Here is a 57,671-nt window from a genome sequence, read left to right as displayed (position 1 = left end):
AAAATCCCTCCCACACAAAACACGAGAGGGCTTTAGAATTATATAAACCTAAAATACTTTTCTACTCCTCCCGCTTGGAAAAGTAGATATTGCATAGAGCCAGCAGCGAAGTTCCTACAATCAGCATCAAAGAAACAGCATTGATGACCGGGGTGCTGCCGTCCCGAACCTGCAGGTACAGGTTGATCGGCAACGTCGGCTCCGATCCGACCAGAAAGAGGGTGGTATTGAAGTTTTCGAAACTCATTAAAAAAGCCACCGCTCCGGCACCGATGATAGCCGGGCGCAGGAACTTCAAGGTAATATGCCAGATAACACCCAACGGAGTTGCGCCTAGATTCAAAGCCGCTTCCTCAAGAGAATGGTCGAATTTGCGCAATCTGGCTGAAACCACGAGGGTTACAAATGTGGTGATGAAGGAAAACTGCCCAAGTACCACCAGCCAGAAGCTGGGCCGAAAGAGCTCAAAATCAAGCCCGAAGGTTTCATCAAGATAAGTCCCTGCGGTATTTGATGCCAATAACATAGAGATACCGAGAATTACCCCCGGGATTACCAAGGGAGCCAGCATCAGAAAGTAGAGCAATCCCTTAAAACGAAATTCTTCCTTCTCAAAAAGGAAGCTCGCGCAGGTTCCCACGATAACGCTCAAGATGGAAACAAAAAACGCGGTCTGAAAACTGGTCACAATGGAACGCAGGTTCTGATCATCATAAAACAACCCTATCCGCTCCGGTCCGCTGGAAAGAAACCAGTCCAAGGTAAAACCCTTCCATGGCAGGGAAGGGAAATCAGAATTGTTAAAGGCCAGCACGCAAGTGACCACTAGCGGAGCAAATAAGAAGATAAAATACAAAATGATGAAACAATTGAAGGACCAATTGTAAGCTTTACTGCGTGGCAGGGAACGAATCATGATGCCACCTCCCCAAGTCTTTGACGGGTAAGTTTAAGCCCGGCCCAGATAATCAGGGAACTCAAAACCAGCAGCAGAAAACCGAAGGCCGACCCCTGATTCCAGTTAAAACTGGCGATAAACTGATTGTAAATCTGCTCCGTGAACCAAAGGGAATTCTTGCCGCCCATAAGATTCGGTGTCAGGTAGTTTCCGAGCACAAGCATAAAGACTACAATGGAACCGGAAGTAATCCCCGGTTTGCAATGAGGAATGATGATTGTCCGCCAGATTGTCCACTGCCCTGCCCCCAGATCGTGCGCTGCTTCGATAAGACTGTCGTCAAGGCTCTCCATAACAGAGACCAGCGGCACAACCATGAATAACATGGAAGTATAAACCAGCCCCATGATCATTGTCGCATCATTGTAAAGCATCTCGATGGGCTTATCTATAACTCCGATCTTGAGCATGAAAAAGTTAAGCACCCCGGACTCACGCAAGAGAATCATCCAGCCGTAAATACGAACCAGCTCACTTACCCAGAAGGGCAGTAAAAGCATAATCATCAATGCACCCTGCACCCGCGCCCGCGCCAGCTTGGCGATATAGAACGACACCGGCATGGAAAGCAGGAAAACGATGAAGGTAGTAACGATGGCGTAAAGGCAGGTACGCACAAAAGTAAGCCAGTAGACAGGTTCATCAAAAAAATTGATATAGTTTTGCAGAGTCCAGACCATATCGCCGTAGTCATTCTCCCCCCTGAAACTCATGGTCAACAGGTCACAGAGCGGCAGCACGATCAGTAAAAACAGCCACAAGATTACCGGGGCAAAAAATATCCAGAAAACCATTCGCGAGCGGGTCATAATTATCCCTCCGCTCCGAAACAAATACCGGAATCAGGATGCCAGCCCACGGAAATTTCATTGCCCGGTTCAATGTGATCAAAACGGCGGTTCTGGGGCAAGCTGACGATAAGTTCATGATCATCTTTGGTTACAGTAAGCAAGCGGCTGTTAGCCCCGTCAAAAAGAATGCTCTTCACCGTGACTTCAAAGACATTCAACCCTGTGCGGTCTTTCGGTTCAATGAGCATGGCCTCGGGACGCAGAAAGAAATCAGCCCGACCGCCGCAAACGCAAACGCCATGTGGATTGGTCTGAAAAGTATATCCTTCATCAGTGAGAATACGGACTTTCTCAGCATCGCTTTCAACAACCTTGCCGCTCCATTTATTATTATCTCCCACAAATTGAGCGACAAATGGAGTAGCGGGCTCTCCGTAAAGTTCCTGCGGACTGCCCACCTGCTCAAAACGCCCCTTATTCATTACCGCTACCCGGTCGGACATGACCAAAGCTTCGGACTGATCATGAGTAATATAGATAAAAGTTGTCCCCACTTTGGCCTGCAGCTTCTTTAATTCCACTTTCATCTGTTCCCGCAGCTTCAAATCCAGCGCCCCCAGCGGTTCATCAAGGAGCAGCACTGAAGGTTCCAGCACCAGACAACGGGCAATCGCCACCCGCTGTTTCTGACCGCCGGAAAGCTGGTTGATCTGTTTCCCGCCGTAACCGGGCAGGCCGACCCTTTCCAGAATAGTTTCGGTCTTCTTTTTAATCTCCGCAGCTCCCACACCACGTCTCTTCAGCCCGAAGGCAATATTCTCGGCAACATTCATCATGGGAAACAAAGCCAGATGCTGGAAAACAAGATTCACAGGACGCTTGTTAGGCGGCACACCGATCATGCTTCCGCCCCGGATTTCAATATCACCGGAAGTAGGCTCTTCAAATCCGGCTATCATACGCAGCAATGTGGTCTTGCCACAGCCGGAAGGTCCTAGGATTGAAAAAAATGATCCGGCAGGAACATCGAATGAGACTCCGTCAACAGCAGTGAACTCGCCGAATTTTTTCACCATATCAGAAACAGAAAGATCGTTAATCATAGAAAATAGCCCGGAGTAGAATATTGAACAAAAGCGGAGAGTCCTAAGACTCTCCGCAGCAGAGAATGTTATTTCAACAGAGGTGCCTAGTTGGCAGCCTTGATCTTATCAAGAATCTTACCTTCCATGCTTTCCAGCTTGGCAGGCACCGGGGGATACCATTTAATATTATCGATAACTGCCTGAGGAAAAGAACGTGCAAAATTAGCAGCAACAGCCTTCTCAGTGAACTTCAGAGCATCCTTGGACGCGGTTGCATATTTTTCCTTGGAGGAGAAGTAACCGGCATTTTCAGGCTTCATCATAAAGTTGATCCACTTGTAGGCGGCTTCAACGTTTTTAGCCTTGGCAGGAATTGCAAAAGTATCGATCCAGCCGAGAGCGCCTTCTTTGGGTGCCTTGAAATCAATGGCTTTGTTGTCAGCATGCAGCTTCCATCCACCGGCGTCCCAGGCCATAGCGACAAAGACTTCACCGGAACGCATGGATTCAAGAAGAGAATCACCGTTAGCCCAATAATTTTTAACAATGGGCTTAGCTTCGATCATAGTCTCGGCGATTTTGTCGAGCATGGCTTTGTAAGCTTTGGGATCATCATAAAGAGCGAAAGGATCATAACCGAGGGCAAAACCCATGGCGATGAGTGTAGGTCTCTTGAGGCGATAGCTCACACGCCCTTTGTACTTGGGATCAATCAGAGCCTTAAAGGAATCCGCGTTCGGCGCCTTTTCACTGTTCACGATCAAGCCGGATGTCCCCCAGCAGAAAGGAGCTGCGTAAGATTCATCTTTAACAAGGGTGTTGGCTTTAACCGCAGTGAGCATGGAAGGGATAAACAGACTGGAATCAAGCTTGGAATAATCCATAGCCTGATACAGGTTATACTTTTTCTGTACTGAAGAGATACGGTCCTGTGAAGGTTGGGCAAGGTCAAAACCTGCACCTCGGGTGGCCCGCAGCTTGGCAATCATTTCCTCGTTGTTGGAAAAGGTCACTTCGACCTTGATTCCGGTTTCCTTTTCAAAAGTGTCGATCAATTTCTGGGGTGCATACCCTTTCCAGGTTAACAGCTTCAGAGTCTCCGCTTGAGCGGTTCCGGCCAGAGCAAACACAGTCAGCAAAGCAAATACAAGAATCCTTTTCATGACAAACTCCATATTTTTGTAACAAATAATCCAACAATTCAGGAAGTTGTTACAGACACACATAAAGCGGCACACCACCAACCAGTCACAAAACAGTAAAGGTAATGTTACAGTTACTATTGGATTCAAAGCAAGATTTTTACTGATTTCCCCAAATCGAAAACAATTTGTGCGATTCCGAAAACATACCAATGCAAAAGAAAAGCCCTCCCACACAAAAGTGCAGGAGGGCTGAATCAATTCTATTTAACTATGTAATTTACTGATTCTTGAAGGTGATACGGAAGCAGACATAAGCGCCGCCCCAAGTGATACCGAGTCCGAAAAGCATCATGATGATTGCTGAGAATTCCATATCTATCTCCTTTTCAGAAAGTTTCTGTTGATACCGGTTACATTGACGAATCCACCGTCACTGCGGGCACAAACCAGACCGAAAATCAGGCAGATAACAATTGTAGACCAACCGAATGCAACAGTAGCCGCAGTAGAGTAACCGCCGTAGTTTTTGGAAAGATCTCCTACAAAGTTTGAAATCAGCATAAAGCCGAGCATTGCGGGAACCACAAAACGGAGACTGTTCATCCACAGTGCGCCAACTTTAATTTCGGAAGTAAGGTTTACATGATTACGCAGGTCATCGAGTTTGCAGAACCAAGCCACAAAAAGGATCTCAATAAATCCGCCCATAAGGATACCGAAGTTATTAATAAAGTGGTCTACGATATCAAGCAGGAGCAGTCCGCCGCCAGTGGTGAAGGCGATGCTGACCAGAAAACCAAGCACACATAAAACAGTAGCTGCAACCTTACGTGAAACACTCATCTTATCGATAAGTGCGGCAACAACAACCTCGGCAAGAGAGATCATGGAAGACAGACCGGCTACAGTAAGTGCGAGGAAGAACAGGGTTCCGAAAAACGCAGGAGCAGGCATCAGGTTGATAGCGGTAGGCAAGGTGATAAAGGCAAGTCCGACACCGGAACCGGCAACGTCACTAACCGGTACGCCCTGCTGATGAGCCATGTAACCGAGGACACTGAAAATCATGATCCCGGAAATGACACTGAAACCGCAGTTGATAAAAACGGTCATACAGGCGTTGTTGGTGATGTCGGAATCCTTGGAGAGATAACTTGAGTAAGAAATCATGATCGCAAAGCCGATGGACAGGCTGTAAAAAATCTGGCCGAAAGCATCAGCCCAGACTTTTCCGTCCATAATGGCGTTGAAATCTGGCTTGAACAACCATTCCAGACCATCAGCAGCACCGGGCAGCATCAACCCTCTGCCGATGAAGATGAATACAAGCAAGAAAAGCAAAGGCATGAAGATCTTGCTGATCCGTTCAATACCGCTCTTAACCCCGGTAAAAACAGCCGCATAAGTCATCAACCATGCAGCGGCTGTGGCGTAAAGGATTGAAGTCTGCACACCGCCCATGTTCATGGGAGAATCGGTCAGGCCGAGGAATTCACCGAAAAAGAAATCCTTGGGCGAGGCAGTCCAGCCCTGATTAAAGGCAAGCAGGAAATAGTTGATGGCCCAAGCCACGACTACAACATAATAAGTGGTGATAATGAAAGACACCATAACCTGCCACCAGCCGAGCCATTCCCATTTTTTGGAAATGGAGGAAAAAACCTTGGGAGCTGAGCCCTTGAATTTCTGGCCCAGACCAAATTCAAGAATCATGAAAGGCATACCTGCGGCAAGCATGGCCACAAAATAAGGAATAAGGAATGCGCCGCCGCCGTTTTCATAAACCATGTACGGAAAACGCCAGATGTTTCCCAATCCAATTGCGGACCCCACTGCGGCCATGATGAAGCCTGTACGTGAACCCCATGTTTCTCTTTTCTGCATGTTGCTGTAACTCCTTGAAACAATTCCGGTTCCACAACAGCTACACGGAACCAGCATAAATAAAAAATGAAAACGAGTCACCCGGTCAGGCGACCCTTCCTAATAGAATACAGGGCTACGGAAATTAAAAATGACCTTTCAGCCGGTCCTCCCGGAGAGACGGACACTGCGGCACAGACGTTTCAACGTTGTTAACGGGGAAAAGGAATGTTTTAGACAGGCTGAGTGGAGCTGATAGCCCTTTGGGGCGGTTTATTAATCCAGATAATCCCGACGGTCAACCGCAAGGGCTCTACTTTTTACAATTTGCGATATTTAACCTCTTACAAGAGTTGTTTATCGAAAAAAACTTACCCTTTTTTTAAAATTAATCCAGACAAAGCAGTAAAAAGAAAACAGTAAATAACACCAACTATATGCAGCCAGAAAATGCATCCTGCTTACATATTATCTACTGCTATGGTATACTGATAATACCAACACAAACTGGAAGTAATGACCCATTTTATCTAAGGAGGTATCATGGGGAAGGACGATTTATTATTCAGCGACAGTGACGATCTCTTTCTGGAAGACGAAGTAGAAGTCGAAGAGCCAAGCACCCAGAACTTATGGAAAGTATTGATAGTTGACGATGAAAAAGAAGTTCACACAACAACAAGACTGGTTCTGAATGATTTTAAATTTGAGGGCGCCGGACTGGAATTCCTCTCCGCTTATTCAGGACTCGAAGCCTTGGAGATACTTAGGCAACACACGGATATAGCAGTCGTTCTGCTGGATGTGGTCATGGAAACACCTCATGCCGGGCTGGATTGTGCCGATGCCATCAGAAACGAATTAAAAAATAAAAACATCCGCATCGTACTTAGAACCGGACAACCGGGACAAGCTCCGGAACGCAAGGTAATTGTTGAATACGATATCAACGATTACAAGCACAAAACAGAATTAACAACGCAACGCCTGTTCAGCACAGTCTATACAGCGATACGCTCATACAGGGACCTTTCTGCATTGGATAAACAGCGGATCGGATTAAGATACATAATAGATGCTTCAGCTGATTTTTTTCAACAACACTCCATCAGCACGCTGGCGAAAGGTGTTCTTACCCAGATAGAAGCAATGTTCAGCATGCACAACTCATTATACGTTCATTCGAAGAAGAATTTTGCTGCTGCCATGAGTGACGGCACAAATAAAATATGGAGTGTTCTTACCGGAACAGGAAAATATGGAGATAGCAACGAAGATCCTCAAATCAGTGAAAAGGTGCTTACTCTTCTGAATGAATCAGTAAAATCTAAAAAAAGTGCTTTTGTAGGTGAGGATTTCATCGGATATTTTCCTACCCAGTCAGATAAGCACCACGTCATTTATCTTGAAGATTGCAGAGCTCAAAACATTGAAGAAATCAACGACCTATTAACTGTATTTACCAATAATGTAGGAATTGCATTGGACAATGCATATTTAAACGAAGAAATACAGGAGACACAAACTGAAGTAATTTATCGATTAGGTGAAATCATCGAAACCAGATCAAAAGAAACTGCCTACCATGTAGAACGTGTAGCAGAATATAGTTACATAATTGGCATTGCAGCAGGGATGTCATCTATAGACGCAAATAGATTAAAGCAGGCTTCACCCATGCATGATATTGGAAAGGTCGGTATTTCAGACAGTATTCTTCTAAAACCGGGAAAACTTAATGATGAAGAATTCGAGATCATGAAGACTCATACCAGTATTGGGTATAAACTCTTTAAATCATCCAAAAGGCAATTACTGAAAATAGCCGCCGACATAGCATACACACATCATGAGCATTGGGACGGGAACGGATATCCGAGAGGAATCAAAGGAGAGGATATTCCTCTCGAAGGACGCATAACAAACATTGTAGATGTATTTGACGCCCTATGCAGTGACCGGGTTTACAAAAGGGCATGGTCTGCTGAAGAAGCTTTAAAATTCCTCATTGGGGAAAAGGGAAAAATGTTCGACCCCAACCTTGTCGATATATTTGAAGAACAGTTTGAGAATATTTTGAAAGTAAAAGAAAAATACTCAGGCTCACAGGAATAGCTATGCCTATCTTCAAGAAAATTGCGAAAATAGCTGATTCATTATGGGTTAAAATCACTATTCCCATAGTATCTTCAGTCATTTTATTTTTGGGAGTAGTTGTTTTTGTACAATTACCGGAAACATATAATGCTCTGCTGAATAAACGCAAAGAAGCATTACGGGACGCCACCGACATCGCATGGAACACACTGAACTTCTATCACGAAAAACAATTAAGAGGAGAAATGTCGGAATCAGAAGCTCAGGAAAATGCAATCAAAAGTATATCTGAAATTAGATTTGGAGCATCCGGCAAGGATTATTTTTGGATCATGGATTACCATCCGCATATGGTAATGCACCCTTACGTTTCTAAACTGAATGGGGAAAATGTTACGAATTACCAAGATGCCAAAGGCAAGAAATTATTTATTGAAATGGTTTCTGAAACCAAGAAGACAGGAACTGCATACATACCTTACCACTGGCAATGGCAGGATGATAAAAATATAATCTATGCAAAAATATCATACGTTAAACGTTTCAAACCATGGAAATGGATTATCGGAACCGGAGCATACATTCACGATATAGATGAAAATGCCATACAACAAACACAAAAGATGTTTCTTGCCACGTTGGGAGTTCTTAGCATCATATCCTTACTTTCATTTCTATCTATCAAGAGGTCTGTTCAAGCTTCTTCAATAATTTCGAAAAACGAAGCAACCATGCGAGAAATATTTCAGCAGTCTAAAGAATTGCTGATCATTTTAGATATGGACGGCTCGATTCTTCAAGCCAACAAAGCCGTGCTTGAAATGTCTAAACTTTCAACCCCTCAAATTTTTAACTGCAAACTTGAAGACATATTCCCTAATATCGATCAAGAATCAGCTGAAACCATTAAAAAGGCAGTCAAAAACGCTGGCAACGGTTCAAGCTCCAGTTTCGATATGAAACTCATTGCAGACAACAACACACGCACCTATCTAAAAGTAACGATCACCCCCATTAATGACGATGAAGGGGAAACCATATTTATCTTTGCAAACGGAATTAATCTTACAGATATCAACATTGCATTTGAACAACTTGAAGAGCTGAACGCAAATCTTGAAGCCCGTGTAGCGGAAAGAACCCACGAATTAAAATTATCCCTTGAAAATCTGCAGAATACGCAAGATCAACTTGTTCAGTCCGAAAAAATGGCCGCACTTGGTGGACTGGTTGCCGGAGTTGCCCATGAGATAAATACCCCGCTCGGACTGGGTGTAACAACTGCCACCTTCCTAGAAGAACAGGTAAGCAAGATAAAGGAAGCCTATGAAGAAGGTAAATTCACCAAAGGAGAATTTGAAGTTTTCCTGAATAATTGTGAAGAAGCGACACGTTCAATGCTGGTTAACCTCAGAAGAGGGGCCGACATAATTCGCAGCTTCAAGCAGGTTGCAGTGGATCAAACCAACGAATCTTTGCGGACCATCAACCTCAATGAATACCTTGAGGAAGTCATGCTCAGTTTAAAACCGAGCTACAAAAACAGTGGGCACATTGTAAAAACAGACTGTCCCGCCGATATAATCATAACAACGTATCCAGGACTTTTGATGCAGATAATTTCCAACCTGACAATGAATTCGCTGATCCATGCTTTCAGCGGGATAGATTCAGGACACATTACTATTGCGGCATCGAAAGAAAGTGAGAAAATTAAAATCATTTATTCAGACGACGGCATAGGCCTGACACAAGAGCAACAGGCCAAAATATATGATCCCTTCTTTACTTCCAAACAAGCAGCCGGCGGAACAGGGTTGGGCATGCACATTGTATATAATATTGTCACCCAAAAACTACGCGGCTCAATACAGTTGGAATCATCACCCGGCCAAGGGGTTTGTTTTACGATAATTATTCCTGAACACAATGACAGCAACTAACAAACCAAGTATCTGATTTTACGGGCCGGCAACCACCCTACCTTTTTTAAATTTATGATAATTGTTGACTCCACTTCGATTGTCGTAAATAAGTGTCAGCTTTTGCAATACAAACACACTGCTCAGGCTTTCATTTTCGTTCAATATATCTCTCCGAGAACATAATCATTAAATCATATGCTGACCGGACGTCAGCCTTGAATTTATATTTGCAGTAGGGACCACCTGCGGTCTCTACTATTTTGTTTTTTACAATCACAACCAGTTTTAAAAGGATTTTTCGTGAATTCAAACAATTCAATTGTTTCCCCTTCCAACGGCAGTGTCCGTGCTGACATATTCTCCGGACTTACTGTTGCCCTCGCCCTTGTTCCTGAAGCTGTTGCTTTCTCCTTTGTCGCAGGCGTCCCGCCCATGGTCGGGCTGTACGGAGCATTTCTCATGTGCTTTATCACCGCAATTCTGGGCGGCAGACCCGGCATGATCTCCGGCGCAACCGGAGCCATGGCGGTGGTAATGGTCAATCTGGTAATGGAAGGTAATGCGCTGGGCGAGCCCGGTTCATATACAGGGCTGCAATATCTCTTTTTTACCCTGCTTTTAGTCGGTGTTCTTCAAATCATGGCCGGCTTCTTCCGCCTAGGGAAGTTCATTCGCATGGTTCCCAGATCGGTTATGATGGGATTCGTCAACGGACTGGCTATTGTAATCTTCCTTTCCCAGCTGAACATGTTCAAATCAGAAGGAACATGGATGCAGGGTCAACCGCTCTGGTTGATGATCGGACTTGTTGCATTAACCATGGCAATCCTGACCATCGTGCCCAGACTGCATAAAAAAGCACCCGGAGCACTGATCGCCATCATTGCGGTTTCTATCTTTGTCACTGCCATGCAGGTTGAAACCCAGACTGTGCTCTCATTTATCCAATCCAACGGCGGAACCGGTATTAAAGGCGGCCTGCCTTCCTTTGCCATTCCTCAAGTACCGCTGACATGGGACACCCTCATTTTCGTCACCCCCTATGCCTTGATCTTAGCCGCTATCGGCCTGATCGAAACCCTGATGACCTTATCACTGGTTGACGAACTCACTGAAACTCGCGGCAGCGGAAACCGTGAATGCCTTGCTCAAGGTATCGGTAACTTTGTTAACGGTTTATTCGGCGGCATGGGCGGATGTGCCATGATCGGCCAGAGCATGATCAACATATCCTCAGGCGGACGCGGAAGACTTTCCGGAATTGTCGCAGCCGGTGCTCTGCTCTTTTTCATCATGTTCACTTCACAGTACATTGAACAGATTCCCATTGCCGCACTTGTCGGGGTTATGCTCATCGTGGTCATCAAGACCTTTGCATGGAGCACCTTCAACATCATGAACAAGGTTCCCAAATGGGATGTCACCGTCATCGTGCTGGTTACGGTCCTGACCGTAAAATATGATCTTGCCATTGCCGTTATCTGCGGCGTGATCATCTCGGCGATGATCTTCGCATGGGAAAACGCCCTGCGTATCCGCGCCCGCAAGATGGTTGATGAACAAGGCATCAAGCATTACCAGATCTACGGTCCGCTGTTCTTCGCTTCCACCACTCTGTTCCTCAGCAAGTTCGACGTGTCGGGAGACCCGGACAAAGTGATCATTGATTTCGAAGATTCCCGGATAATGGACCAGTCCGCCATTGAAGCAATCAACAAAATTGCCTCCATGTATGAACGGGCCGGAAAAAGAGTCTACCTTGTCCATCTCAGCCAGGATTGCGTGCGCTTGATCAAGCGGGCCGAAAAAATCTGCGTGGTGAACATACTTGAAGATCCCAGCTACTTTGTCGGCATCGACAACTATCACCAATATATTGAAAATCTTGAATTTGAAGCGCTTTAGGATTGAAAAGTATTTATACAAAGATGAAAAAGGGTCAACATTTGGGCTGACCCTTTTTTAGTGGAATCGCTAATTACTCCCACACATATGCCCAATGCACATCACGGACATATCGTGCAAGCTTTAACTTATCTTTTGCCTTGAACAGGTCGATGATTACCTGATGCTCTTTGTAGTTGGCTTCCCTGAATGCTTCGCCCCAATCCCTTTCCGTGAACACGAAGAGGCGGGTACGGTTTATATCCAGCAGATAGCGGAGGTAATTGTTTGGGCATAGCTTTAAATAGGCATTATGAAAATTCGTGTTGATGGCGTTGCAATCTTCGTATTGAGCACCTTCAGACGAAGCCATGATCTGGGAATTGAACATTTCCATCTCATGGATATTTATATTTGTAATGAGGTCAAACATGGACATGACCGCCTGATACTCCAGCCCTCCGCACACTTCGAAAATATTTTTTTTATCCTCGTGTGTAAGAGCATTGATAATAATCCCACGCTGGGGGAGAATCGAGACAAACCCTTCAACCTGAAGCTGCAGCAGAGCTTCCCGCAGCGGGGTTTTACTGGTTTCCAACTCGGCAGCAAGCTTATTGATACTGATCAAGCGTCCGGGCTCAAGTTTGCCGGACTTCATATCATCAAGCAGTTTTTTATAAACTGTTACACGCAACAATCCCTCAGCATCAGTAAACATTCAACCTGCTCCTAGGTGCATACTTTTCAACCCATTGTAAAATCATATTTTTTTAGTATTGCCCTTGACGAATGAGTAAGTTAGCTTAGTACATAAAGTAGCGCAACAGTATTCAGGGAACTTGACTATCTACATTAAGCCCCTGATTTTTTTTAAAATCACAACTGATATACTAGTATAGCAGTTTAAAAAAGACACTCCGGCTTCACGCTTTGGAGCCTCAAAATAAGGCGAGGTAAAAACATGCTTCAAACAAATATTTCTCGAAAGAGACTATCTTCCGGAGTCATATATGCCTTGCTGGGAGCCCTGTGTTTCGGCACCACAGGCACTCTTCAAGCACTTACTCCGGAAGGAAGTCAGCCTCTTGTAGTAGGCACAATGCGCCTGCTTGTGGGCGGCCTCATAATGTTGCCATGGGTAAAATTAACTTCAGGATTCACAAAAAAGATTCCCTGGCCCAAGCGGGCTACGCTGATGGCCACAGCCGGTCTGGTGTTATTTCAACTTTGCTTCTTTGTCGCATTACGTCTTACGGGAGTAGCTGTAGGTACGGTGATCGCCATTGGCTCCGCACCCATAATCGGTGGCCTGATTGACTTTTTTTTTAGAGGAATAACCCCCGGGAAAACGTGGTCCATAGCCACTCTGTTAAGCATATTCGGTCTAACTATGCTTTCATTTGATGCAAATGTTAAACTTGAGCCCCTTGGCATGTTCACGGCATTAGGAGCTGGTGCCGGTTACGCAATTTATGCTGCAAACAGTCAGATAATTCTGGCGAACCGATCTGCGCAGGAGATGATGGCAATGATCTTTTGCATCGGTGGGATGGCAATGAGCCCACTCCTCCTGATAAATGACATCTCATGGATGGCATCCATTCAAGGGGCTACGTCAATCCTGCTCCTCGGAACGGTAAGTTCTGCAATCGCGTTTTGTCTTTTTGCAACCGGATTAGCGACACTTTCACTCTCCACGGGCTTGACCCTAGGCCTCGCAGAACCGCTTGTCGCCGCCATGCTGGGTATTCTTTTTCTTGGAGAGCCCTGTTCAATGCAGTCTGTTTTGGGGATTTTCATTATATTTTCCGGTATGTTTGTGATGACAAGAACGCCATCACCCTAAAGCATTCCAGACAATACAAGGGCTTACACCCATAAAGCTGTAAGTCCTTGTTTGTCTGATACCGGGAGCGAGGCTCATTGGCCGTTCCAACTGGCTATGCAGGCCAACTACTACCCTGGTAAGGTGCACAGTCAGGTTGATTTGTCGATATTAATCCTGTTGGGAACGGTTGTTCATCAGCAGCTCATATCGATCCCGCAGAAATAGCATACTTCCGTAACTCCTTCCGATTTTCAAACTCCAGCTTAGCAACCATACGGGTGAAATATGTCTCCACCGTACGCGGGCTGATATCCAATTTTTCTGCCATTTCGGTATTACTTAATCCTTGCCCCAGAAGCTCATATATCTGCCGTTCACGATCACTGAGCAAATCAATCAACTGCAGGACCGGTCCGTCCTTTTTATCCAGAACTTCAGCTGAGTACGGACTGAGAAAACGTTTACCGTGCAAAATAACTTCAATGGCTTCAAGGATAATTGCCGGATCTTCACACTTGGTGACATAACCTAACGCGCCTTCACGAAATGAACGGTCAATAATGGAAGGGGTTTCGTGCATGGAATAGACCAGCGCGGCAATGTTGCGTTTCTCAAGTTCCGGAAGGAGTTCCAATCCGCTACGGTCATGCAGGGTCAAATCCAGCAAAGCGACCTCACACGCTATATTTTCCAGAATTTCAAAAGCTTCGGAACAGCTTCCCGCCTCGGCAACCACCTTATGTTCGCAAGTCTCCAGAAGCATACGCATTCCGGCACGCACAGCAGGATGATCATCAATAAGCAACACGCGGGCAGCAGTATTCTTTTCGCTCATAATTGATTTCCTACGTCATTTGAAATTTTCAAAACGGAACATGGGGCCACGCAGGTAACAATAGTCCCCCCCTGCGGACCGTCCTCAATCCGTAAATCTGCATTAATGAGCTTGGCACGGTGGGCCATAATACTCATTCCCAGCCCGCCGTCAGGCGAACCGGCAGCACTGCGCCCGATACCGTTATCCTTCACCTGCAGCTTAACCCGCCCATCGCCGGTGGACTCCAATTCCACTAGAATCTTTGCGGCTCCGGAATGCTTGGCGGCATTGATCAGGGCCTCCTGTGCAATGCGATACAGAGTAGTGATATTGGTGTTTGTACATTTCACACAGTGGGACTTAAGGCTAAAAACAATGTCGATTCCCGTCGCCGCCCTAATATCGCGCACAAGAGTCTCCAGTGACGGGCCGGGCATGGAAGCACCATGCTCCACAGGCCAGAGTCCGCGTGCTGTTTTGTAAGCATCATCAGTAGACTCCTTGAGTAAATCAGCCAATTCGCGCAAAGCCTGTGCATCTTCAAGATCCCTGTGTTTATGGGCAAGAGCGGATGAACGCAACCGTGCCCCGGTCAGTTGCTGACACAGACCGTCATGCAGTTCATGACTGATACGCCGGCGTTCCTCTTCACTGATGTTCACAACCTTCTGCTCCAGCCTGTTACGTTCATTCATTTCATCATGCAGGGAGATATTCTTGATTTCCAATTCCTTTGAAAGCCGTTCCACTGAATCAAAAGAAGCAGAAAAACGTTGCGCCATGGCAAGGGACTGGGTCAGGACAAAGAAACATACCGCAGGCTCGGCAAGATAGATGGATTTTATTATCCCGGTATGGGTAAGTGCATCATTCCAGCCGACCATAAATTGCGCGGCCAACCCGGCTATCAAAAACTGCGCACCTTTTCTTCCCCGTTTAATGCATAGTGCCAACCGGTGCAGGTAGTAGCCTGAATAGATCATTATCTGCAGCAGACAAATGGCAATAAACCAGTACAACGGCAGTCCGGGAACGAAAATCAGCAAGAGAAAAAAAACGCCAATCCGTCCATCAAGAAAATAAAGCAACTTATGATGAAACTCCTCAGGATAAAGAGTTTCTAAAAAACGAAACAACAGTGAGGGCCAGATCACAAAACAGGCCAGTGAAAAATACTCCATCACTTGCGGATTCCACCAAGGCAGGATCGCCGATGCGACCCATTGTGAAGTATTTGAGGTTACACTGTAGCCCACTACCAGCAGGCAATAGATGCTGAAATAAAGCGGTGCCGGATCACGTTTACGAAACAGGTACAGCACCAGATGATAGATAGCCATAATCAGCATGCATCCGGCAAAGAACAGGGCCAGTCCCCAGTCACGGGCGCGCTTGTGTTCCAGTGTTCCGGGATGGGCCACCATGATAGGTTCAGGCACCCCTCCCGTCCTGAAATGATAGTTGGAAACCTGTAATATCAGCTCCACCGGTTTGCCGTAAAAATTTATCTCCGCCAATTCCAGCGACCTGCCCGGGAACTCCTCCTGCGCAGAACTGCCCGGTATACCGCACTGGGCGATGAGTTTTCCGTCAGCCCAGAACCTGTAAGCCTCGTGAATATCAAAGAGTCGAATATGCAACCGCTCTAAATCCTGTCCCGGCATCATCCTCAGACGGAATGAGGCCTGCCCGGTCCCGCCCAGCTTCTTGCCGTCCAGTTCAAACCTTGTCCATGATCGATGCATTGGGAAATAGCCGTCCATTTCCGGTTGCGGCTTGCCCTCCTCAAAATCAGCCGGGGTAAGCAATCGGTCCCAATAAAATTCCCATTCACCGTCAAGACTCAATGTTTCCCCTGCTGAAAGCCTCAGTTGCCGCAGGTCGAATATGCCTCCCTCGGCCAGCAGCTTTCCGGCATGCCCGTTTTGCGGACAAACAGCAGAAAACAACAGCAGGACTGCCAGCAAAACAAAGATGCTTCTGCCGGATTTAAATATATGGACTGGAGTAATGTGTTTCATTCTTAGATGATTATCCGGTTATTCAACGCAACAGTGGTTACCTAAAATGGTACATACAGAGGCTCTCTACATGCAGGAGCATACAAGCTGAAGCATTTTTTTCAACATCAATTTTATTTAAAAAAAAGTGCATTTGTACGTGTTTTAACGGACAACCATGATTCTTTTTTTATGTTAAGCAACAATTGCGTTTCTAAACTCTGCAAAGATAACCATCAATTTTTATTATAGTTATTAAACAAAAAACCGAGCCGACCATGAAAATCACGCTGTACGTTTACTCCAAATCCATGTCCGCTGTGAAACAGTATGCATTCACATTAATGCTGCTTTCCGCCCTGCTCCTGCCCATGCTGGTACCATCATCCGGCTTGGCTGCCGCAGGAAATGAAAAATGGTATTTTGCAAAATTCGGAGGTATAGCCATCGGCAGTGATGGAACGGTTTACGTTGGCAGTAAAGATACAAACCTATACGCTCTTGAGTCTGATAAAACAGAAAAATGGTCTTATACAACTGGAGGAGAAATCACTTCAGCACCGACTATAAGTAGTGACGGGACTATTTATGTCGGTGCAGGTGACGGTAAGCTATACGCCGTAAACTCCGATGGTTCCGAAAAGTGGATATACGACACAGGTAGCGGAATATCCCGTTCTGCGGCAATAAACAGCGACGGAACAATATATGTCGGAGCAGGTGACGGTAAATTACATGCCGTAGACTCCGATGGTTCCCAAAAATGGATATATGGCACAGACCTTACGCTTACCTCTGCTCCGGTAATAGGTCCTGACGGAACTGTTTATGTAGCAGCAGATGACTATAATTTATATGCAATAAAATCCGACGGCACACTAAAATGGACCTTCAAGGCTGGTGGTAAGATAAAATTTTCTCCTGCCATTGACAGTAATGGAGTCGTCTATTTCGGCTCAACTGACTCAAATTTATATGCTCTTAAAGCCGACAACACCCTGAAATGGAAATTTCAAGCAGGCTCTGGAATAACATCTTCCCCGGCCATCGGCAGTGGCGGCATTATTTATTTCGGTGCGGCAGACAATTATCTATATGCCCTGAATTCTGACGGCAGTGAAAAATGGAAATATGGAACAGGCGGTTATGTAAGATCACCAGCTATTGCCAGTGACGGAACCATCTATGTATGTGCAGGAGACAGCACCTTCTATGCCATAAACCCTGACAGCTCCATTAAATGGTCAATAAGCACAGGATCTTATAGTTCTCCGACATCAATATCGCCAGCCATAGGAGAAGATGGAGCAATTTATTTCGGCATAAATCCAGGGATGGGTGGAGAACGGACTCTGCATGCGAGAGAAGGAGATTCAGGAGGACTTGCCGACACCGACTGGCCCAGATTCCAAAAAAACAACCGGAATACCGGAGAGAGCGAATCCGGCTGCGTCTGCCCAAGCGACACTCAGGCAGACGGGGTAACAGTATCTGTCTCCGCCAGCATTGCCAAAGAGATGGACAGCACGGAACTGGCCACCCAATACAGCTCCGGCGCTTTCTCGCCCAAAAGCAACTTAAACTCCTTTAACGCCACCATCGATGTAAACGGAGGCAGTGCAACCTTCCGTATCAGTTCCACAACCATCCCCACAGGAAAGGTCTCCGACCTGACCCTTATGAAATTCTACAATACCAACGGGACGTCCAAGGAATATAATAATTACGCCCTTACCGGACCGGAATACAGCCTCGACGGCTACTGGTGGATAACAGATGCAAATGGAAACCACTTGGCCCGGACTGATGACACAACCCTTGGCACTGAATATTACATCTATTTCGTAATCAAAGATAATGGAGACTATGACGAGGACCGAAACCTTGGAAAAATATCCGACCCGGTGGCAGTAGTAACAGGTTCAAGTTCCGGTTCCGGCACAGGATGTACTTTGAATCCGCAGGCAACCTTCAGTGTAGAATGGTTACTGCTTATGCTGGCACCGTTGCTCCTGCACCTGCGCGGCAGATTTAAGAGATAAACAAAGAGACATCCTCGTACCCTTTTCTAATCCGATCTCCTTTGTTTTTGTATGGGAAAATTGGAAAAATTTATTTTAAACACTACAAAAAAAGGACTTACAACTCAAAAGCTGTAAGTCCTTGTATTATCTGGTACCGGGAGCGAGACTCGAACTCGCAAGGGCGTGAACCCGGCGGATTTTGAGTCCGTTTTTTGGTGTTTCACAACAAATCACACAATTTCATTTAAATTCACTTAATATTTGTTTTAATTGAACTTTTAGTCAATTAAGCTTCACAAATTATCACTTAGGATCATTGTCCATACTCAAAAAAAGTTGTACAGGAGTTGTACAGAATTTGGAGGTAATGATGGCAACGAGACCCAAGTGGAACAGGACGAAGTACCCCGGAGTGCGTTACCGGGAACACGAAACCCGCAAGCACGGCATTCAGCCGGACAAGTATTTTACCATCACCTACAAATACAAAGGGAAGACCAAAACCGAGTCCATAGGCTGGGCTAGTCAGGGTGTAAAAGCTCAAGATGCTGCGAACGTTCTTTGTGAACTTAAGGTCAACCAGACTCAGGGCAATTTTCCCCAGACGCTTAAGCAGAAAAAAGAAATGGCAGCCGCTGCACTCGAAGAACAGGAAGCACGCGAGAGAGCTGAAAAAGACAAGGGTATCACCTTTGATGAGATCTGGGCTCAATTCTATCGACCACAAGCGGAAGCCAACAAAGCAGCCAAATCATGGAAGAGAGAAGAAAGCTTATACCGTATCTGGATTTCACCTGCCATTGGCGACTGCCCTTTTGCCAGAGTATCAGCGACCGACTTTGAAAAGATCAAAACCAATATGTCTGAAAAGGGACGCAGCCCCCGCTCCATACAGTATGCCCTTGCAACCGTGCGCCAAGTATACAATGTCGCCAAGAATTTAGATATTTTCAAAGGCGATAATCCGGTCAAAAAAATCAAGATGCCCAAAATGGACAACCGTCGCACACGTTTCCTGTCAGAAGATGAAGCTGATCAGCTTCTTGATGTTTTGCTGAAAAAGAATCCCCTGCTGCATAGCGTTTCTTTAGTTTCCCTTTACTGCGGCCTTAGAGCTGGCGAGATCATCGAGCTTGAATGGAAGGATCTGAACTTTGCAGAAGACATGATCCTGATACGTGACGCCAAGAATGGATTCTCACGTCACGCTTTCATGACCAAACAGGTAAAGAAAGAACTCCGAGAACTGCGCAAGCAAGTTGACCCTGACCAAAAGCCGGTCTTCAGCGCACAACGCGGTAAGAAGCTTAATGAGGTCTCCAGACTTTTCAATGAGGCTGTTGACGAGCTTGGATTAAATGTCGGTATCGACGACCGTAGGCAGAAAGTTGTTTTCCATACCCTGCGCCACACTTTCGCAAGCTGGTTAGTTCAGCGGGGCACTCCACTTTATACCGTGGCAAAGCTCATGGGCCATTCCACTCTGGCTATGACAGAACGGTATGCCCATCTTGCTCCGGACAATTTGAAAGCTGCTGTGGCTGTTTTAGAAAACTAGTGTCCTCAACACTTCTTGACAAAACGTTGCGCAGTGCGCAACATACTAATGAAGAACAATGATCAAAACATTTAAGCACAAAGGTCTGGAAAAATTTTATCGATCCGGTTCAACAGCCGGGATACAGGCCAAGCATTCTAAGCGGCTCAGAATCCAGCTTTCAGTCATTGATACGGCTCAGGAAGCGGAAGACATTAACCTTCCCGGATTCAGGCTGCACAAGCTCAAAGGAAGCCGTGCAGACCTCTGGTCCATAACCGTTAACGGCAATTGGCGACTGACCTTTGAATTCCGCGACGGGAATGCCTACATTTTAAACTACGAGGATTACCACTAATGACTATGTATAATCCCCCACATCCCGGTGAGCTTATCAGCTCCGTGTATATGGAAGAATACAATCTCAGCTGTCGCAAGCTGGCAATGATGCTCGGCGTGGCTCCCTCCACTCTCGCCCGCGTCCTGAATGCCAAGAGCGCGGTATCCCCAGAAATGGCCCTGCGCCTCTCAAAGGTCCTCGGACGTACCCCTGAAAGCTGGCTGGCTATGCAGGCCAACTATGACCTTGGCAAGGTGCGCAGTCAGGTTGATTTGTCTGGGGTTACTCCTGTGGGGCGGGGGGCGGTGGTGTAAAAAAACCTACAACTGCACCTTATGGTCGCGATTTAACAACATTACTTTTGGATATTATTTTTTTACACTCCGAAATTGGAAGGCCCCGGGCAATTGGAGCCCGGACATGCGTCTAAATTCGGAGTATTTTTTATTCCAATACACCAGCGTATAGAATCAACAGCCCTTCCTCTATAACCCCGGATCATCCCCGCACACGCGGGGAACACGGATCAACGCGCTCCATGGCCATGGCTTCAGCAGGATCATCCCCGCACACGCGGGGAACACTAAAAACTAATCATAACCTATTGTTAGGAGTACGGATCATCCCCGCACACGCGGGGAACACTTTCAATAAATTCCAATAGCAGCGGGAAAAAGCGGATCATCCCCGCACACGCGGGGAACACTGCCTCCCTCGCCAGCCCCCACGGGGACACCTGTTGCGCAGCTAACAGTGTCACAGTGGGTAGGCTGGCTAGGATTCGATATTGGGATAGCTTCGGCAGCATGAACAGCCGGATGAACTTGGTAACTCGGACTCGGAGGACGCCCCGGACCGGAAGATTGCACCGGAAGCACAACCACATATCCGAACTCCACGAGCATGGTTAGTCCCTGCTCAATCTGCTTCTTTTTCGGAAACCGTCCACGGATCGCACGCTGACATTCACGACCAGTGAACAGCTCAATTTTCCGGCCCGTGATCCATTTCAAGATAGCCTGAGCACAGGAAGTCAGATCATCACACCCCATATCATGAAATGCGTAGCGGGCATGATGAACAAGCTTCTTTCCCAATTCAGTAGCCGCAAGCATGACAGCGGAATCAACCTTCGACTCAACCTGTTGCGCTGAAGCCAGATGCAGCAGACCGGCCAAGCGGGCAACCTGCCCCGGAACCTTACCCGCCCAATCAGTCATATTTTCCAGACTACTCCCCGGTCGCAACTCTCCCTCAATGAGCAGGAAAAAGTTTTTCCACGACTCATACGCACCGGCACTAAGCAGCAGAGACTTACCTTGTGCATTCATTTCAGAATTACTTTTGAGAGAAAGCAGAAACTCAACCCGCTCTAGAAAAGCTCGTTCCACCTGTAATGATACCTGCGGAGGCTCCGCCACTCGATAACCAAGCCTGCTTTGACCAAAGAAATAGAGGAAACGCGCCAAGAAACCGCGTCCACGGAATTCAGGATTTCCGGCCATCCCACGCAACACATCCGGCTGAGTGGTAACGCAAATAGTCAGTAATGGATGCTTCAACCCGATAAACTGCCCATGCTTACGGTCCACGCGGCACGGTTCGCCACTGAATGCTTTTAAAATCAGATCAAGGTTAGGCATGCGGCTGTAACGACCGGCAAATGTATCAAAAAGACCGCCTTCAGCTTCAATGATGGACATGCATTCGCTTTGCTGCTCCATGAGCATGGCAAGGCATTCAGGAGTTATGTCATCGGCAAGCAAGCGCGGGATTGTAATCAGCTCCGGCATTTCATCTTCCAAATCCCGGATTTCCTGAATGAGGTTGTCCCGGCTTTGCGAGTTTTTTGCCTTGGCCGCCATGTTGCGCCGATGCTCAATGGCGCGTTCAAGAGTCATCCGTTTTGAACGCGCTTCCTGCGCCAGTGGACCAATGAGCTTTTCCTGCTCATTTTCCCAGCCGATAAGCGGTCTTCTTGCGGCCTGCGTCACCGCGCTTTTCCTTTCTCCGGGCGGTAGCGGCGAAAGCAGGTACAGGTTTAAGGATTCCTCATAACCTTCTTTAATCTGCACATGGAACCTCCGCTGCGCTGCGGTTGATAGGACGCCAAGGAGATTGCAGAGCACCATCTCATAAGGCACCTGCAACGCTTCGCTAAGCTCAAAGCTGTAATCAGCCAGAATCGGCGGTAATTGAACCGATGATAGAGAAGGAGGAAACTGAGGCCCCAATGGAACTGGGGCCTTATTTCCGAACATGGAAAGAATGTCTGTGCCGGACTCGTTCATCTGTGCCTCGGCAGGTCAGACATTTCTTCAAGCGGAATGACCTTGCAGGATTCCACATAGGCATCCAGATCTTTAAGATCGTACCCGACCCGCCTGCCGATTTTGATATAGCGCGGCCCTTTTCCAAGACAACACCATACTTCGAGGGTTCCGGGGCTGAGTCCTAATTTTTCAGCAGCTTCTTTTGTGCTTAATAGTCCTTGCATCGATTTCTCCTTGTTGGTTGGAGGTATTTTTTCTTCGATGCAAGGCAACCACGTTTAATCGGACAGTAAAACCATCTGGAAGGGGACAAATGGTGTGGAGGGACCACCAAGTTCTGTGAGATCACGACAGAAATTGGTAATAAAATTTCTATATTATCAGTAGGTAATGAAAATCAAACTAAGAAGTATCCAAATTCTGAAAAAAGTCCTGAATTGAAGGACAGAAGTTGCTTTTGGGCTACCTGAATCATCAATTTTCACCTTTCTTCCAAGACGGACACTGTCAAGTCATTCCATGTCCGACCTCCCGGCTAGTTTATAAATGTCCGGGGAAGAGTTGCTTTTGAACCGCTAGGGTTCCTAGCACATCCCCAGAATTATAAACGATGGAGGAAAGATGAAATCTTTCAATCATTACAAAATGGAACTGAGGCCCCGTAGCGAACTGACAACCGAACTGGTACTGTACGGTGAAACTGAACCTGCGGAAATGCAGATTGAAAATCTCTGGAAAATCGTTGACCGCAGAACAGGTGAAGAACTTGCAGACCCAAAGCCTGACTTTGATGAATTCTCATCCTCTGACCGCATGTACCCATCCATGATGAATCCGGAAGTCAAACGCCGCTGGGACCTGAAAAATTATGAATGGGAAGAAACCAAAGCTCAACATGCAAAGTTGAAGCGTATGGTTCATGCCCAGTTTCTGCAGGAAAATCCCAACCTGCCCGTGATTCAGGGTCTGAAAGGCACAACTTACGGTAGTGAAATTCAGGCTGAGTTCCAGAAAATGCTCAGCGGAAGCCAGTCGATGCTTAAGTCCCGCATGCCGCAGGCTGGTACGGGGCGGACTATCCGTGATGAACTTGAACGCGATAACGTGGACCTCAATGAAGTGGCTGATGAGGTCGTGCAGTTCCAGACTCCCAAGTCCCGGAACACTTTTGCTGTCATGGGTGTTGACCGGGATGAAACACTGCGCATTGTTGGTAAAATCCTCGCTTCAGCAGAATCCAGCCATGCCCTTGAATATCAGTACGATGAAGAAGGCAGGTTGCAGGTTGTGCATTACGAGGGAAAGCCGGTTGAAGTGTATCGCTACAACCGCATGGGCCAGCGCGTGTTTTCGCAGGTATCAGGCGGTCAGCCGCTGAAATATAGCTACAATGAACAGGGGCAGCTCGTTCAAGCCGGAGAGGTCTCTTATTCCTACAATGAAGACGGCTACCTTGCAGCTAAACAGGACTCAGATGGCCTTACCCGCTATCATTATCTGGAAAGCGGACAGCTTTGCGGTGTGCAGCTTCCTGACGGCAGGGAAATTGAATATCGCTTTGATGAAAATGGATTCCGTGTCGAGAAGCTCATCAACGGCAAGCTGGTGCAGCGTTACCAGTGGGACGATCTGATCACTCTGTCTGCGGTGGAAGACCGTTCCGGTGTGACCCGTATCCGCTATGATGAAGATGGGGACGCTATCGGGATGATCCGCAACGGCCAGAAGCTGCTACTGGCTACCGATCAGTTGGGTAGTACCTTTACTGTTGCTGATCTGTCGGGAAACAGTGTACAGGAAATCCTATATGATTCTTTCGGGGTGATGATACAGAACAGTCGTCCCGAACTCGCGCCTCCGCTCGGCTTTGCCGGAGGATTGTATGATTCCGATACCGGCCTGATTCATTTCGGCTACCGTGAGTACGATCCTGCCATTGGGCGTTTCATTTCTCCTGATCCGCTGGGCTATGCTGGCGGTGATGTGGATTTGTATGGCTATTGCGGGGATGATCCGGTTAACTTTGTCGATCGGCTGGGGTTGTTTGATGAATCCAGTTCAGATGATGATGGGAAGAGCGAAAGCAAATCGTCAAGTTCCGGTGGGTACGCTGGAAATGATTTCGGTCCGGGGTATAATGGAACCAGTGGAAGTGCCTACGGCCCTACAGACGCTGGTTGGGGGTATAATACCGATCCGGGAGGCTCTCATTACAATGGTGATGACACCCTAGGCGGGGAAGGGCATAGCCAAAATGCGACACGTAGTACCCAACAGGCAAAAGATGACGATTTTTTCGGTCAGCAAAGTCAGCAAGCTATTGATCAGCTAAATAACGCAGGCGTGCAACAAGGTTTGGAAGTGGATAAGCAGGCTCAAGAGCTGACTAGTAGACAGGATAAATTCAATGCTAATGAACAGGCAAAAAAAGAACATAGAGCTCTTGCTGAGGCCGACCGGATAAGCCGAGCACGACGTGCGTCTCTGGCAGCCGATGAAGATGATAAGGATAAAGGATTTTTCGAAAAAGCAGAGGATTACGTAAAGGTAAGCTGGGATAATATGGCAGCAAAAGAAAAACGAAATCAGCAAAGGAGAGATGCGGCTGCTAAAAACCTTAATCCGAGTAAAGTCACAGATATTTTCAGCAATGATCCAAAGGTGAGAAAAAATAGGGCTAATACTATTAAGGCTGGCGTTCAGGATAAATTGGAAAATTATGCTGATGTCTATCTTTCTACTCCTGATGATAAAATGTATCCAGTTCAGTATGGAATTACTAAGCTGGGCGAATTTATGAAGAGAAATAAAAATTAAAAACAAGCCCTGCAACGACAAACCGATGTTGTTGCAGGGCTAGGATAAGATATGCTTATATATTTAAAAAAAGTTAAGAATGATTTTAAGGCCATTCTACATAGAGACTATGCCTTTCTGGTTATTGTATATGCATATTTTATGTTTAACTTTATAAGTTGCTTTTTTGGGCATATAACAGATTACATAAGCCCTTACACATCATGCTTAGTTGTGTCATTTGTATTAAGTTGTATCGGATGCAGAGACTCAGGATTAAAAATATTTAGGTTTGACTTTCAATTCAGGATGACTTTTGCATATTTGACACTGCTTCTGGCGACAGAATTAGCTGCAAGTTCATCATGGTATATGATAGATAAAAATTTTTTTAATTTAAAATTGCATGTATTTGAAATGCTATCCATGTTGAATCGTGGTTATCTAAACTACGAAGGTTTTGTATGCATATTGATAGAGCCATTTTTTTATACATTATCATCTCCTTTTATCTATATGTTTGCGTGCTTATGCTTTTCTTTAAAAAAAATGATGTCTATATCTATTATTAAACTAACGATGGGAATGGTGATACTCTTTGTAAATTCTATTATTTTTTCTATAGTCGCATTAATTGGAATGTCGATAGTCAATATTTATATATATGCTTCTGCTCTTTCTGTGTATTATATTATTCTAACTGTTTTGTCTTATGCTGTGGGCAAAAACTCCTTTGCTGATAATGCTGCATAACTAGCTGCGGACTTGCATGTGGAAAACTTGATTAAGAATATCTATTCGATAGCCTCATTAATTAGCAAGAACACTAGAAGCTATGGATAATTATGGGAAAAAGTAGAAAAGAATCACACAGAATCAAACCATCAAAAGGTGGAACGGGTAGACTTGTTCTTATCCTAGCAGGCTGGGCTTTTTTCTTATCTGGAATTTTGACCCCTCTTACTGGCGGAGGGAAATATAAAGGTTTTAAAGTATATGACTTTGTGGGATATATACAATTATTTATCGGTGCTATTGTTCTTATTTATTTATGGAAAACAAGAGAAAGCGTTTCATTGAACTCAGATGAAAGCAACGAACCGGAAGACATGATTTGTCCAAAATGCCAGACGGTTTATTTGGCAGAAGATCTCCCTGAAAATTGCCGGAAAGATATTTGCTCAGAATGTGGAGCCAAATTAGAACTTTTGGATGGTTTTTATGAACGGCATCCAGAGCTGAAAGATGTTCCAGAACAATTCCCTCAGCCAGAGGATGATTAACCACAAGGCCCCGGACTTCGGTTCGGGGTCTTGTTCTTGAATCAAATTACCCCGGACAATATGGACAAAATGGACAGAAATCTAATTTTGTCCATATTGTCCATTTTGTCCCGTAGTTTTTATTTTGCTGTATTGCTTTCTTTTCTGAACTCGATAGGAATGTTTTTCCTAAATTCTTCAATAACGGAATTGGCTGGTCTGACCAGTTTTAATTTTTTGATGTAATCCTTTTCTATAACCGTGTCCGCAATCGCTTTATATTCTTCGTGTGAAAACTGTTGTTTCGGAGTTGGGTCAACGACCATCTCAAGAATCATGTTGGAAAAGAAAAAACCTTCCTTGCGTGCGCCATCCAACTTTTTCTTGGCCTTAGTCAATCTGGCCTTCATAGTTCGCGCATCTTCCAGCTCTTTTTCCAATTCTTCAATCTTTAAATCTTGTTCTATTCCACTTCTATCGGCTTTTGGTAAAAACCTCGGATACTTCTGCTCAATCTGTTCAACTTCTTCTAAATCAAAGAAACATCGCTCATCAAAAAGCCGTTTCAATCTTTCGGCCTGACGGAAAAATGAGGAATAGAAATAACGCAGCACTGAGAATTTTTTGGAATTATACTCAAATTGAAAATATACATTTAATCTGGTTTCAAGAACAACATTTGTAAAATCCGCACTAGACGTTCTGTTCCATCGAACTCTCAACTCTGAAGCTGGTATTCTACGCTTAACTTCATACTTTACGAACCAGTTCAAGCCCTCAGCCAAATAAGATACCACACGATTAAGCAACCAAATTGATCCACAAACAATCAGGGTACACACAAAAGCATAAGCTAAAAAAGCCATGTTCGAAGGATTCGGCCCATATTGGACCAAAAAAACAGGCCCAATCAAACTAAGAAAGAGGATAACTGCATCTACCAATTTATCTTCATCCAGCTTTTCTTGAACAAGCGGCTGAATCAGGATTTCACGTTTTGATTCCTCATCAACTTTGGACTTGGCTTTACCATTTTGCGATTTATTCATGCTCAAACTCCCGATACTTTTATGTAGCTTAGCCCCCCTTAACTGAGGTATGTGTTTTTTACAAATCGCAAAACAATTAAGGGAACTGAGTAGTTAAACAGACATGGGGAATACCAAGTGAAAAAAGTTTGAACTTAATCAAACTTTTTTCACTTTTTTTGATTTTATGGGGAAGAGTGTGGGGAGAACTGTTTTGGACATGAAAAAAGGGCTTCTCGCTTTTTGCGAAAAACCCTTTAATTTCAGATGGTACCGGGAGCGAGACTCGAACTCGCAAGGGCGTGAACCCGGCGGATTTTGAGTCCGCTGCGTCTACCAATTCCGCCATCCCGGCATGCGTGAGGGATTGTTAATATTAGATGACCTTACGACTGTCAAGAGTATTTAGCAAGATATGAACAAGGAATATATATCTCCATTCAGAGTTTAATAATCTGAAGATTCAGCCATGATCATACTTTCCTCTATTGTAAAGCGGATAACTCAGTGCTATTTCTAACTTCCTTTCATTAATTTTCTACAAAAGAGTTTCCCATGATCCCAATCGGTTCACTGGTCAACGGTGCCGCCATCATAGGCGGTTCCATCATCGGTATTCTCCTGCACAGCAGATTTCCTGAGCGCATCCGGGAAATAATCTTTCAGGCTCTGGGCCTCGGCGTTTTACTCATCGGTATCCAGATGTCACTGAAAGTTGAGGACATTCTAGTAGTTATTTTCAGCCTGATCATCGGCGGCATAGGTGGCGAGCTGTTAAGGCTGGATACGCTTTTTGAGCGCGGAGCCGGCTGGCTCAAGAAAAAAGTCGGTTCCAAGGATACCGGGTTCATTGACGGCATGATCACCGCCTCCCTGATTTTCTGCATCGGAGCAATGGCTATCATCGGCTCATTTGAAGAAGGCATCAACGGCGACACTACTATCCTTTTCACCAAAGCCATGCTCGACGGATTCGCTTCCATCGCCCTTGCCTCTTCATATGGAATCGGAGTGCTGTTCTCCTTTATCCCGGTCATCATCTACCAAAGCGCACTGACCCTTTTTGCAGGTTCTTTTCAGGACTGGTTCTCTCCGATGATCATTTCCCAGTTAACCGCTACCGGCGGTCTGCTCATTATCGGTATCAGCGTAACCCTGCTCGATATCAAGCGCATTAACCTTGCCAATCTGCTGCCCTCTTTGGGAGTAGTCATCGCGCTCACTGCCATGCTTAACTAAAATTCAAAACAAGCGGATGTTTTAAACGTTTTCATCATTGAATATTGAATATAGATAGGTTCTAATACTATTATGAAAATCCGCTGGAAAATGCTCATCATACTGCTGACTTTTTCCCTTACTCCTTTGTTCGTGCTCAAAACCCACGGACTGAATTCACTAAAGGAGCTGGGGGCAGATCTGCAGACCCAGACCCGCGTGACCCTTCTTGAGCGGGCCACCCATAACCTTGCCGATCAGGCCAAGGGCGCTGCGGTCATGATTGATCTGGAGGGAAGACTCTATCAATCCACCCTGAAAAGCATTCAGGGGGAAGCGGAGTTGCGGCTAAATGACAATGACATTCCACCACAGATAAAAGCCCCATATATAACCACCCTACATGAAAGTTTCAATAAACCGGAACTTATCAATGACCCGGCCTACAAAAAAAAGGCGCTGATGGGCAAGGGAATGAACCGCAAGGGTGACCACAACATGATGGCTGCCGTCCAGCGCGGAGACCTGATTGACCTGCCCATAACACTCAACCACATTTCATTCTGGCTGTCCGGAGAGTTGAGCCCTCAAGAAGCCAAATCGTCCATCAACAGGATTGCCCCGCTGCTGGACGATTTTAAATCATGCGCATCATCCTTGGAGAGACTGATTCTCTGGCAGGAAATTATTCTTGAAAACGGACTTGTCGCTACATACCCGGGACACAACTCTTTCCCAGGCAAATACGATCCCAGAACTCACCCTTGGTACAAAGAGGTCAAAGAGAAAGGAGAAGTAAGCTGGACCATCCCATCCACGGATGCTGCAACAAAGACACTCTGCGACAGATTAACAGCTCCGCTTTACGGAAAGGACGGTCAGTTTATCGGAGTCGCTTCACTGGTAATTCCTATCGGCGAAAGCCTAAACAAAGCCCTTGTCTCAGCCGACACACAAAAAGCAAAAGTGATGCTCGTTACTAGCCTCCATCGCGATGAGACCCACCAAGACTCATTGCTGGTGCTTGGTAAAATAGGTGATGATCAAGTTGAAAAAGAATTCCTCCCAATGCATAGCCGTTTCTGGCAGGCCCCACCTGAGCGGGAATGGCTTACCGAAGACAATCCTGAATTCAAAACCCTGATCAAGGATGTTACAGATAAAAATTCAGGGGTTCTGCACATGAACGACAATGGGGTTCCATCCTTATGGACGTACAGTCCCGTTAATACGGCTCTATCCATTCTGATCATTACCCCGGTTCATGAATTCACAGCTGAAGCGGACGAAGCAGAGCAATACGTCCACGAAAGCATAGCCAATCAACTGGAAGGCACCTCACTGATTGCATTATCGGTTATCATATCCATCGCTATCGTGGCATATTTTGTTTCCCAAGGACTATCCAACCCCATTCGAAAGCTTTCTGAAGCAATGATTAAGGTAGGAGAAGGCGACTGGGATGCCCGGGCGGATTTCCACTCCAAAGATGAACTGGGGGACCTTGCACAGAATTTTAACGACATGGTCCCGCAGCTACGTGAACATTCCAAAATCAGACAGGCCCTCAGCCTAGCCGATGAGGCCCAGCAATCCCTTTTCCCGAAGGCTCCGCCGGACATCGAAAATGTTGATATCGGAGCACGCTGCACCTTCTCCGAACAGACGGGGGGTGATTACTACGATTTTGTCGGCTGTGCCACCTGCGGACCGAAGACATTTGCCACCGTTATCGGAGATGTCTCCGGACACGGCGTCAGCGCGGCCCTGCTTATGACCAGTGCCCGTGCATACATGCGGGCCCTTTCAGGACGCGGAAAAACACTTGTGGAGGCGGCCACTGAAGTTAACCGGCTCATAACCAAGGATTGTGCCCAGACAGGCCATTTCATGACCATGTTCATGGCTATCTGCAATGCAGAAAAAAGGACAGTAAACTGGATCAGGGCCGGACATGACCCCGGACTGGTATATTCTCCCGACACCGACACCTTTGACCAGCTTCTGGGAGAAGGATTGGCCCTTGGAGTGGATGAAAGCTACCCGTACCGTGAATACCTGACCCAGATGAATCAAGGACAGATTCTTGTTCTTTACACAGACGGCATATGGGAAGCACACAGTCCTGCAGGCAATCAGTTCGGCAAGGACAGGATGCAACAGGTCATCCGGGACAATTGCCATAAATCATCACAGGAAATAGCCGATATCATACTTATTGAAGTCGAGAGTCACCGCAAAGGCCTCCCGCTTGAAGATGATTGCACAATTATAGTGGTTAAATTTTTATGAAATACTCAATATACGAACTCGCAACATACGCATTCGATCCCCTGCATGCATTCTGGCAGAATGAACGAACCGAAAAAGCGGTTGCCGGAATCCTGATCGGCTGTTTTCTGGCTGCCCTGCTGGGCATTGAACTTGGCAGGCAGGGCCTGTTGCCCGCAGCAATAGCTTCCAAAACCCCGACCAGCCACTATGCAGCGGTAGGCATCGCCTTTACCCTTGTTCTGGTGCTGGAGGTGATCAGTTTTATATTTGTGCTGCCCTGCTCTTTTTCCAAATCCGTGGGCAAGCAGTTGGAAATCCTCTGCCTGATCCTAATGCGCAACTCCTTCAAGGAACTGGTAAATTTTCCAGAACCGATAACTTTCACCGGTAATATGACTCCAATTTACCAGATTCTTTCTGACGGAGCAGGTGCCTTTGTGGTCTTTGTCCTGCTGGGCATATATTACAAAGTCCAGAAGTCAGGTCCGAGTTTAAAACCAGCATCCAAATTCAGCTACGTTGCCAGCAAAAAACTGGTCGCTCTTTTACTGCTCGGCCTTTTCATGGGACTGGGATTTTATGTGTTTTACTGCACAGCCAAGGGACTGCATCACTTTGACTTCTTCAGCACCTTCTACACCATCCTGATCTTCAGTGATATCCTGCTGGTGCTCATTTCCCAGCGTTTCCTGCCGGCATTTCATGCTGTTTTCAGGAATTCAGGTTTTGCGCTGGTAACCCTGCTGATCAGACTTGCACTTGCCGCCCCGCCCTTCTACAATGCAGCCCTCGGAGTTGCCTCGGCCGGATTCGCGGTCCTATTAACCCTCGCTTATAACACATTTTATATTAAAAAAAAGGAATCCTGAAGTGAAAAGCATCTGCATCTTCCTCGGTGCCAATCCCGGCAACGATCCTAAATACGCACAAGCGGCCCGCAACATGGGCCGGGAACTGGCCCAACGAGGCCTTACCACTGTCTACGGAGGCTCTCGCACCGGACTGATGGGCATTCTTGCTGAAAGCGCACTGGAAGCAGGTGGCAAAGTTATCGGGGTAATCCCGGAAAGCCTCTATAAAATTGAAATTGCCCACACCAACCTTACAGAGCTGCATGTTGCCGACTCCATGCACGAACGCAAAGCCCTCATGGCCGATCTTTCCGACGGTTTTATTGCCATGCCCGGAGGAATCGGGACCATGGACGAAATATTCGAGATATTCACATGGGCTCAACTCGGCTTCCATTCCAAACCGTGCGGCCTGCTCAATGTAGACGGCTACTACGACAAACTGCTCAGTTTTCTGGACGGAGTGGTTGAGGAAGGCTTTTTAAAAGACATGCACCGGGAAAAGCTGCTAACCGCCGAAACACCGGATATGCTGATTGATTCCTTCGCCACATATGAACCGCCCAGCGGATCAAAGTGGGTGGAAAAAGTGAACGTCACCCAAGGCAAAAGACAATAAAAAATATCCCTTTGCTACTGCAGAGGGATTTTTTATTTCTTCTTCCGCGGGGAGAATTCGGGGTCCACAAAATAAATCATCCTGCTTCGAGGCGATAAGTAATCGAAGACTTCAGGCGCAAGCTTGACTGGATTAATCGAATTGGTAATTGAGTATTCGGGCTCCTCTTCCAAGTCGAGAATAAGAGCTTCTTTCTTCGGTATTTCAGGATCATATATGACAATACTGGGCAATAAAGGCTTTGATAGATTTACGGAAATCACCATCCCGACCATCTCATCATTGAGAACTACAACTGTTCCGGGAGGATAAATGCCCATACATTGTATAAACGCAGACAAGTAATCCGGTTCGAAATAAGTGGCTCTCTTGGAAAACATATATGACAAAGCCTGATAAGGAGTCAGTGAAGAAGCCGGATCATGCTTATTTATGAGGCAATCGTAAAAATCGGCAATAGCCAGAATTTTGGCCAACTTTCCGATTTCGCCTCTTTCCACCCCTCTGGGATATCCCCCTCCGCAGCAACGTTCATGGTGGGCATACACGATTTCCATTGCCTCAGGAGGATAGTCCTCACAGCCGGAAAGAATATCAACACCGTAAAAAGGATGTTTGCGCAGTACTTCCGCTTCAAATTTTGTAAGCTGTCCTTTTTTATGTAAAATCTTCTTTTCAATCTTGGCCTTACCTATATCGTGAAAGAGCCCCCCAATCGCAAGTGTGCGCATCTCATCTTCGTCCAACTCTATAGTTCTGCCCAAAATCAGTGATAACACTGTGACATTCATAGAATGGTAGTACATCGTATCGCTCTTATCTGTCTGCAGATTCAAGACATGCATGAGAGCCTCAGAATCACTTAAGAAATAACGGCTCAAAGTCTTGGAAAAAGTGTTTGCTTCCTCATAAAACTGCATGTTCCCTCTAGTAATAGAAGACATGAGGTCTTCAACCTGCCGTACAGATAATGAATACTTATGCTCCGCACGAACGACGGACTCTTTCTTCTCCTTCAGCTTTTCCATACGGGCTTTTTTTTCTTTGAACAAAGCGTCTGGAGCCGAAGCCAGCTGAGAACTGGCCGGACGTAGTGCAGACTTTTTTTTCGTAGCCTTCAAAGGTGTAACTAAACTTTTATCCGGAATACAAATAACTTTCTCAATCCCTAATGAGTGCAGGGTCTCAATCATCTCGAAATCCTTTATCCGGAAACTGCTGGTCAAAAATGGATGTCGATACCACGGCACACCCACGAGTTTGATATGAACTCCGGGCCTCAACCGATCCACATCGACCATATGTTCACCATTTTTAAGCCTTGTCATATAAGCCACCACTTGATGAGAATCAGATGAAATTCCTTTCCCTTATGGAAATCTTCTTTGTTATATCTATTATATTTTCAGCGTTCCTATGGATGTAGTCTATTATTTTAGAATCAAGTACCTGTTTTTTTGATAAGAACTTTACTTTCTTACCCTTCACCACCCCATAAACATCTTCAGCTAATTCCATTCCTTCGGCCAGTCCCAATGGGTAAACCTCACGGACATGATATCTCGCTTCGGCTCCCAAAAGATTCCCAAGCTCTTTGATTACTTTGGGGTCGTATCTTTTCCCCCGTAGATTCATCATGGCCAGTGCTTCTCCCGCACCCCGCCCTCCGGACTTCAGTCTGTCAAAATCTGAAACTACCTTTAATATTCTTGCCCCGATCGGAATTTCATCACTGGAAAATCCTCCATCACCGCCATTATCCATATAGTGTGCTTCCTGCAAAGATAGTTTTGTACAAACATCCTCAAAATAAGGAAGCTTGGATAATATCTTAGCCGAATACTCCGTATGCTGGGTGTAGATACTGTAATCGATACTCCCGAAAACGTCTCCCGTCTCAATCATCTCCAGTAGCCGATCAGGCAGAAAAATAAATCCGATAGAAGACAACACAGCTGCAACTTCAGTGCTCCATGGATCAGGGTCACCCATTTTCCTGCTCAAAGCCTTCACCAACGGCAAGATACGCGCAGTCCTGCTGTTCAGACCAGGATTATGCATTGCAGCAATATCACTGACCATTCGAATGACCCCGCGGGTCATTTTACTGGTCATATGGGTCTCAACATTGGATAAGCGGTGAAACTCCAAAGCGTCCCGCAAGGACTTCTTCAATACCTTAAGCGAACAGGGTTTTGTAAGAATCCTGAAAACCCCGCACTCGTTTACCGCGTCGATTGCCATCGCAAGATCAGCGTTGCCGCTGAGAAGGATCCGCACAGACGAAGAGGAAGTATCTTTCGCTTTGGTCAAGAATTCCACTCCATCCATTTCAGGCATCTGATAATCAGAAACAATTACATGGAAGGGGCCATCTTTTTTTAAGGCCTCCAGAGCATCAACTCCGGAAGAACAGCAGGAAATATGAAGTCTTTCAGTCGATATTCTTGAAAATAGCAAATGGATAGCTACATCATCATCAACAAAAAGAATTTTATACATTTTTGCCTCCAGACCGGTCTAGGTAAAACTCCAGCCATTAATAACCCCAGCATAATACTTTTTCGAATATAAAATAACTCATTCGACGAAGAAAATAACTATTTTTTTATTATTAAACTGCCAAAGGTTGCGAATTAAATTCTGCCAAACAGCCTAAAATATATTATAAATAAAAAAGAATGCTGACAAAAACAGTAGGGTCTTATATAGAAAGATAAAGCCAAAAATGGAGGGAATACAATGAAACAGTCCGACTACATTGAACTTGAAGACAGATTTGGCGCTCAGAACTACAAACCTCTCGATGTTGTAATAGAAAAAGGTGAAGGAGTCTGGGTCTGGGACGTAGACGGAAACAAGTATATGGACTGCCTCTCCGCATACTCCGCTGTTAATCAGGGTCATTGCCATCCGCGCATCAAAAGGGCCATGCAGAACCAGCTTGATAAATTAACCCTGACCTCAAGGGCTTTCCGAAACGACCAATTAGGACCTTTCTACAAAGAACTCTGCACCCTGACCAACTCCCACAAGGTGCTGCCCATGAACAGCGGTGCCGAAGCAGTGGAAACCGCCATCAAGGCTGTGCGGAAATGGGGTTACATGGTTAAAGGCGTCCCCGAAGACCGTGCCGAAATAATTGTCTGCGCTGACAACTTCCACGGCCGCACCATCTCCATTGTAGGTTTTTCCACCGACCCGGTTTCCCGCCGGGGATTCGGCCCTTTCACACCGGGATTCAAAGTTATTCCTTTCGGTGATCATAAAGCCTTAGAAAACGCGATAACCCCGGACACAGTGGGTTTCCTTGTTGAACCAATTCAGGGCGAAGCCGGCGTGATAATTCCACCCGAAGGCTACCTGAAAAAAGTACGGGAAATATGCACCGTAAATAACATCAACCTGATCCTCGACGAAATCCAGACCGGACTCGGCCGAACAGGCAAACTTCTTGCTGAAGAACATGAAGGAATCGAGGCTGACATTACCCTCATCGGCAAAGCCCTTTCCGGCGGCTTTTATCCGGTCTCGGCAGTACTTTCCAATACCGAGGTCCTAGGGGTACTCAAACCCGGTGAACACGGCTCTACTTTCGGCGGAAACCCTCTTGCGTGCGCCGTAGCTAGGGAAGCCCTGAAAGTACTTCAGGAAGAAGACCTGATCAGCAATGCTGAAAAAATGGGTAAAATATTTATCGATGGACTGAAATCCATCAACAACAGCAAAATAAGAGAAGTTCGCGGCCGGGGATTGCTGCTGGCCGTAGAATTTAAGCTTGATGCCGGCGGAGCAAGGCAGTACTGCGAAAAGCTTAAAGAAAATGGACTGCTTTGCAAGGAAACCCATGACAATATCATCAGGTTTGCACCGCCGCTGGTAATCACCGCTGAGCAGGTGAACTGGGCCCTTGAACGCATCAAGCCTATTCTTTCTACTTAAACGGCAATAAACTTACTGCTTTCAAACTTTTGCAACCGCACAGGATTTTCGCATGTCATTGAGCAACAGATTTGCGACCATTTTCAACGGAACACTTATATTCTTCCTGATTTCTATAATACCGTCATTCGCTTTTCAGGAAGAATTAAGATTTGACCGCCTTTCATTAAGCGAAGGGCTTTCGCAATCGTCCATTCTGTGCATGTTGCAGGATTCACGAGGTTTCCTGTGGTTTGGAACCTACGACGGATTAAACCGCTATGACGGCAGAAATATCAAAATATATAAAAGCGGGACAGAGAGCGGAATGCTTTCCGATGGCAACATTCGGGCACTCTACGAAGATAAATCCGGGGTTTTATGGATTGGAACAAAAGGCGGCGGATTGAACCGCTACGACCGCCTGACTGACAGCTTCAAGAATTACCAGCCCATAGCTGAAAACCAGAATTCCCTTTCCGGTACAAATGTAAGCGCAATATTCGAGGACTCAAAAAATCGCCTATGGATCGGAACCCATTCGGGAGTAAACATCTTTAACCGCAACACAGAAACGTTTACCCGTTTACAGCAGTCAGAACAGCCCGGAAGCCTCAGCCATAATGAAGTCAGGTCCATCTATGAGGATCTTCATGGCCACATATGGATAGGTACAGCCATCGGATTAAACCGCTTCGATGATGAACAGAAAAAATTCAAAATCTACAAAAAAATACCAAAAGATAAAAACAGTCTGAGTGACAACACTGTACTATGCTTTTACCAACAAAAGGAAAATGAGCTGTGGGTAGGCACCAAAAAAGGAATATCTATCCTTGATCCCCGTCAAGGAGAATTCAAAACGCTATTTCGCTCTCTTGAAATAAACGATATATATCAAGACCTTTCAGGCAACCTCTGGATCGGAACTCTTGAAGGGTTGGGAAAAAGAGATCCGGCAACCGCATCAGCGGCCCCGGAAGAAATGAAATTTGATTTCTTCAAAAATAACCAGCTTGACCATCAGAGCTTGAGCAGCAACAAGGTAACCAAGATACTTGAAGACAACTCCGGGGTTATCTGGGTCGGGACCTATACTGACGGACTGAGCAAACTCACACCCAAAATGCAGGCTTTCGGTATCCTGAGCCGCCAGCCGTGGAAAACAGACACTCTCGCCGGTCTTGAAGTCAGCGCAATACTGGAGGACAGGGAAGGACTAATCTGGATCGGAACCTATAAAAACGGTCTCAATACATACGATCCTCAAACCGGTGAAATCAAATCCTACAGTACTAAATCAGCATCACCCTGGAAGCTTTCCGGCAACAGGATTAACTGTATTTTCCAAGACAGCTCCGGACTTATCTGGGTCGGGACCCGCAAAAGCGGTGTCTTCGTGATTAATAAGGAAGAAGGAGTAGTAAAGAAATACAAGTGGAAAAAGAAAAACAGCAACTCCCTGAGCCAGAACAATATCTGGTGGATATATGAAGGCAGCATGGGCTACATCTGGATCGGGACCAGCAAGAAAGGGCTCAACCGTCTTGACCGCAAAACCGGAGAGTTCACACGCTATGACCATTCCGACTCCGACCCGACCAGCCTGGGACACAATAGAGTCCGAAATATCTTCGAGGACAGCAACGATAACTTATGGGTCTGTACAAATGCCGGGCTAGACCTCATGGACCGCAAAACAGGCACCTTCCAACATTTTCAACATGATCCGGGCAACCCGCAATCAATATCCAACAACCGGGTCACCCCTGTTGCAGAGGCTGCCGACGGTTCTCTCTGGCTGGGCACTGATTCCGGCCTGAACAGATTCGATCCCCAAAGCGGTCTCTTCACCCGCTATACCGATGCAAACGGGCTTGCTAACGACGGAATTCAGGGCCTCTGCATTGACGACAACGGACATATCTGGGTCTCGACCTTTAAAGGAATATCACGCCTTGATCCGATCAGCGGCAAAGTCTGGAACTTCGGACCATCAGACGGACTGCAGGGCATTGAATTCTGGATTAATTCCTACAATAAAGGGCAAAGCGGCAAAATATATTTCGGCGGATTGAAGGGCATGAATATGTTCGATCCCCGCAATATTAAAATCAACAGGACTCCCCCACCGCTGGTCATTACCGACCTGACAATTATGGGAGCTCCGGCAGATCTGGAAACGAACATAACCGAATCCGATAAGGTAACCCTGTCATGGAAAGACGCCATGTTCAGCTTCCATTTCGCAGCCCTTGACTATCAAAACCCAAAACTGAACAAGTACCAATATAAGCTCGAAGGCTTCAATGATGAGTGGATAGACTCCCCTGACGCCACAGCCACATTCACCAACTTTGCTCAAGGCAACTATGTATTCAGAGTCCGTGGTTCAAATAGCGACGGTATCTGGAATGATAACGGAGCCAGCTTAAAACTGAATATTATCCCTCCGTTCTGGAAGACATTGTGGTTCAAAGGCGTTTTGGTAATTTTGGCCATAACGGCACTCATCCTCATCGTACGCCAACGGACGCGGACAGTTGAAAAACAAAAAGAAATACTTGCGCAGGAAGTGGAAAACAGAACTGCTGACCTTAATCAGGAAATTGAAGAGCATAAAAAAACTGAAAAAAGGCTCGAACAGGCCATTCTAAAAACAGAGGAAGCCAACGAAGCCAAAAGCGCTTTCCTTGCGAGTATGAGTCACGAGATACGAACCCCTCTTAACTCCATTCTGGGGGTTGCCGATCTGCTTAAAAACACCAACCTTTCCGATGAGCAAGGCGAATACGTTAATATCTTCGAATCGTCAGGAGAAATTCTGCTGACAATCATCAACGATATTCTTGATTTTTCAAAAATTGAAGCAAATCACGTTAAGCTGGAAAATATCCCTGTTGACCTGCTGCAAGAGACGGAATCACTCATGCAGCTTCAGGCCACGGCAGCGTCTTCGCGCCATGTTGAACTGGTCATGCGCTACAAACCGGACGTACCGGAGATAGTCCTTGGAGATTCAACCCGGATACGCCAGATATTGCTCAACATCCTTGCCAACGCGGTTAAATTCACCAGCAGCGGCGAAGTGTCCATTGTTGTTTCCCGGTCACCGGAAAGCAGCTCCCCGGACAACATAACCTTCACTATTTCTGATACCGGAATAGGGATTGCCCCGGAAAAACTGGAATCCATCTTTGAACCTTTTTCACAGGCGGATTCCTCTACAACCCGCAGGTATGGAGGTTCCGGACTGGGACTATCAATCAGCCGTAAACTGGCCGAGCTCATGGGTGGCACCATTTGCGCCAGCAGTACTCCCGGTAAGGGCAGCACCTTCATGGTAACCCTGCCCCTGCCCCGTGCACCGCAAGCCTCAACGGCTGCGGAACCTGACCTTGAATATTCGGAAATTCTGGTTGCGGTCCGCAACCCGGAAACCCTTGCTTCAATCTGCGAGACCCTGAATTATTTCAAAGGGACAGCTACTCCGTGTTCTACTGTTGAAAGCCTGAAAATACTGCTTTCATCACTGCTGGACAGTAAATACAAACTGCTGATCTACGACCTTTCTTTGAAGGATGCCGGAGAACTGAACCTGCTCCGCTCATTACAGGAAGACGGAATAAAGCTACCGCCGGTGCTCATGCTCCAGCAGGGGGCCTGCTTTGACAAAACATACCTTGAAAAAGGCATCGAAGGACGCGGGCAGCCGCTTCCCACTTCCCGCAGACTGCTTTTGCATAACACCATGGAACTGCTGCAACTTTCCTGCAAGGAGGAACAGAATTCAGCTTTCCCCAAATCGCACAAGCTGCCGCCTATCAAGATATTGCTTACTGAGGATAATATCCCCAACCGTGACCTGATCCGCCATTTTCTCAAGGATACAGATACAACACTGGCCATGGCGGCAGACGGAGCGCAGGGTCTTAAGCTGGCAACCAATGATAATTTTGATATAATCCTGTTGGATATGGAAATGCCGATCATGGACGGCCCTGAATTTCTTGTTAAGTTCAGGAACTTTGAAAAGGAAAATAATCTGCCCGCAACCGGAGTAATAGCGCTTACCGCGCATGTTTCGGCTGAATACCGGGAGAAATGCATCTCTGCCGGGGCAGACGAATTTCTCTCCAAGCCCATCAAGAGAGATACTTTGTTGCAAACAATATTAAATATTCACAACAAGACCAGATAAATGGAAAAACTCACCCCCAAACAAACCAAATGGATACGCGCCCTGCATATGCTCAGTGCCTGTCTCTGGGGCGGCGGCGCACTTTCATTGGTACTGTTGCACTGCCTCTTTGTACCCACTTCAGGGGAAGCTCTTTACGGACGGGATATATGCCTCAAGCTGGTGGATCAGTATGTAGTCACAGCCGGAGCACTGGGGTGTCTGTTTACCGGATTCGTCTTTGCGTGGAAAAGTTCTTGGGGATTTTTCAAATTCAAGTGGATTGTCACCAAATGGATCATCAATATAAGCTTCATCCTCTTCGGATTCACCTGTTTCATGCCCTGGCTGGACCACATGAGCGAGCTTTCCGGCAATACAGGAGCACTGGCCCTGCAAACACCGGAATACCTGCGCAGCCAATTGCTGAATGAAATATCAGCATTCGCTGTCTTCGGCTGCCTGCTTTTTCTGGTCTGGGTCTCAGTCTTCAAGCCGTGGGGCAAGACTGCCAGTGGCACCCAAAAATAAATCCGGGGACTTCCCCGGATTTATTTATTAATCTCCAATAAACTTTACCAACACCCGCTTACGCCGCCCTCCTGCCCGGAACATCGAACCACAATTCCTTCCTGTAAGATTTCATATATTGAAGCCTCCGTATCATCTTGACATCTGCGTGCTGCAAATGCTTGATTCTTTTTTGCTCTGCAACTACTGCAGAGTTATCTTCGGCACAAATGAACAGCTAAAAAAAGCTACATAATATTTCAGGGAGAAACAACATGGACAAAGGTTACGCGGAAACTATCGCCTCGGACATTATGCAGATGCTCGAATCAGCCAAGGGCAGCGATCTGGACCTCAACGGCGGATTCCAGAATGACGCTTTCACAGCCGAAAACTTCTCCTTCGGCTACCTGTTCTATCCTCGTGAAATGCTGCTCGCTATCCCTCAGCTCCCGCAGGCGGTCAGAAAAAAAATAAAGAAATCAAACATTCTCGGGACTGTTGATCTTGAAGGCAGGAAAGTAGGTATCCATCTCATCTGCTCCTTGAATAAAGGATTTGATGAAGTGGAAACAGCAGAAGATATCATTGCCGGGATCAACAACAAAGAACTCATGGACTTCAAGGAACAGATCGCGGGAATCCTGCACAAGGACCTTGTAGGCAATATTGAAGAGAAAACAACTGAACAGTAATTTAAATAAAACAAACCGCCATATTCCTAAGGAATATGGCGGTTTGTTTTATTGTTTTGTGCGTGGGACCAACTTACCTATGATCTGGACCAATTCATCGATTTTGACCGGTTTGGAAGAATAGGCATCCATGCCGTTACTGAGAAATTTTTCGCGGTCTCCTTCCATAGCATAGGCAGTCAGGGCGATGATGGGAATATCGTTCCCTTGTTCCCTTATTTTTCTGGTAGCCTCAAGGCCATCCATTTCAGGCATCTGCACATCCATAAGAATCACGTCAAAGGGGCCGCTGTTCTCCAGCAGATCCAAGGCCTCCAGTCCGTTCTCAGCGGTTTCAACTTCAAACCCCTGTTCGGTCAGAAAATGGGCAATGTAGAGCTGGTTGGTGGCATTATCTTCGGCCAGCAGAATTCGTGCGGCCAATCCTTTATCATTCTTGCCTTCATCAAGAAAGGCTGTACTTGTTTCGAGACATTCCCCGACACTGGATTTAAGCCTGACTGTAAATTTAAACTCCGACCCCCAGCCTTCCTTGCTGCTGAAAGTTATGTGCCCGCCCATCATTTCCACCAACTGGCGGGAAATTGCCAGACCTAATCCGCTTCCGGGATGACGCTTTGAATATCCGGCGTTAAGCTGGACAAAGCTTTCAAACAATTTTTCACACTTGTCTTCAGAAATACCGATCCCGGTATCCTTGACCCGAAATTCAAGAACCGCTCCCTCTTCGAAGCTTCCTACATGGTCAACGGAAACTTCCACATACCCCTTTTCAGTAAACTTAATGGCATTGCCGACAAGATTGATAATAATCTGCCCCAAGCGATACTCATCGCCATGGTAACAGCGGGATACATCGTCGCTGACATTTGCCCGCAATTCGATGCCTTTTTCTTCGGCCTGCACCTTAAGTACGGAAAGCTGCTTTTCCAGCATTTCATAAAGGTTGAAATCTTCAGGCCGAAGTTCCATCTTGCGCGCTTCGATTTTGGAGATATCAAGGATGTCATTAATAATATGCAGCAAGGACTCCGCCGCCTTCTTGACTGTCACAAGATACCCCTGCTGCTCTCCGGTAAGATCAGTATTCAGGGTCATCTCGCTCATGCCGATGATGGCGCTGATCGGAGTGCGGATTTCATGACTCATATTGGCAAGGAACTCACTCTTGGCCCGGCTGGCTTCTTCAGCCGCATCACGGGCCTCGCAAAGTTCTACCTCGCTACGCTTACGCTCGGTAATGTCCTGACCTACCGCAAGTACGCCCAGAGCACCGCCCTTGGCATCCAGCAAGCGGGAAAGGGACCATTGGATCATCCGCTCCTCACCGCCTCTGGCAACCACATAGTTCTCCAGCAGACGCAGGGGATTGCCGGAAAGAACTGTGGCAAACTGGCGGTTATGATCCGGCCAGAGCCTTTCAGGAACGAAAAGTTCGTAATAATCACGGCCAAGCACTTCATGACGGGTTCTGCCGAAAAGCTGCTCAGCCATGCGGTTGAACTCAAGAATCTTCTTGTCCGGGGAAAGCAGAATGATCACGCTTTCTGCGGTCTTTACCAACGAACGGAAACGATAGGCACTTTCCTTGAGAGCTTCTTCCACCTTCTTTCTGGTGGTGATGTCCTCAACAGAAGCGACAACCTTCTTAATACTGCCGTCATCTGAAATAATCGGAGAAGCGTTAATGGAAAGGAGAACCTTGCGTCCGTCCAGCCAGTGGATGGCATGGCGGATATCAAGAACAGCGTTGCGGATTTTCATTACCCGATTAAAGGCCAGCCTTTCCTCCGGAAAGGGGGATCCGTCATGAGCGGTGATTTTCCAGATGGGATCATTGTGCTGTTTGCCGATGATCTCTTCCCGGGCCACACCGTGCACCCGAGCAGCCTGATCATTGGCAAAGATAATCTTACCGTCATTATCCATGACCAGAATACCCATGGGACTGGTTTCCATAATACTGCCCATGAGATCTCGCTCACGCTGCAGTTCGATCTCAACCTTCTTTCTCTTGTCTATGTTCAGATAAAGGAAGCCGATAAAAACAAGCAGAACAGTAATGATGATGGCCGCACCGAGGATAAGAATCCTGTCAAGATTACCGGCTCCAAGCTCGGTGAGAGTAGCGGACAGCCATCTTTCGGCAAAGATATCCGTACATCCGGGCAGGAACAGCAATGTGGCAAATAATATTGTGCGCAGCATAATTCCGAATCTGTTGTTTTCGTTTATAAGTCTGGATGAACCTGATCAGCATCAGCAATGTATGTATCAAGTACACCATTATCGTCATTACCAGTCCAGAGCAAGGCCAGAAGTAACTTTATTAACTACAATATCCCTTTCAGGGTTAACCCCTTTATCAAACCGAAGCATCCGGCCAGCATCATATCACCACCGGGAGACGGGAACTCAACGGGATAACCGTTTAAAAGGGATCGCCGGGGACCAAGCACATAGGTTGGAGCAAATCCCTGCGCTTCTTCAGGTAAATCAAGGGTCAAACAGCCGTGTCCCCAGTCATCGAAAACATCCTGAAAACTGATATTCCCCTGCCTGAACCGCTGGGAATCATCCCATAATTTTTCCGGAGTCATGTTTCCGGTATGATGTTCATATACACCGTAAACAGCACCCTTATATAGCAGGAAGGAGACAGTATGGCTGTTGCCTACATTGATCAGGCAGACACCCTGCCTGTGGCTGTGTTCCAATATCCCGTCCACAAAAAGAGCACCGAGAACCGCCGCAGCTCCGGTATCACTGACCGCCCCGCCACCGATGCTGTCCTGCAATTCAGCCATACGTGTAAACTCTTCCGGCACGTTTTCAAAAACCAGACTTTCCGGACGGCCTTGATTCTCCAGCAGCAAATGTTTCCAAAGATTAAAACGACCGATACGGTTGCTTTTACCGGGATGGTAACCGTGATCTTGAACAGATGCAGTCACGTAATCAGGATACTGCAGACCTGCTGCCCTAAAAAAATTCTTCCACCATGCAACATCAAAGTCAGCAAGGGGGACATCCGCACACCCTTCCGGTTTTTCATCGGCAAGGATGATCCCGTTACTCTCCAGCCGGGGCAGGTCATCACCAAGAGCCAGAGCAGCACGCGGATGAGCATAGACTTTACAGCCCGCCTCCATATGAGGATAGACGGACCTTCCGAAGCCACCGCCCATGTTCCGGCCTGAAAGATAAATATCGCGTCCCTGCAGGGTCAGTTCCTTGATCCGTTCCCCTACCACCCTGGCCGGGGACGGCAGTACGAACTTGAAACAGTTTTCAATCTCCACACCTTTAATATAATAAAGAACATCCTGAGTCCCGCTGCCGATATCCAGACTTAAAACTGTATTCTTCACTCCAGATCTCCATTTGTAACAGTAAAGATTGATAATTATGTTGCAGGCGGAAACAATTTGCGTCAATTGAAAACAGAATATGTTAACCGCAACCCCGCATCGACCATGATTAAAATAATCTTTTTTGCCGCCTTGCTGATCCTGCTGCCCCTGCCCCTTATCCTCTTTGCCGCTCTTTGCAACAGAACGGAAATGCGCAGCAGAAGCACCGGGCAGATGACCAAGGACATTGCCCGGTCCACCTTATCTGCTGGGATAAGCCTGATAATAGCCATTTGTACCCGCCCTTTCACCTTTCTCTGCAACCTGCCGCTGATCAAAAAAAATGGAGACAACACCCCTATTCTCATGACCCACGGCCTGTACCATAACAAGGCAGCATGGCTGGTTATGCGCTACCGCCTGAATCTTGCGGGATTCACCAACCTGAATACATGGCAATACAACAGCTTTACTACATCCTATCCAGAGCTGGTGCTGGAACTACGGGATATAATTTCAAAATTACACTTGGAATCGGGGAAAAAGGTAATCCTCACCGGACACAGCCTTGGAGGTCTGCTTTCCTGCGGGGCAGCGCAGGACCCGGAAATTGAAAAGATGTGCGCTGGAATCATCACCCTTGGAACCCCATACCGGGGCAGCATTCTTGCAAATATAGCCATTGGAAGACTGGGACGCAGCCTGCACCCGCAGAGCAGTCTCTTTAAAGGAAAGAGTATAATCGGCTATCCACGGAACATATCAAAAACAGCCATAATCTCCCCTACCGATGAAATGGTCCTTCCGTGGTCCAACCTCGAACCGACCTCAGAAGAATGGGCAATCAAACGCACCCACGCCATGGGACATGTAGCTATGCTTTACAGCAGGCAGGTAGGAAACACAGTGGTTGAGGCAATCCGCAAAATACAAAACCCATAAAAAAAGGGAGAACCATAACAGTCCTCCCTTTGTAGTGATCTTTATTCTTTAAGAAACGTATTCAGCGATCTTGGCTTTGAGCTGATCGGCTGTGAACGGTTTGGTAATAAAATCGTTCACCCCGGTTTTGCGGGCCAGTTCCTGCTGGGAGTATTCTGATTCGGTGGTAACCATAATTACGGGGATATCCGCATAACCGTTAGTCTGGCGGAGTTTAGAAACAAATTCCATTCCGTCCATAACCGGCATGTTCATATCAGTGATAATAACATCGAATTCTTTACTGAGTTCAATGTGTGAGTAAGCATCCTGACCGTTCTCAGCCACAGTGGGTTCATAACCGCCACTGGTAAGAATGCTGCGATAAAGGGCGAGCATGGATTTTGAGTCATCAACAGCCAAAGCCTTCTTGCCGCCGGCAACAACAGCTTCAGGCAGTCTGGCCATATCAGCTTCGGCTTCTGCACCGCCGATCTCGGCCAGCTTGGTCCGGAAAGCTTCATGAACTTCAGCATCCTTGGAAGCTGCCACGGCATTCATCAGGAAACGGCCGATCTTGCCTTCTGCATACAGTGCCTGAAATACATTCACAGCCTTGGCGGTAACAATGGCCCGCAGAATCTTTCCGGCCTTGCTGCCGCCCTGACCTACGATCTCCACCAGTTTTTTGGTCACACCGGGATTAACCAGTCCGTCAAGGCCAGTCATAACCGCTACGGCAATAAGTTCGTCGTCATCTTCCAGACCGTCAATAAGACTGATCACACCCTTCATGGTACCGATTCTGCCAATGGCTTCATAAATGGCATACTTCACACTTGAATCGGTGGAATACTGCTTCTCAATGGCATCCATAAGCCCGTCAAGGGCTTCCTTGTCCCCGATGAAACCGAGCACGTTGGCAGCGAGGATCAGGTCATCTTTAGCAGTATCCGGGCTGATAATCTTGTTCAGGTAAGGCACCGCCCTGCTGCCCATAACCGTCAGAGAATCGGTCACTACCCGGCGTACGGTGGGGTTCCTGTGGTGCAGGTTGGAGACGATAAAATCAAGGGCTTCATCCGTGCCTATAGCGGCGAGGCATTCAACAGCCTTCCATGTGGTCAGATCGCACACTTCGTAACGATCGTCCTCGTTATTGCGTTCAACAAAACCCTTGAGCGCAGGAATGGACTGTTCGTCCTTGAGTTCCGCAAGCATCTCTATAGACATAACCACGATAAGGTCATCGTCGTTATTAATATTGGAACGGAAGAGTTCAAGGGAATCAGCACCACCGATTTTTGAAAGAGAGGTCAGAACCTCAAACAAAAAGTCAGGATCAGCAGCATCCTCGGCCATCTGCATGAGAACAGGAACAGCACTTTTGAACTGAAATTCTCCACAAACCCTGATGCACAGGATACGCAGCTTGCCTTCTTCCTTACTCAGAAGTTCCACCGCTTTCTGCTCATCAGCGGAAAGGATACCGTTCAAGGCAGTTACAACCATATAGTCAACAGAAGTATCTTCAAGCGGATTCTGAAACAGGTCCAGCAGGCCGTCCAGCTCTACCGGATCTTTTGCAGTGGCGACTTCATTGAGAATGCTGATCTTATCCAAGAAAGATTTTTCTCTGAAACCGATTAACATAGACATATTGTAATCTCTCTTTTTTTCAATAGAACTTTGTTTTATTCAAAACAGAATTCAATGGTAAATTCCCCAGCATCGGTAGAGAAGGGGATAGCCATAATGGGAGTATTGGCAATGTGGGTTATGGTATGGTTGTCTCCCATAATTACCGAAGGTGTGGCTCCCGAAAAACTGAGGCCCTGTTCAGCAAGACCTGCTCTGGCCTGACCGGACACCATATTGGTAATCTCACCGACAGCATCCTGAACATCCTGAACGATATCCTGAACATCATCGCCAAGCATATTCTTTACAATGGTCACCGCACAATTCTTTGAAAAAGAGATTGAGATAGTACCATTCATATCACCGGTAATACCAACCAGACCGGTAACATCACCTACAGCAGTCTTGGTTTTCTTTACATAAGGCTTTCCCGGTTTCGGAGTGATCATGGCCATCATTGACAGCACATCCACTGCAGCCTTGATAAACGGCTTAGCAAGTTCAACATTCATATAGACATTCCCTACATCAGAAGTTTTCTCCAAGAGCAGGATCACCTTCAGTTCACGGTCTTTTCCTACTTAGAACACAATTTGAAAGATACTAACTTCAAAAACAGAAAGGTTCAAGGGACATGATTAAAATCCAGTGACAAAATCCATCACCGTTGCAGCCCGGCCTCGGATAATGTAATCCATATTAATATTTCAAATACTCTGCTTACAAAGGATAATAAAAAAATGTTTCAAAGCCTGGTAGGACTATTCGGTTTGGTATTTCTCGCATGGTTATTCAGTGAAAACAAAAAAGGACTCAGCCTGAAAAATATTCTTATTGGAATGTCCCTTCAATTTGCTGTAGCAGCTCTCATGCTTAAAGTTCCTTTTTTCAGCGACCTGATCATGTACTTAAACCATGTAGTTGATGCCCTGCAGCAGGCCACCCAAGCCGGAACAAGCTTTATCTTCGGCTATCTTGGAGGAGGGCCGCTCCCCTTCACCGAAAATTCTCCGGGAGCGAGTTGGACCCTTGCTTTCCGGGCCCTGCCGCTTATTCTCGTAGTCAGTGCACTTTCCGCCCTGCTTTTCTACTGGCGGATCATTCCGGTAGTGGTAAAAGGCTTTTCCATGGCACTGCAAAAGACCATGGATATAGGAGGAGCATTAGGACTTGGTGTTGCTTCCAATATTTTCGTAGGCATGGTCGAAGCACCGATCATCATCGCCCCCTATGTCAACAAGATGAGCCGCAGCGAACTCATGACCCTGATGATCAGCGGCATGGCGACCATCTCCGGCACAGTCCTCGTCCTTTATGCCTCCATTTTGAATCCGGTGCTTCCCGGTGCCATCGGACATATCCTGACTGCCTCAATCATCAGTGCTCCGGCGGCTATCCTCATTTCCCGGATAATGGTCCCTGAGCACAAAGGGCATCAGGGAGCAGACAGCCTTAAAATCAAAAGTACTGCTTCCAGCTCCATGGATGCCGTGGTCAAAGGCACATCCGACGGCGTAACCCTGCTTATCAACGTCGTGGCTATGCTGCTTGTTCTGGTGGCACTGGTAGCCCTGACCAACCAGATTCTCGCATTTCTGCCCGACTTTCAAAATGAACCGCTTACCCTGCAGCGTATTCTGGGCATCATCATGTGGCCTGTGGTCTGGCTGATGGGAATCCCTGCAAACGAGGCCTACACAGCTTCCTCGCTCATGGGGACCAAGACCATCCTCAACGAATTCCTCGCCTATCTGCAACTGGCCGGGCTGCCCGCCGGAACTCTGTCCCCGCGTTCAACTATTATCATGACCTATGCCATGTGCGGATTTGCAAACCTCGGAAGCCTTGGAATCCTTATCGGCGGCCTTGTATCCATCGCCCCTTCCCGTAAAGACGAGATCGTGGCTCTGGGCACAAAATCCGTAATCGGAGGAACTTTGGCTACCTGCATGACCGGAGCTGTGGTAGGACTACTCTACTAAGCCCCAAGAGGAATCAAGCTGCCATGATCAAATCAGGTAACAACATCAGCCCAGCGGAACTGAAACACTTCCTGCATAAGCGCGCCCCTTCGCGCAATGCAAAACTCATTTTTGCAGCAATTGTCATCGGAGGCTGCTCTGCACTGGCTGCCGTGATTTTGAATAGGACGCTTGATTATCTGAGCACGCTGCGCATGACCAACTCCCATCACTGGTGGATGTTCATGTTGCCGGCTGCGGGAGCCGCGCTTGCAGTTATCCTGAGCAAGAATATCTTCAAGGAGTCTGGAGGGCACGGGGTAGGAGAAGTCATCGCTAAGGTCGGCTTGAAGCAGGGAATCCTGCGCCCCATTTCAATCATCAGCTCCCTTTTGACCAGCTTGCTGACTATCGCCAGCGGCGGATCAGCCGGTCCGGAAGCGCCGGTTGTCGTCAGCGGTTCCGCCATGGGTTCGAACCTGTCCCGGCTGTTCAAAATGAGCGGACAGTCGCGCATGACCCTAATCGGATGCGGTGCAGCCGGGTCCATTTCAGCAATCTTCAATGCCCCGGTCACCGGGATGATCTTTGCAGTAGAAATCATCCTCGGGGAGTGGACTCCCTACCATCTCATTCCCATTGCCATATCCTCGGTTGTCGCCACTCAGACCTCAAGACTGCTCGAAGGCAACGTTATCCCTTTCAGCGATCAATTCCCTCCCATGGGAGTTACCGATCTTGGGACTTCCATCCTGCTGGCCGTACTTGCCGCACTGGTATCAGTGCTCTTTGTCCGTTCCATCCGTCAAGTCGGTTCCGCCTGTTCATCCTTGACCAATAAACCATGGATCAAAGCGGCTTGCGGAGGTCTGGCCGTGGGGATAATCGGAATTTTCTTTCCACTGGCACTTGGCGAAGGATATACATCCATTAAAATGGCTATTCACGGCACCCTGCCTGACGGCATAGCCCTTATTGCATTCATGGGAATGCTCAGGATAGTCACCACATCGCTGACTTTGGGAAGCGGAGGATTGGGAGGAATATTTGCGCCCTGCCTTGTAATCGGATCACTTTTCGGAGCATTCTACTATCGAGTAATTTCACAGATAATCCCACAACACATGCTCACCGGCGAAGGATCATACGCGCTACTGGGCATGGCCGGAGTTGTCAGCGGAGTGATGCAGGCCCCGCTGACCAGCGTATTTCTGGTACTGGAAATCACCCACGGCTATCAGGCGGTGATGCACATCATGACCGTCACTTTCCTTTCATCCATGCTTACCCACGCCTTTGAACCATCATCTTTCTACTTTCGGGATCTGGTGGAGAAGGGACAACTTCTGCGCCCCAAAACAGATGAAAAAATATTAGCGGACATTGATACCAGTCAATTAGTTCATAACAAACTGACCTATGCCTGCCCGCAAATGACCGTAAGCGAATTCCTGAAGGTACTGACCAACACCAGTCAGACCCACATCCCCATTATCAACAGCGAAACTCAGGAATTCATGGGCATGGTGGATGTTGTTTCAGCGCGATCATCAATCCTTGATCCGGAACAGCAGCAAAGCAATATCAGCGAGGTGGCCATAGACAGAAACGCTCCCATCATAGAACAGGACATGGGTGCGGCAGAGATTCTGGAGATAATGAACCGCAGCGGCAAGCGCACCCTTCCGGTAATGAAAAACGGCAGCTTCAACGGCTTTATAAGCAAGGAAGACATCCTCTCAGCATATAGGGGCGAGATGAAATCTTACGGAAAAAGCGACAATCTCTTCTAATAATTGTGAGCCTAGTCCTTACTCTTTTTGTCTTCCGGTGATTTCGGGGTACTATTCTGAACATACTTTGCTTTCACGATTGTGTCCGCAACACGGCCCATGACTATTTCGAGTTTTCGTTTCAAATCAGGATCTTCTTCCAATAGTTTTTTTGAAACACTCATGAATTTATCTGATATTTTGTCAGCCATATAGTTCCTTCAATTCCCAGCCGGTATTAATCCTTGAGAACACTTTGCTAAGCATTGCATCATGTACATCTACCAACAAAGCTTTCTGCATTTATATAAAAATGAACGAAAGATTAACAATAAATTAAAACGGGTATTTACTTTTTTATTCCACTGTAATAATCTTCAATATCGTTTAAATTTTAGTATTTTGAAAGTGCTCTTTACTGAAAGGAATCAGTGCCATGAACAATGATACGGAAAGCCAGAATGCCGGAACTGAGGAATTCTTGCAAATCAGTTTTAATATTTTAAATACATTCGGCAGCAAACTCCCTGTATCTCTCTGCATACACGATGACGAGTTTCAGCGTGTTGTTCCCCTTTTTGCTAAGGATACAAGGCTTTCCAGCAAAAAGCAGGAACTGGTCAACAACTACTGTAGTGACGGAAACCTGTTCATATCCAAAGAAGATTACGCATCACTTGCAGGTCACATCAGTCAGAACCTCGGAGCATTGCTGACTGAACATTTTCTGGATGAAGCTGCGGCAGCTGAAATTTTTTATGATGGAGTTCTGGAAAAAGTACGTGCCTTTTACTCCAATCCTATCGGGGAAACTTTAACCGACCTTAGCACTGTTCTGGCTATTTTTTGTGAATATGTCTGGGTGGATCCCAACAGATGGACTTACTTTTTCAATACCCTTAAGCGGGAAAAAGATCTGTGCTGCCATGCGGTAAATACACTTTTTGTAGGAACTTCAATTTATTTAAAAGTCCTCTACAAGCCCGGTGAAAAAATGGACCTCAAGCCACTGGCCATGGGATTGGTCCTTCATGATCTGGGTATGACTCAGATCCCTTCAGCAGTAACGGCTAAAACCTCCAAGCTGCTTTACAAAGAAAGAATGCGCATGCAGGAACATGTCGATATTGCTGAAAAAATGCTCAACCGCCTTGAAATCAGAGATGAAACCATCAAATCCTGCGTATTTGATCACCATGAGAGGCTGGACGGCAGCGGCTATCCAAAAGGACGTCGGGGAGATGCAATTACTTTGGAAGCAAAGGTCTGCGCAATCTCAGATGCCTTTTGCGGTATGATTGCCGACCGCTACCACAGACCCGGCCTCAACCCTATCCTTGCTGCAATAATCCTTACCGAGAGCAAAGCTAAATACGATCAAAAACTGACCAGTTCATTGATATCATTCATTATATCCAACAATCCGGAAATGAAAGCTCTGCTTCAAGATAAAGCGAAAATGCAGCAGCTAAGAACCATAGCCCTGCAAAAAGCAGCTCAGTAAAAAAGAAAGCTGGAGTGAAATCACCCCGACCTTTCATTTTCAGAAAATAAACTACCCGCGAATCAAAGGAACACCGCACGCTTCAGCCACAACAAGGGTCAGAAACATGGCCGGAATATATAAAATCATGGAGACCAGCACCGTGGCTGAAGTTTCTGTTTCACAAGTTCTGTAAGATTCAGCTAGCACACAACACAACGCCGCAGTCGGCATTCCGGACAACAACACCCCCATAAGCAATTCCTGTCCTCGCACACCGAAAAGAAGTAGACATCCGGCAGCAAGAAGCGGGTGCAGAATTAATTTAAAAAGGTTCACCAATCCGATATTGAACCATTTCATTTCCATCTTCTGGCGGACAATCAGAATCCCGATTGCAAACAAGGCACAAGGGACCGAAGCCATGCCAAAATTATGTAAGCCGTCAGCCAAAAATTCCGGTAGCTTCAAGTGCAGAAAAGAAAAAGCAGCCCCGGCAAAAGAAGCTCCAATCAAAGGAGTCTTGAGCATGGAAAGAGCTATTTGCCCGATAATACCCAGAGTCGACTTCGATTTATCCGCCCGGTGCAGCTCAAATGTAGCCACAACCATAATGACAATGATGATTGGGAGGATGATCGCCAGCGTAGTCGCAATCAAAGCCTGCCTGCTGCCATCATAAAGGTACATCATGATCGGCAATCCAAGGTATGCTGAATTAGGAAAACTGCCGGAACTGGCCCGGATTCCGTCCTCAGTAAAATGGTCCTTGAATATAAATTTCGAAGCCAGAAACATAAGCCAGTAAGCACCTATCATAGCAGAAAGATAACCGCCGATGAAACGAACCTGGGCAATTTCTTCAAACGGGGTAGTTGCCAGTGAACAGAAGAGTAAAGCCGGTAAAGTAAAATAATAAACAAACCCGTTCAGCACTGTTGCAGAGTTTTCAGGCAGGATTTCACGCCGGAACGAAACAGCCCCGGCAAGAACCATCAGAAACAGGGGAATCAAAGCAGAAAGGACAAGTGTCAGCATAAATTTAATTAAAGAGTAAAAGATTTAATCAAAATACAAATGAAGCGGTTAACAGATTTCTGGAATTAGTATAGACATTTTCACAAAAAAATATTTATATAAGAACAGGATGTAATTTTCATGACCGCCGGAGTCTGTATTGCCAGAAGAAATTATTCTAAGAAATGACATGCGTCCAGTAGGTATTGCACTCTGTGGTTTCGGGCTTGTCGGAACGATGGGATTCTTGCTCTTCAGCATTTTCGGTTCTTATCCTGCACAAAGCAATGGAGAAATTTATCTTGCTCGTATTCTGGCTATTGCAGGTATATTTGCTTTTCTTTGGAAAATGATCACTCTTAATGTACAGAAAAATTTCCTGGAAACAAGCGATGACGGAATCAGGTTAAGTGGGAACATCACAAAATACATCCCATGGGAAAATATCAAGGATATCGTTATTGAAGAACCTGCTCCAGAACCGGAAGAAAACATGGAAGACTACTCTCCGTTCATGAAGCCCAGACTTGCTCCCGTCATGTATCTTGAACTACATAGCGCCGACAAAATTTTCTTTGAAAGCAAAGTATTCAAATTCTCAGCCCGCAAAATTGAACGATATATAAAACAGCTATCTGAGCTTGATAACCGCATTCCACTTGATATGGAATTAATGACAGCGAATACTCAAGAAGAGATTTGTAAAATGCTGCGGGAACGTTGGGATAGGGCCACGACTACTTCAGTTCAATATCCAGATTAGCCAGTAGCGACACCGCTTCAGGCAATGAGAATTTTGTTTTTTTTAGTTTGTTCGTCTCTGCATTCATGAAATAATTTCTGGAAGAGGTGAAATCAGCAGAGGATAAATCCGCCTGATGAAACTGGCAGCCTGCAAAATCACAATCATCAAATTTAACCCGCAACAACTTGCAATCAGAAAAGGATGCATCCCTTAATGAACAGGAACTAAATTTAACTTTGAGCAGATTCTGACCGCTGAATGCACATCTATCCATAAGGCAATTGGAGTATCGTGCCACGATTACAGGTCCAAGATTTCCCCAGTTTATGCCCAGTAACTTTGAATCACGAAATTCAGTATCGATGACCTTCGAATTTGAAAATACAGCCACTGCCATATTACAGCCCACAAACCGACATTCCTGAAATTCGCAGTCTATAAGTTCGGCATACTGGAAAGAAGAAGCTTTAAATGTACATCTGTAAAAATTGACTTCCTGCAAGGTCTTATCTTCTAGGTCGATACTCTCGAAGGATATATTTTCGTAAGATTCGTAATCATCTATCTGCATAAAGCTTCTCCTGAAACAGAATTTTAAACGACTTAATACTCCTCGCAGCACGTACAATCAAGCGCATTAGAATCAGACTCCCCCCGCCCCCTCAAGTCCCTCAACACTCGAAAATACCCCTGCGCCAACAAGTAAAGCCCCCTTGAATTAACAAGGGGGCTTTAGAAATAAAAAAGCTTGCGGCGACCTACTTTCCCACTAGCTACCTAGCAGTATCATCGGCGATGGAGAGCTTAACTTCCGAGTTCGGAATGGGGTCGGGTGTGACCTCTCCTCAATGGCCGCAAGCAAATTTAGCTTGCTTTTGAGCAAAAATATATGGTTGAAATAGAGAAGATTAACCTTAACTATTTAAAGTTAAGGGAAGAGAAGAAAAATAAGTCGCACGATTTATTAGTACTGGTCAGCTGAATGCATCACTGCACTTACACCTCCAGCCTATCAACCAGGTGGTCTACCTGGAATCTTTAGATGCTAAAGCATAGGGATAACTAATCTTGAGGCAGGCTTCCCGCTTAGATGCTTTCAGCGGTTATCCCTTCCGAACTTAGCTACCCTGCAATGCCACTGGCGTGACAACAGGAACACCATAGGTTCGTCCACCCCGGTCCTCTCGTACTAGGGACAGACCCTCTTCAATTATCCTACGCCCACGGTAGATAGGGACCAAACTGTCTCACGACGTTTTAAACCCAGCTCGCGTACCACTTTAATCGGCGAACAGCCGAACCCTTGGGACCTGCTTCAGCCCCAGGATGTGATGAGCCGACATCGAGGTGCCAAACCGCATCGTCGATGTGAACTCTTGGATGCGATCAGCCTGTTATCCCCGGCGTACCTTTTATCCTATGAGCGATGGCCCTTCCATGCGGAACCACCGGATCACTAAGACCAACTTTCGTTCCTGCTCGACATGTCTGTCTTACAGTCAAGCTCCCTTATGCCTTTGCACTCGACGGCTGGTTTCCAATCAGCCTGAGGGAACCTTTGCAAGCCTCCGTTACTTTTTGGGAGGCGACCGCCCCAGTCAAACTACCCACCAGACACTGTCTCCAAGCCGGATAACGGCATTGGATTAGAATTCAAGACTATCAAGGGTGGTATTTCAAGGATGGCTCCACCGACACTGGCGTGCCGGCTTCAAAGCCTCCCACCTATCCTACACATGATAGCCCTAAACCCAATGTCAAGCTATAGTAAAGGTGCACAGGGTCTTTCCGTCTTACCGCGGGTAACCAGCATTTTCACTGGTAATTCAATTTCACTGAGTCTCTGGTTGAGACAGTGGGGAGATCGTTACGCCATTCGTGCAGGTCGGAACTTACCCGACAAGGAATTTCGCTACCTTAGGACCGTTATAGTTACGGCCGCCGTTTACTGGGGCTTCAATTCGGAGCTTCGGCCGAAGCCTAACACCTCCTTTTAACCTTCCAGCACCGGGCAGGCGTCAGTCCCTATACATCGTCTTACGACTTAGCAGAGACCTATGTTTTTAGTAAACAGTCGCCCCCCCCGATTCTCTGCGGCTCCAAACAGCTCGTTAAGTGAATCAAGTCACCGTCTGGAGCATCCCTTCTCGCTAACTTACGGGATCATTTTGCCGAGTTCCTTAACCAGAGTTCTCTCAAGCGCCTTGGTCTACTCGACCCGACTACCTGTGTTGGTTTGCGGTACGGTCAACAAATGCTAAACTTAGAAGATTTTCTAGGCAGTCTGGAATTACTCACTTCAAACGTAAAGTTACGGCATCGTGTCTCGGCCTTAAAGAGAAACGGATTTGCCTATTTCTCAAGCCTACGCACTTACACCGGCATATCCAACAGCCGGCTGAGCTATCCTACTGCGTCCCTCCATCGCACACATTTGCTGGTACGGGAATATTAACCCGTTTTCCATCGACTACGCCTTTCGGCCTCGCCTTAGGGACCGACTAACCCTGGGAAGATTAGCTTTACCCAGGAAACCTTAGTCTTACGGCGAACAAGTTTCTCACTTGTTTTATCGTTACTCATGCCAGCATAATCACTTCTCATTAGTCCAGCAAACCTTTCGATTCACCTTCATCCCATCTGAGAACGCTCTCCTACCGATGCGTCAAAGACGCATCCCGTAGCTTCGGTACCATGCTTAGCCCCGTTACATTTTCGGCGCAGAATCGTTAGACCAGTGAGCTATTACGCTTTCTTTAAAGGATGGCTGCTTCTAAGCCAACCTCCTGGCTGTCTATACAACTCCACCACCTTTTCCACTGAGCATGGATTTGGGGACCTTAGCTGACGGTCT

At 46.5% G+C, this 57,671-nt stretch carries 45 protein-coding genes, 1 tRNA gene and 2 rRNA genes (1 of these 48 only partly in view); 24 read left to right on the top strand and 24 right to left on the bottom strand.

What is annotated here, in order from left to right:
- Positions 1–61: 61 nt before the first annotated feature.
- The 6 genes from ACKU40_RS18575 to ACKU40_RS18550 all read right to left on the bottom strand — a co-directional run bounded on the left by ACKU40_RS18575 (position 62) and on the right by ACKU40_RS18550 (position 5,863).
- Positions 62–916 (bottom strand): ABC transporter permease, encoded by an 855-nt coding sequence (locus ACKU40_RS18575; RefSeq protein WP_320174269.1) that lies wholly within the window; start codon positions 914–916, stop codon positions 62–64.
- A complete protein-coding gene (locus tag ACKU40_RS18570) occupies positions 913–1,767 on the bottom strand; it encodes an ABC transporter permease (RefSeq protein WP_320174268.1) in 855 nt (284 codons plus the stop codon). The genes ACKU40_RS18575 and ACKU40_RS18570 overlap by 4 nt, the downstream gene beginning before the upstream one ends.
- Before the next feature lie 2 nt (positions 1,768–1,769).
- A complete protein-coding gene (locus tag ACKU40_RS18565) occupies positions 1,770–2,852 on the bottom strand; it encodes an ABC transporter ATP-binding protein (RefSeq protein ID WP_320174267.1) in 1,083 nt (360 codons plus the stop codon).
- A gap of 86 nt (positions 2,853–2,938) precedes the next feature.
- Complete coding sequence (locus ACKU40_RS18560; protein ID WP_320174266.1) at positions 2,939–3,997, bottom strand: extracellular solute-binding protein; 1,059 nt, start codon at positions 3,995–3,997, stop codon at positions 2,939–2,941.
- Between the two features lie 259 nt (positions 3,998–4,256).
- The gene (locus tag ACKU40_RS18555; protein WP_320174265.1) at positions 4,257–4,352 is read right to left on the bottom strand and encodes a MetS family NSS transporter small subunit; all 96 of its coding nucleotides are present in this window, start codon (positions 4,350–4,352) and stop codon (positions 4,257–4,259) included.
- Between the two features lie 2 nt (positions 4,353–4,354).
- The gene (locus ACKU40_RS18550) at positions 4,355–5,863 is read right to left on the bottom strand and encodes a sodium-dependent transporter (RefSeq protein WP_320174264.1); all 1,509 of its coding nucleotides are present in this window, start codon (positions 5,861–5,863) and stop codon (positions 4,355–4,357) included.
- 522 nt (positions 5,864–6,385) lie between these two features.
- Here ACKU40_RS18550 and ACKU40_RS18545 point away from each other — a divergent pair.
- From ACKU40_RS18545 to ACKU40_RS18535, 3 genes are all read left to right on the top strand, one after another.
- Positions 6,386–7,957, top strand: coding sequence for a DUF3369 domain-containing protein (locus ACKU40_RS18545; protein ID WP_320174263.1), 1,572 nt, complete (start codon positions 6,386–6,388; stop codon positions 7,955–7,957).
- A 2-nt stretch (positions 7,958–7,959) separates the two neighbouring features.
- Positions 7,960–9,882 carry a cache domain-containing protein gene (locus ACKU40_RS18540; protein WP_320174262.1) on the top strand — a complete coding sequence of 641 codons (1,923 nt, stop codon included), beginning with the start codon at positions 7,960–7,962 and terminating at the stop codon, positions 9,880–9,882.
- A gap of 282 nt (positions 9,883–10,164) precedes the next feature.
- Positions 10,165–11,769 (top strand): SulP family inorganic anion transporter, encoded by a 1,605-nt coding sequence (locus ACKU40_RS18535; RefSeq protein ID WP_320174261.1) that lies wholly within the window; start codon positions 10,165–10,167, stop codon positions 11,767–11,769.
- Between the two features lie 73 nt (positions 11,770–11,842).
- On the opposite strand, the gene ACKU40_RS18530 is transcribed toward ACKU40_RS18535, so the two are convergent.
- The gene (locus tag ACKU40_RS18530) at positions 11,843–12,469 is read right to left on the bottom strand and encodes a GntR family transcriptional regulator (protein ID WP_320174260.1); all 627 of its coding nucleotides are present in this window, start codon (positions 12,467–12,469) and stop codon (positions 11,843–11,845) included.
- A 243-nt stretch (positions 12,470–12,712) separates the two neighbouring features.
- Between ACKU40_RS18530 and ACKU40_RS18525 the strand changes: the two genes are divergently transcribed.
- On the top strand, positions 12,713–13,597 hold the full coding sequence (locus tag ACKU40_RS18525) for a DMT family transporter (protein WP_320174259.1): 885 nt from the start codon (positions 12,713–12,715) through the stop codon (positions 13,595–13,597).
- A gap of 184 nt (positions 13,598–13,781) precedes the next feature.
- Here the strand turns inward: ACKU40_RS18525 and ACKU40_RS18520 are convergent, their stop codons facing one another.
- Positions 13,782–14,414 carry a response regulator transcription factor gene (locus tag ACKU40_RS18520; protein WP_320174258.1) on the bottom strand — a complete coding sequence of 211 codons (633 nt, stop codon included), beginning with the start codon at positions 14,412–14,414 and terminating at the stop codon, positions 13,782–13,784.
- A complete protein-coding gene (locus ACKU40_RS18515) occupies positions 14,411–16,417 on the bottom strand; it encodes a sensor histidine kinase (RefSeq protein ID WP_320174257.1) in 2,007 nt (668 codons plus the stop codon). The genes ACKU40_RS18520 and ACKU40_RS18515 overlap by 4 nt, the downstream gene beginning before the upstream one ends.
- Positions 16,418–16,674: 257 nt before the next feature.
- Between ACKU40_RS18515 and ACKU40_RS18510 the strand changes: the two genes are divergently transcribed.
- The 4 genes from ACKU40_RS18510 (at position 16,675) to ACKU40_RS18495 (ending at position 20,611) form a co-directional block, all read left to right on the top strand.
- Positions 16,675–18,438 (top strand): PQQ-binding-like beta-propeller repeat protein, encoded by a 1,764-nt coding sequence (locus tag ACKU40_RS18510; protein ID WP_320174256.1) that lies wholly within the window; start codon positions 16,675–16,677, stop codon positions 18,436–18,438.
- A 349-nt stretch (positions 18,439–18,787) separates the two neighbouring features.
- A complete protein-coding gene (locus ACKU40_RS18505; RefSeq protein ID WP_320174255.1) occupies positions 18,788–19,978 on the top strand; it encodes a site-specific integrase in 1,191 nt (396 codons plus the stop codon).
- 58 nt (positions 19,979–20,036) lie between these two features.
- Positions 20,037–20,315, top strand: coding sequence for a type II toxin-antitoxin system RelE/ParE family toxin (locus tag ACKU40_RS18500; RefSeq protein WP_136675751.1), 279 nt, complete (start codon positions 20,037–20,039; stop codon positions 20,313–20,315).
- Complete coding sequence (locus ACKU40_RS18495; RefSeq protein ID WP_320174254.1) at positions 20,315–20,611, top strand: HigA family addiction module antitoxin; 297 nt, start codon at positions 20,315–20,317, stop codon at positions 20,609–20,611. The genes ACKU40_RS18500 and ACKU40_RS18495 overlap by 1 nt, the downstream gene beginning before the upstream one ends.
- Before the next feature lie 333 nt (positions 20,612–20,944).
- Here the strand turns inward: ACKU40_RS18495 and ACKU40_RS18490 are convergent, their stop codons facing one another.
- Complete coding sequence (locus ACKU40_RS18490; protein WP_407944298.1) at positions 20,945–22,588, bottom strand: YfjI family protein; 1,644 nt, start codon at positions 22,586–22,588, stop codon at positions 20,945–20,947.
- On the bottom strand, positions 22,585–22,794 hold the full coding sequence (locus ACKU40_RS18485; protein WP_320174252.1) for a helix-turn-helix domain-containing protein: 210 nt from the start codon (positions 22,792–22,794) through the stop codon (positions 22,585–22,587). Before ACKU40_RS18485 ends, ACKU40_RS18490 begins: the two co-directional genes overlap by 4 nt.
- 397 nt (positions 22,795–23,191) lie before the next feature.
- Between ACKU40_RS18485 and ACKU40_RS18480 the strand changes: the two genes are divergently transcribed.
- The 3 genes from ACKU40_RS18480 to ACKU40_RS18470 all read left to right on the top strand — a co-directional run bounded on the left by ACKU40_RS18480 (position 23,192) and on the right by ACKU40_RS18470 (position 26,649).
- Positions 23,192–25,387 carry an RHS repeat-associated core domain-containing protein gene (locus ACKU40_RS18480; protein ID WP_320174251.1) on the top strand — a complete coding sequence of 732 codons (2,196 nt, stop codon included), beginning with the start codon at positions 23,192–23,194 and terminating at the stop codon, positions 25,385–25,387.
- Positions 25,388–25,438: 51 nt separating this feature from the next.
- The gene (locus ACKU40_RS18475) at positions 25,439–26,119 is read left to right on the top strand and encodes a hypothetical protein (RefSeq protein ID WP_320174250.1); all 681 of its coding nucleotides are present in this window, start codon (positions 25,439–25,441) and stop codon (positions 26,117–26,119) included.
- Positions 26,120–26,211: 92 nt separating this feature from the next.
- A complete protein-coding gene (locus ACKU40_RS18470; protein ID WP_319778066.1) occupies positions 26,212–26,649 on the top strand; it encodes a hypothetical protein in 438 nt (145 codons plus the stop codon).
- Positions 26,650–26,768: 119 nt separating this feature from the next.
- Here the strand turns inward: ACKU40_RS18470 and ACKU40_RS18465 are convergent, their stop codons facing one another.
- Together ACKU40_RS18465 and ACKU40_RS18460 are read right to left on the bottom strand one after the other, a co-directional pair.
- Positions 26,769–27,677, bottom strand: coding sequence for a hypothetical protein (locus tag ACKU40_RS18465; RefSeq protein WP_320174249.1), 909 nt, complete (start codon positions 27,675–27,677; stop codon positions 26,769–26,771).
- Between the two features lie 247 nt (positions 27,678–27,924).
- Positions 27,925–28,011, bottom strand: a tRNA-Leu gene (locus ACKU40_RS18460).
- Between the two features lie 200 nt (positions 28,012–28,211).
- On the opposite strand from ACKU40_RS18460, the gene ACKU40_RS18455 reads away from it, so the two are divergent.
- From ACKU40_RS18455 to ACKU40_RS18440, 4 genes are all read left to right on the top strand, one after another.
- Positions 28,212–28,895 (top strand): DUF554 domain-containing protein, encoded by a 684-nt coding sequence (locus ACKU40_RS18455; protein ID WP_320174248.1) that lies wholly within the window; start codon positions 28,212–28,214, stop codon positions 28,893–28,895.
- A gap of 72 nt (positions 28,896–28,967) precedes the next feature.
- Positions 28,968–31,166, top strand: a complete 2,199-nt coding sequence (locus tag ACKU40_RS18450; protein WP_320174247.1) for a SpoIIE family protein phosphatase — start codon at positions 28,968–28,970, stop codon at positions 31,164–31,166.
- Entirely contained in the window at positions 31,163–32,017 is an 855-nt protein-coding gene (locus ACKU40_RS18445) for a hypothetical protein (protein WP_320174246.1), read from the top strand. Before ACKU40_RS18450 ends, ACKU40_RS18445 begins: the two co-directional genes overlap by 4 nt.
- A 1-nt stretch (position 32,018) precedes the next feature.
- Complete coding sequence (locus ACKU40_RS18440) at positions 32,019–32,618, top strand: TIGR00730 family Rossman fold protein (protein ID WP_320174245.1); 600 nt, start codon at positions 32,019–32,021, stop codon at positions 32,616–32,618.
- Positions 32,619–32,650: 32 nt separating this feature from the next.
- On the opposite strand, the gene ACKU40_RS18435 is transcribed toward ACKU40_RS18440, so the two are convergent.
- Together ACKU40_RS18435 and ACKU40_RS18430 are read right to left on the bottom strand one after the other, a co-directional pair.
- Positions 32,651–33,946 carry an HD-GYP domain-containing protein gene (locus ACKU40_RS18435; protein ID WP_320174244.1) on the bottom strand — a complete coding sequence of 432 codons (1,296 nt, stop codon included), beginning with the start codon at positions 33,944–33,946 and terminating at the stop codon, positions 32,651–32,653.
- Between the two features lie 22 nt (positions 33,947–33,968).
- Complete coding sequence (locus tag ACKU40_RS18430; protein WP_320174243.1) at positions 33,969–35,120, bottom strand: HD domain-containing phosphohydrolase; 1,152 nt, start codon at positions 35,118–35,120, stop codon at positions 33,969–33,971.
- 240 nt (positions 35,121–35,360) lie between these two features.
- Between ACKU40_RS18430 and rocD the strand changes: the two genes are divergently transcribed.
- The 4 genes from rocD (at position 35,361) to ACKU40_RS18410 (ending at position 41,924) form a co-directional block, all read left to right on the top strand.
- The gene (rocD, locus tag ACKU40_RS18425) at positions 35,361–36,560 is read left to right on the top strand and encodes an ornithine--oxo-acid transaminase (RefSeq protein ID WP_320174242.1); all 1,200 of its coding nucleotides are present in this window, start codon (positions 35,361–35,363) and stop codon (positions 36,558–36,560) included.
- A 52-nt stretch (positions 36,561–36,612) separates the two neighbouring features.
- Positions 36,613–40,740 (top strand): two-component regulator propeller domain-containing protein, encoded by a 4,128-nt coding sequence (locus tag ACKU40_RS18420; protein WP_320174241.1) that lies wholly within the window; start codon positions 36,613–36,615, stop codon positions 40,738–40,740.
- Positions 40,741–41,250, top strand: a complete 510-nt coding sequence (locus ACKU40_RS18415; RefSeq protein ID WP_320174240.1) for a hypothetical protein — start codon at positions 40,741–40,743, stop codon at positions 41,248–41,250.
- Between the two features lie 254 nt (positions 41,251–41,504).
- Positions 41,505–41,924, top strand: coding sequence for a hypothetical protein (locus tag ACKU40_RS18410; protein WP_320174239.1), 420 nt, complete (start codon positions 41,505–41,507; stop codon positions 41,922–41,924).
- 48 nt (positions 41,925–41,972) lie between these two features.
- Here the strand turns inward: ACKU40_RS18410 and ACKU40_RS18405 are convergent, their stop codons facing one another.
- Both ACKU40_RS18405 and ACKU40_RS18400 read right to left on the bottom strand, forming a co-directional pair.
- Positions 41,973–44,132 (bottom strand): PAS domain S-box protein, encoded by a 2,160-nt coding sequence (locus ACKU40_RS18405; RefSeq protein WP_320174238.1) that lies wholly within the window; start codon positions 44,130–44,132, stop codon positions 41,973–41,975.
- Between the two features lie 125 nt (positions 44,133–44,257).
- Positions 44,258–45,295 (bottom strand): DUF1786 domain-containing protein, encoded by a 1,038-nt coding sequence (locus ACKU40_RS18400; protein ID WP_320174237.1) that lies wholly within the window; start codon positions 45,293–45,295, stop codon positions 44,258–44,260.
- Positions 45,296–45,361: 66 nt separating this feature from the next.
- On the opposite strand from ACKU40_RS18400, the gene ACKU40_RS18395 reads away from it, so the two are divergent.
- Positions 45,362–46,219, top strand: coding sequence for a hypothetical protein (locus ACKU40_RS18395; RefSeq protein ID WP_320174236.1), 858 nt, complete (start codon positions 45,362–45,364; stop codon positions 46,217–46,219).
- 48 nt (positions 46,220–46,267) lie between these two features.
- On the opposite strand, the gene ACKU40_RS18390 is transcribed toward ACKU40_RS18395, so the two are convergent.
- Positions 46,268–47,857 (bottom strand): HEAT repeat domain-containing protein, encoded by a 1,590-nt coding sequence (locus tag ACKU40_RS18390; protein ID WP_320174235.1) that lies wholly within the window; start codon positions 47,855–47,857, stop codon positions 46,268–46,270.
- A gap of 35 nt (positions 47,858–47,892) precedes the next feature.
- Positions 47,893–48,351, bottom strand: coding sequence for a chemotaxis protein CheX (locus ACKU40_RS18385; protein ID WP_320174234.1), 459 nt, complete (start codon positions 48,349–48,351; stop codon positions 47,893–47,895).
- A gap of 228 nt (positions 48,352–48,579) precedes the next feature.
- Between ACKU40_RS18385 and ACKU40_RS18380 the strand changes: the two genes are divergently transcribed.
- Positions 48,580–49,821, top strand: a complete 1,242-nt coding sequence (locus ACKU40_RS18380) for a nucleoside transporter C-terminal domain-containing protein (RefSeq protein WP_320174233.1) — start codon at positions 48,580–48,582, stop codon at positions 49,819–49,821.
- A 23-nt stretch (positions 49,822–49,844) separates the two neighbouring features.
- The gene (locus ACKU40_RS18375) at positions 49,845–51,593 is read left to right on the top strand and encodes a chloride channel protein (protein ID WP_320174232.1); all 1,749 of its coding nucleotides are present in this window, start codon (positions 49,845–49,847) and stop codon (positions 51,591–51,593) included.
- A gap of 11 nt (positions 51,594–51,604) precedes the next feature.
- On the opposite strand, the gene ACKU40_RS18370 is transcribed toward ACKU40_RS18375, so the two are convergent.
- Positions 51,605–51,784, bottom strand: a complete 180-nt coding sequence (locus ACKU40_RS18370) for a hypothetical protein (RefSeq protein ID WP_320174231.1) — start codon at positions 51,782–51,784, stop codon at positions 51,605–51,607.
- A 224-nt stretch (positions 51,785–52,008) separates the two neighbouring features.
- On the opposite strand from ACKU40_RS18370, the gene ACKU40_RS18365 reads away from it, so the two are divergent.
- Complete coding sequence (locus tag ACKU40_RS18365; RefSeq protein WP_320174230.1) at positions 52,009–53,076, top strand: HD domain-containing phosphohydrolase; 1,068 nt, start codon at positions 52,009–52,011, stop codon at positions 53,074–53,076.
- 51 nt (positions 53,077–53,127) lie between these two features.
- Here ACKU40_RS18365 and ACKU40_RS18360 read toward each other — a convergent pair whose 3' ends face one another.
- Positions 53,128–54,093 carry an AEC family transporter gene (locus ACKU40_RS18360; RefSeq protein WP_320174229.1) on the bottom strand — a complete coding sequence of 322 codons (966 nt, stop codon included), beginning with the start codon at positions 54,091–54,093 and terminating at the stop codon, positions 53,128–53,130.
- 139 nt (positions 54,094–54,232) lie between these two features.
- Between ACKU40_RS18360 and ACKU40_RS18355 the strand changes: the two genes are divergently transcribed.
- Positions 54,233–54,835, top strand: a complete 603-nt coding sequence (locus ACKU40_RS18355) for a hypothetical protein (protein ID WP_320174228.1) — start codon at positions 54,233–54,235, stop codon at positions 54,833–54,835.
- Here the strand turns inward: ACKU40_RS18355 and ACKU40_RS18350 are convergent.
- The 3 genes from ACKU40_RS18350 to ACKU40_RS18340 all read right to left on the bottom strand — a co-directional run.
- Positions 54,810–55,388 (bottom strand): pentapeptide repeat-containing protein, encoded by a 579-nt coding sequence (locus ACKU40_RS18350; RefSeq protein ID WP_320174227.1) that lies wholly within the window; start codon positions 55,386–55,388, stop codon positions 54,810–54,812. The genes ACKU40_RS18355 and ACKU40_RS18350 overlap by 26 nt on opposite strands.
- 174 nt (positions 55,389–55,562) lie before the next feature.
- Positions 55,563–55,677: ribosomal RNA gene (gene rrf / locus ACKU40_RS18345) — 5S ribosomal RNA — on the bottom strand.
- A gap of 83 nt (positions 55,678–55,760) precedes the next feature.
- Positions 55,761–57,671 (bottom strand): 23S ribosomal RNA (locus ACKU40_RS18340); it runs 1,025 nt beyond the window's last position.

The organism is Maridesulfovibrio sp. (assembly GCF_963666665.1).
In the GTDB taxonomy this organism is placed as follows: domain Bacteria; phylum Desulfobacterota; class Desulfovibrionia; order Desulfovibrionales; family Desulfovibrionaceae; genus Maridesulfovibrio.
This window is presented reverse-complemented; position numbering and strand designations above follow the sequence as displayed.

Excerpts from the sequence above, each read along its gene's own strand:
- ACKU40_RS18405 (WP_320174238.1), bottom strand. The coding sequence starts at position 44,132 with ATGCTGCGCACAATATTATTTGCCACATTGCTGTTCCTGCCCGGATGT.
- ACKU40_RS18385 (WP_320174234.1), bottom strand. The coding sequence starts at position 48,351 with ATGAATGTTGAACTTGCTAAGCCGTTTATCAAGGCTGCAGTGGATGTG.
- ACKU40_RS18485 (WP_320174252.1), bottom strand. The coding sequence starts at position 22,794 with ATGCAAGGACTATTAAGCACAAAAGAAGCTGCTGAAAAATTAGGACTC.
- ACKU40_RS18480 (WP_320174251.1), top strand. The coding sequence starts at position 23,192 with ATGAAATCTTTCAATCATTACAAAATGGAACTGAGGCCCCGTAGCGAA.
- ACKU40_RS18375 (WP_320174232.1), top strand. The coding sequence starts at position 49,845 with ATGATCAAATCAGGTAACAACATCAGCCCAGCGGAACTGAAACACTTC.
- ACKU40_RS18500 (WP_136675751.1), top strand. The coding sequence starts at position 20,037 with ATGATCAAAACATTTAAGCACAAAGGTCTGGAAAAATTTTATCGATCC.
- ACKU40_RS18390 (WP_320174235.1), bottom strand. The coding sequence starts at position 47,857 with ATGTCTATGTTAATCGGTTTCAGAGAAAAATCTTTCTTGGATAAGATC.
- ACKU40_RS18360 (WP_320174229.1), bottom strand. The coding sequence starts at position 54,093 with ATGCTGACACTTGTCCTTTCTGCTTTGATTCCCCTGTTTCTGATGGTT.
- ACKU40_RS18520 (WP_320174258.1), bottom strand. The coding sequence starts at position 14,414 with ATGAGCGAAAAGAATACTGCTGCCCGCGTGTTGCTTATTGATGATCAT.
- ACKU40_RS18575 (WP_320174269.1), bottom strand. The coding sequence starts at position 916 with ATGATTCGTTCCCTGCCACGCAGTAAAGCTTACAATTGGTCCTTCAAT.
- ACKU40_RS18495 (WP_320174254.1), top strand. The coding sequence starts at position 20,315 with ATGACTATGTATAATCCCCCACATCCCGGTGAGCTTATCAGCTCCGTG.
- ACKU40_RS18525 (WP_320174259.1), top strand. The coding sequence starts at position 12,713 with ATGCTTCAAACAAATATTTCTCGAAAGAGACTATCTTCCGGAGTCATA.
- ACKU40_RS18410 (WP_320174239.1), top strand. The coding sequence starts at position 41,505 with ATGGACAAAGGTTACGCGGAAACTATCGCCTCGGACATTATGCAGATG.
- ACKU40_RS18455 (WP_320174248.1), top strand. The coding sequence starts at position 28,212 with ATGATCCCAATCGGTTCACTGGTCAACGGTGCCGCCATCATAGGCGGT.
- ACKU40_RS18470 (WP_319778066.1), top strand. The coding sequence starts at position 26,212 with ATGGGAAAAAGTAGAAAAGAATCACACAGAATCAAACCATCAAAAGGT.
- ACKU40_RS18545 (WP_320174263.1), top strand. The coding sequence starts at position 6,386 with ATGGGGAAGGACGATTTATTATTCAGCGACAGTGACGATCTCTTTCTG.
- ACKU40_RS18370 (WP_320174231.1), bottom strand. The coding sequence starts at position 51,784 with ATGGCTGACAAAATATCAGATAAATTCATGAGTGTTTCAAAAAAACTA.
- ACKU40_RS18465 (WP_320174249.1), bottom strand. The coding sequence starts at position 27,677 with ATGAATAAATCGCAAAATGGTAAAGCCAAGTCCAAAGTTGATGAGGAA.
- ACKU40_RS18565 (WP_320174267.1), bottom strand. The coding sequence starts at position 2,852 with ATGATTAACGATCTTTCTGTTTCTGATATGGTGAAAAAATTCGGCGAG.
- ACKU40_RS18510 (WP_320174256.1), top strand. The coding sequence starts at position 16,675 with ATGAAAATCACGCTGTACGTTTACTCCAAATCCATGTCCGCTGTGAAA.
- ACKU40_RS18560 (WP_320174266.1), bottom strand. The coding sequence starts at position 3,997 with ATGAAAAGGATTCTTGTATTTGCTTTGCTGACTGTGTTTGCTCTGGCC.
- ACKU40_RS18445 (WP_320174246.1), top strand. The coding sequence starts at position 31,163 with ATGAAATACTCAATATACGAACTCGCAACATACGCATTCGATCCCCTG.
- ACKU40_RS18435 (WP_320174244.1), bottom strand. The coding sequence starts at position 33,946 with ATGACAAGGCTTAAAAATGGTGAACATATGGTCGATGTGGATCGGTTG.
- ACKU40_RS18350 (WP_320174227.1), bottom strand. The coding sequence starts at position 55,388 with ATGCAGATAGATGATTACGAATCTTACGAAAATATATCCTTCGAGAGT.
- ACKU40_RS18555 (WP_320174265.1), bottom strand. The coding sequence starts at position 4,352 with ATGGAATTCTCAGCAATCATCATGATGCTTTTCGGACTCGGTATCACT.
- ACKU40_RS18550 (WP_320174264.1), bottom strand. The coding sequence starts at position 5,863 with ATGCAGAAAAGAGAAACATGGGGTTCACGTACAGGCTTCATCATGGCC.
- ACKU40_RS18540 (WP_320174262.1), top strand. The coding sequence starts at position 7,960 with ATGCCTATCTTCAAGAAAATTGCGAAAATAGCTGATTCATTATGGGTT.
- ACKU40_RS18515 (WP_320174257.1), bottom strand. The coding sequence starts at position 16,417 with ATGAAACACATTACTCCAGTCCATATATTTAAATCCGGCAGAAGCATC.
- ACKU40_RS18415 (WP_320174240.1), top strand. The coding sequence starts at position 40,741 with ATGGAAAAACTCACCCCCAAACAAACCAAATGGATACGCGCCCTGCAT.
- ACKU40_RS18475 (WP_320174250.1), top strand. The coding sequence starts at position 25,439 with ATGCTTATATATTTAAAAAAAGTTAAGAATGATTTTAAGGCCATTCTA.
- ACKU40_RS18365 (WP_320174230.1), top strand. The coding sequence starts at position 52,009 with ATGAACAATGATACGGAAAGCCAGAATGCCGGAACTGAGGAATTCTTG.
- ACKU40_RS18380 (WP_320174233.1), top strand. The coding sequence starts at position 48,580 with ATGTTTCAAAGCCTGGTAGGACTATTCGGTTTGGTATTTCTCGCATGG.
- ACKU40_RS18505 (WP_320174255.1), top strand. The coding sequence starts at position 18,788 with ATGATGGCAACGAGACCCAAGTGGAACAGGACGAAGTACCCCGGAGTG.
- rocD (WP_320174242.1), top strand. The coding sequence starts at position 35,361 with ATGAAACAGTCCGACTACATTGAACTTGAAGACAGATTTGGCGCTCAG.
- ACKU40_RS18530 (WP_320174260.1), bottom strand. The coding sequence starts at position 12,469 with ATGTTTACTGATGCTGAGGGATTGTTGCGTGTAACAGTTTATAAAAAA.
- ACKU40_RS18420 (WP_320174241.1), top strand. The coding sequence starts at position 36,613 with ATGTCATTGAGCAACAGATTTGCGACCATTTTCAACGGAACACTTATA.
- ACKU40_RS18430 (WP_320174243.1), bottom strand. The coding sequence starts at position 35,120 with ATGTATAAAATTCTTTTTGTTGATGATGATGTAGCTATCCATTTGCTA.
- ACKU40_RS18450 (WP_320174247.1), top strand. The coding sequence starts at position 28,968 with ATGAAAATCCGCTGGAAAATGCTCATCATACTGCTGACTTTTTCCCTT.
- ACKU40_RS18490 (WP_407944298.1), bottom strand. The coding sequence starts at position 22,588 with ATGAACGAGTCCGGCACAGACATTCTTTCCATGTTCGGAAATAAGGCC.
- ACKU40_RS18570 (WP_320174268.1), bottom strand. The coding sequence starts at position 1,767 with ATGACCCGCTCGCGAATGGTTTTCTGGATATTTTTTGCCCCGGTAATC.